Below are 49,312 nucleotides of genomic sequence, written 5' to 3'. Positions count from 1 at the left end.
GAGATGAGATTTCCCATCACTTTATGTGAGTAAGATCCCTGGAAGATGACCAGGTAGATAGGTCAGAGGTGGAAGCATGGCGACATGTGGAGCTGACTGATACTAATCGATCGAGGACTTAACCAAAGAGTCATTTTTAAATGAACACAACGGCAATACCGGTATTCTTGACATCAATCCTTTATCTAGTTTTGAAGGAACAAATCCTTCAATTGAATATTCGTCTGGTGATTATGGCGAAGAGGTCACACCCGTTCCCATGCCGAACACGGAAGTTAAGCTCTTCAGCGCCGATGGTAGTTGGGGGCTCTCCCCCTGTGAGAGTAGGACATCGCCAGGCGGATATAAAATTTTTTTCACACAATCCAACATTGGTAACATATAGTGTGGTATACTCTATATATTACCCAATCTTATCGTCGCGGGGTGGAGCAGTTCGGTAGCTCGTCGGGCTCATAACCCGAAGGTCGCAGGTTCAAATCCTGTCCCCGCAATACCATTTTTGCAAAAGTAAATAAACATCTAATGGGTGACTGATGGATGAATATTTTGCTGACGCAAGGTAATGTAAGTTCTTTTGCTAACGCAAATTAATGAAAGATCTTTTGCTGGCGCAAAAATCTCTGGTCTGGTAGTTCAGTTGGTTAGAATGCCTGCCTGTCACGCAGGAGGTCGCGGGTTCGAGTCCCGTCCAGACCGCCATTACTTTACACGTAAACGAAACTTTTGTTTCGTTTTTTTATTTGTCTTTATTTTTTATATTGATCACTGGAATGGAAGAGTGTACGTGGTATGAAGAAGGGATTTCTACTTTTGAATTTTATTTAGAATCATTATTAAAAGATCATAAAATTGTAAAATGGATCATATATTTCCAGAATGGATCATAAATCCTGAATTAGGATCATAAATCTCTAGAATGGATCATAAATCTGGAAAATGGATCATAAATCCCTAAACAAAGCATCACCGGGTGCTTCTGGCCACCTAATTACAGCCATGAAAAGGAATTTCACGGAATTAGCCGCCGATTATGTATGAATTTTTCAGATAAATCACTAAAAGTGCTGCAAAAACCTCAAAAAACCTTTTTCTTTCCTTAAATATGGACAACCACTCCCATGCACTTTACTCAAATACCCCAAAAAGGGTAAACTACATATATACATTATCCCTTAGGTGCTGTCCTAAGGTTTTTTTATACTCTACTTAAGTTGAGGAGATAGATATGGATCAGTATGAAATGATGACGGAGACTCCCGAGGAGACGGGGGCATTTGCAGAGAAACTGGCACAATACCTTCAGCCTGGAGATGTGATAACATTAGAAGGTGATCTTGGTGCCGGGAAGACGACTTTTACGAAGGGCCTTGCGAAAGGGCTTGGCGTTATGAAGACGGTGAACAGCCCTACGTTTACCATTATTAAAGAATATAAGGGGCGTCTGCCTTTTTATCATATGGATGTGTACCGCCTGGATGATTCCTTTGAAGACTTGGGTTTTGAAGAGTATTTTGAAGGTGAGGGAGTGACGGTCGTCGAGTGGGCGCATTTGATCAAAGACCAGCTCCCGGGCGAATTGTTGAACCTGTCGATTTACAGGGAAGGCGATACGAGCAGGAGAATTGTATTAAAGCCTTACGGGCAAAGGTATAATGAGTTATGTAAGGAGATTGTTTCATGAAGATATTGTCGATCGATACCTCGAACTATCCTCTTGGGGTTGCGTTAATTGATGAAGGGAAAGTGATTGGTGAGTATATCACCAATTTTAAGAAAAATCATTCTGTAAGGGCGATGCCGGCCGTTGAGCAGCTTTTGAAAGAGTGTGAGACGGAACCTAAAGAGCTGACGAAGATCGTCGTGGCGAATGGACCCGGTTCGTATACTGGGGTCCGCATCGGGGTCACGATGGCAAAGACACTTGCCTGGTCGTTGAATATACCGTTGGTGCCTGTTTCCAGTCTGGCGGTGCTCGCTTCTTCCGGCCGCCATTTTAATGGTTATATATCGCCCATCTTTGACGCAAGAAGAGGGCAGGTCTATACAGGATTGTACAAATTTGAAGGAGATAAGATCCAGTTGATTGAAGAAGACCGGAACCTTTTACTTGCTGATTGGGTGGAAAAGTTGAAGGGGTGCGACGGGGAGATTTTATTTGTAGGAAACGATGTCGGCATTCATGAGGCTGTTATAAAAGAAGTGCTGGGAGATCAGGCGAGGATTGCTCCTTTCGTGAGCCATAATCCGCGTCCATCCGAGCTTGCGCTTATAGGTGCTCAAATGGAAGAAAAGACAGCTCATGAGGTTGTTCCTAATTATATCCGCCTGGCTGAGGCTGAAGTGAAATGGTTAGAGGCACAAAAAAATTCTAAATAAGAAAAAGGATCGTTCAGGATATGGAAATTCGATTTATGACGGTTGATGATTTAGATGCGGTGATGGAAATCGAGCATTGTTCGTTCAGTATTCCCTGGACCCGTGAGGCCTTTTACAACGAAATAGAACAGAACCACTTGTCCACTTATCTCGTCGTGGAGGACGGAGAGAGTATAGCCGGTTACTGCGGGGTCTGGCTTGTTGTGGATGAGGCGCATATCACGAATGTCGCTGTCCTGCCTGATTACAGGGGGAAAGGACTTGGTGAAGCACTCATGAAGGGGATCATGGAGATCGCTAAAGAGGTCGGAGCCCGTGTGATGACACTGGAAGTAAGGGTCAGCAACGAGGCAGCGAAAGGGTTATATAGGAAAATGGGTTTTCAAGACGGCGGTATCCGAAGACGGTATTATTCAGATAATCAAGAAGATGCTTTAGTAATGTGGGTGAATTTATGAAAAAAGATACGTATGTGTTAGGAATAGAGACAAGTTGTGATGAAACAGCCGTGGCTATCATTAAAAATGGTACGAAGATTGTGACGAATATCGTTTCTTCCCAAATTGAAAGTCATAAGCGATTCGGCGGAGTGGTGCCGGAAATCGCTTCGCGCCACCATGTGGAGCAGGTGACGCTGGTGCTGGAAGAGGCACTTGAACAGGCAGAAATGACAATGGAAGAGATCGATTGTATTGCTGTCACGGAAGGACCCGGTTTGGTGGGGGCATTGCTTATCGGGGTGAATGCTGCGAAAGCTCTTGCGTTTGCTCATAACAAGCCGCTGGTCGGCGTTCATCATATCGCGGGGCATATTTACGCAAACCGTCTTGTGAAAGAAATGAAGTTCCCTCTATTGTCGCTTGTCGTTTCAGGTGGACATACAGAACTTGTGCTGATGAAGGAGCATGGTTCTTTCGAGGTCATCGGCGAAACGCGTGATGACGCTGCAGGGGAGGCATACGATAAGGTGGCAAGGACACTTAGTCTCCCTTATCCGGGAGGTCCTCATATCGACCGCCTGGCCCATGAAGGGGAGCCGACCCTTGACCTTCCACGTGCATGGCTGGAAGAAGGGTCATATGATTTCAGTTTCAGCGGATTGAAATCAGCCGTTATCAACACGCTTCACAATGCGAAGCAAAAAGGCCGGACCATTTATCCACAAGATCTTGCCGCAAGCTTCCAGGCCAGTGTGATTGATGTGCTTGTGACAAAAACGGTAAGGGCAGTGAATGAGTATAAAGTGGAACAACTGCTGTTGGCCGGCGGAGTGGCTGCCAATAAAGGGCTGAGGGCTGCTTTGGAAGAAGCGTTCAAGGAACTGGATACTGAACTGATCATTCCACCGTTATCCTTGTGTACGGATAATGCCGCGATGATTGCTGCTGCAGGTACTGTATTGTTTGAACAAGGCAAAAGAGGGGATATGGCGATGAACGCCAATCCTGGATTGGATATTGAGGATTTTTGATTGTTAAAGCTTCGATGGGGTGCATCAACCTTGTCGGGGCTTTTTTTAGGGAACATACGTTTTATCAACAGTCTGTGGATAAATTGTTAATAACTTCGGATAAGATGTGAACACCTTGTGAAAAAGATATGGGTAATTCAGTGTAGAATTGTGTATAACTGTGGATTTATCTGTGGATAATGTGGAAAACTTCTGTGAACAAGGTTTCGTCAACATTCGACATGTGGATATCCATGTGGAATAAAGAAGGTTTGAGTGACGTGAATTCACTCAAACCTGTGGATTACTGTTCTTCTTGGAGAAGTTCCTCGAGTTCTGTCCATTCTTCAAGGAGCTCATCCAATTCTTCCTTGGAAGAGTTCAATTTGTCGTTGATCTCCTGGACTTTTTCGTGGTCCTGGAAGATACCGGGGTCACAAAGCAGTTCTTCTTGTTCTGCGATGACTGTTTCCAGTTCTTCCATCCGTGCCTCGATTTCTTCGACTCTTCTTCGGCGCTGCCGTTCCAGTTTCTTTGCCTCTTTGTCAATTTTATGATTTTGCTTTTGCCGGGTGGCTGCCCCAGGTGCAGGATGCCCTTTTTCTATTTGTTCAAGAGCAGCGAGCTCTTCCTGTTCCTGGAGCTTTTCCACGTAATAATTATAATCCCCGAGGTACTCGGTGGAACCATTTTTCGAGAGTTCAAGTACTTTGGTGGCGATCCTGTTGATGAAGTAACGATCATGTGAAACAAAAAGAATCGTTCCGGGATAACCGATCAGGGCATTTTCCAACACTTCTTTACTGTCGAGGTCCAGGTGGTTCGTCGGCTCATCAAGAATGAGGACATTACCTTTTTCCATCATGAGTTTTGAAAGTGCGAGTCTTGCTTTTTCGCCTCCGCTCAGAGTCGAGACCGGTTTCAGGACATCTTCCCCTGAGAACAGGAAGTTTCCGAGTACGGTCCGGATTTCTTTCTCGTTCTTCATCGGATACTCATCCCAAAGTTCATTGAGGACGATTTTATTCGATGAAAGATCGGCCTGCTCCTGATCGTAGTAGCTTATGGAGACGTTCGAGCCGAATTTGAAGTCTCCCGCTAACGGCTTCAGTTTATCCACAAGTGTCTTCAGCAGGGTCGATTTACCGATTCCGTTCGGTCCGACAAGTGCGATGCTGTCTCCTTTTTTTACAGAAAAGTCAATGTGGCTTGAGATGATGTCCTGAGCTTCGTATCCAATCGACAGGTCATTCACCTTCAGCACATCGTTTCCACTTTGACGATCGATATCGAACGAGAAGGTGGCGGACTTCTCATCGCCGAGCGGCTTGTCCATCAAGTCCATGCGCTCGAGTTTCTTTCGGCGGCTCTGCGCCATTTTTGTCGTGGAGGCACGGGCGATGTTGCGCTGGATGAAGTCTTCGAGCTTTGCGACTTCCTGTTGCTGGCGTTCATAGAGTTTGACATCTTTTTCGTAGTCTTCGGCTTTCTGCTGAAGATACTTGCTGTAGTTCCCGATGTACTTCCTGCTCCGTCTGCGCGAGATTTCATAGACTTGGTTGACGACGCTGTCCAGGAAATAGCGGTCATGGGAAACGATCAGAACGGCCCCTTCATAGCTCTGAAGGTACGTCTCCAGCCAGGAGAGGGTTTCGATATCCAGATGGTTGGTCGGCTCATCGAGGATCAGGATATCCGGCTTTGTCAGGAGCAGCTTCCCGAGAGCGAGACGGGTTTTCTGTCCTCCGCTCAGCGTGGAGATTTTGGTCCCATAGTCGAAGTCGGCAAAGTTCAACCCGTGCAGGACGGACCTGATATCCGCTTCGTATTGATAGCCCCCTGATTCTTTGAAGCTGACCTGAAGCTTGTCGTATTCTTTCAGAACCCGCTGATACAGTTCCTCGTTTTCATAAACGGACGGATCTGCCATCTTTGTTTCGAGAACACGGAGTTGTTTTTCCTGAGCGCGCAGGTCTTCGAAGACAGTCAGCATTTCCTCCCAGATCGAGAGTTCGGATTCAAGGCCGGTATTCTGGGCGAGATACCCGATCGATACGCCTTTTGGCTTGGTGATTTCACCGTCATCATACGACAGCTGGCCGGCGATTATTTTTAAAAGGGTGGACTTTCCGGCTCCGTTCCGACCGACGAGTGCAACCCTGTCCCTTGTCTGTATTTCAAGTTTGATGTTCGATAAGATATTATCTGCACCAAAGTTTTTGCTAAGTTGATTCACTTGTAGTAGAATCATGACGTTTCACCTCTGTTTCATAGTGCTAGTGTACCGTATTTGTGAGGAGAACGGCAATGATACATGTCCAGGAATGACTATTAATCTTCACACATATAGGATAGAATATAGTGTATGATGGGTAGGAGAGCGTGGGAAAAAGATTATCTGTTATTTTGGAAGCGTTCACAGATGGGCGGTTTCCAACGTAACGAGGTTTTGAATAGATGTGGGGGAATACGAAATGAATCAGGATACAACGAAAATTCCACAGGCAACGGCGAAACGGCTGCCGCTTTATTACCGTTTTATCAAAAATTTGTACTCATCGGGCAAGCAGAGGGTGTCATCGAAGGAATTGAGTGAAGCGGTGAAGGTTGATTCTGCCACAATCCGCAGGGACTTTTCCTATTTCGGTGCATTAGGGAAAAAGGGTTATGGATATAATGTAAACTATCTTCTCTCTTTTTTCAGAAAGACGCTCGATCAGGATGCACTGACCAAGGTTGTATTGATCGGGGTCGGGAATCTTGGTACCGCCTTTCTCAATTATAATTTTATAAAAAACAATAATACAAAGATCGAGATGGCGTTCGAAGTGGATGAGTCCAAAGTGGGGACGCAGGTCGGCGATGTGCCGGTCTTTCACCTGGATGATCTTGAAGAGAAGCTCGAAGATCAGAATATAGAAGTGGCGATCCTGACAGTGCCGGCTTCTTCTGCTCAGAACATCACAGACCGGCTGGTATCCTCGAAAGTCAAGGGGATCCTGAACTTTACACCGGCAAGGCTGACGGTGCCGGATCATATCCGCATCCATCATATTGATTTGGCGGTGGAACTGCAGTCATTGGTATACTTTTTGAAACATTATTCAGAGGATGACACGGAAATGTCACAAGATGGAATCATATCGGAATAGCCATTTCATATGATTTACGATATGATAGAAATGTAAAAGAGGAGGTGTCTCATTATGCCAGGTCCAGGTAGCCTCGTATTAATCGCAATTGTTGCTTTACTGATCTTTGGTCCTAAGAAATTGCCGGAACTCGGGAAAGCATTCGGAAATACTTTACGTGAGTTCAAAAATGCAACAAAAGGCTTAGCAGATGATGACGATAAATCAAAAGATGCTAAGTAATAGAGTAGGATGAACGCCATGAGTCAAAGTCAGAAAGATATGACGTTGTATGAACATATAGGAGAATTGCAAAAACGACTCATGATTGTAGTCGTTTTCTTCTTGTTGGCGGTTATCGCGGGTTTCTTTCTCGCAGGTCCGCTGATCACATATTTACAGCATGCCGATGAAGCAAAAGATATGACCATGAATGCCTTCAGGGTGACAGATCCGCTCAAGATTTACATGGAGATGATCATATTCGTCGCCGTGCTCATCACGTCGCCGGTCATCCTCTATCAGGTATGGTCATTTGTTTCACCCGGTCTTTATGAACGGGAAAGAAAGGTAACACTCAGCTACATACCGGTGTCGGTCCTTCTTTTTCTTGCAGGGTTGTCCTTTTCGTACTTCATCCTGTTTCCTTATGTTGTGAAGTTCATGATGGGATTATCTGAAAACCTTGAGATCCAGCAGGTCATCGGTATCAATGAGTACTTTCATTTCTTATTTCAAATAACGATTCCGTTCGGATTTTTATTTCAGCTGCCGGTCGCGATGCTGTTCCTGACCCGGTTGGGAATCATCACGCCTATGGTGATGGCACAAGCGAGGAAGGTCGCTTACTTTGTCCTCTTCATCATCGCTGCCTTCATCACGCCGCCGGACATCATCTCTCACTTGATGGTGACCGTGCCTTTATTCATCCTTTATGAAATCAGCATCTGGATTTCAAAGATCGGATATAAAAAGGTACTGGAAGCTGAACAGAAGCTGGAAATCGAACAATATGAAGATATAAATAAGGATTGATCCCCGCGGGGACCAATCCTTATTTTTTATTATTGATTTGTTTCTTGATCTTGAAATGAATCATGATCATCCTGAGTCCGGACCCGAAATCAAGGGTGGCCAGAAAGACCAGCATATAAGTGAAAAATCCCCAACCATCATCTCTTACATTCTGTACTGCAAAGTATGTGAAAAGTATTCCTAGCAGGAGATAGATCACTCCAGAGAAAAGCGGTGATCTTCTCATGAAAATAATCCTCCAATAAATCCTTGAATTTGTTCTGCTTCTTTCATGATCTTCTGAATATCGTCCTTATAGATAGATTGTATCAGCACGACAGATGTATTCATCGCGACATGAGCAAAAATTGGCACGAGTATTCTTTTCGTCCTTACGTATAGAAACGCAAAAGTGAATCCCATGGCAGAATACAGGATGACATGTTCCGGTTCAAAGTGCGCAAGGGCGAATATGATGGAACTGATCAATGCTGCAAAGAAGAAATGCATCTTCTCATACAGGACGCCGAAAATGATTTTCCTGAACACGATCTCCTCAAGGATCGGCCCGATCACGGCGGCCACAAGCATCGAAACGGGTACCTTTTCAATGATCCCGATGATCATCTGCGTATTTTCCGAGCCCATCTTAATGCCGAGTGCATATTCAATCTGGATCGCGATGGACTGTGCGAAGAAAGCGATGAAAATCCCTGCAATCGCCCAGCCGATCGAACTGCCGGCGTTGAGAGGGGCGCTTCGCTCAAGACGGGTGCTTGTTTCACTTTTCCGCAGGATGCTCCATACGACGATCAATGTCAGCGTGAAGCTGATCACAAGCCAGTATCCGGGTACAAGCTGTTTCACCTGGTCTGCAGGCTCGCCCATCACGTCCGTCCCGATCTTATAAAGGAGCGGAACCCCGACAATACTCGAAAGCTGCATCACAATATACGCGATCAAAATATATCCAAAATGTTTTTTCAACGTTACGTCTCCTTTAACCATCATCTTGTTCAATTCTACTAATAATCGGGCAACTGTTCAAATGGTAGGTGCTTGTGGGTTTCAAACTAGTTACTCTAAAATATTTGGACCGTTTCTTTCCGCTTCAGGCACTTGCTTTCCGCGGGGAGGAAGTCAAGCCTCCTCGGCGTTCCGCCTGCGGGTTAGAAAAGCGGAGGCGGCTCGTTCAGAGGCGACAAGCATAAGGCGAACAAGCCGGAAAGGCGTTCTTTGCCTTTTTGGCTTGTTTGCCTTATGACCTCGAGCCTCTAGCCGCCGGAGCTGGACAAGTCTCGACTTTTCCTCTATTTCCCGTCGGAGTCAAGTGCCTTCCGCTCCAATACACTCTGGTTTTCAAATGATTTTATTAAGCCCTAAGCCTAATTTGAAAGATATTTATTAGAATTTACTGGTTACAGCTGTTGGTTGGAGTGCAAGACGAAGACTCCAGCGGGAATAGCGAGACTGGTAAGACCCCGCAGGAGCGAATGCGACGAGGAGGCTTACCGGCCGCCCGCGGAAAGCGAAGTCTTGCACGGAAACCAACAGCGGTATTCAATGGGTGTTACATAGCCATCACAACAAAATGAAAGCAGATAATGCAGGAATAGAAAGACAGACCCCAACATAGTATAGAGAGGTGTGAAAAAAGGAGGAAAATGACGAAAAAAATTTTAAGCAGGACTCTTGCAAAATGAAAACGAATTAATTATTATAATAATTGTGTTAGCACTCACGATGAACGAGTGCTAATAAATAAACTATTTACATAATTTCAAGGAGGTTGTTTCACTTGTTAAAACCACTAGGTGATCGCGTCGTTATCGAGCTAGTCGAATCAGAAGAAAAAACAGCAAGCGGTATCGTTCTTCCGGACTCCGCAAAGGAAAAGCCGCAGGAAGGTAAAGTTGTTGCTGTAGGTACAGGTCGCGTTCTTGACAGCGGTGAGCGCGTTGCTCTTGAAGTGTCTGTCGGCGATCGAATCATCTTCAGTAAATATGCTGGTACAGAAGTGAAATACCAAGGCACAGAATATCTGATCCTTCGTGACAGTGACATTCTGGCTGTTATTGGCGAATAATTAAAATACTGATCATAAAACATTACTTTAAACAATAAGAGGAGGACTTTGAATATGGCTAAGGATATTAAATTTAGCGAAGAAGCACGCCGTTCCATGCTTCGCGGGGTAGATCAATTAGCAAACGCAGTAAAAGTAACTCTTGGACCAAAAGGACGCAACGTGGTACTTGAGAAGAAATACGGTTCACCGCTTATCACAAATGACGGTGTGACAATTGCTAAGGAAATCGAACTTGAAGATGCATTCGAAAACATGGGTGCGAAACTTGTTGCTGAAGTAGCAAGCAAAACAAACGAAATTGCCGGTGACGGTACGACAACTGCTACGGTTCTTGCACAGGCAATGATCCGTGAAGGTCTTAAGAACGTAACGGCGGGAGCTAACCCTGTAGGTGTACGTAAAGGGATTGAAAAAGCGGTTCAAACTGCAGTTGAAGAATTAAAAGCTATCTCCAAGCCAATCGAAGGAAAAGATTCAATCGCTCAGGTTGCTGCGATTTCAGCTGCTGACGAAGAAGTCGGCCAACTGATCGCTGAAGCTATGGAACGCGTTGGTAACGACGGTGTCATCACAATCGAAGAATCCAAAGGATTCACAACTGAGCTTGATGTCGTGGAAGGTATGCAATTCGACCGCGGATATGCTTCTCCATACATGGTGACTGACTCTGACAAGATGGAAGCGGTTCTTGAAAATCCATACATCTTGATCACTGATAAGAAAATCGGCAACATCCAAGAAGTACTTCCTGTTCTTGAGCAAGTGGTTCAACAAGGCAAGCCATTGTTGATCGTTGCTGAGGATGTTGAAGGTGAAGCACTTGCAACACTAGTAGTAAACAAACTTCGCGGAACATTCAATGCAGTGGCTGTTAAAGCTCCTGGATTCGGTGACCGCCGTAAAGCAATGCTTGAAGACCTCGCCATCCTTACCGGCGGTGAAGTCATCACTGAAGATTTAGGTCTTGACCTTAAATCTGCAAATGTGACTCAACTTGGCCGTGCAGCGAAGGTTGTCGTGACAAAAGAAAACACAACAGTAGTAGAAGGTTCTGGAGATCCAGAAAAGATTGCAGCACGCGTGAACCAAATCCGTGCTCAACACGAAGAGTCTACTTCTGAATTCGATAAAGAAAAATTACAAGAGCGCCTTGCCAAGCTTGCAGGCGGTGTAGCAGTCGTCAAAGTCGGTGCTGCAACTGAAACTGAGCTTAAAGAGCGTAAACTTCGCATCGAAGACGCATTGAACTCTACTCGCGCAGCAGTGGAAGAAGGCATCGTTTCCGGTGGTGGTACTGCCCTTGTGAACGTATACAACAAAGTCGCTTCAATCGAAGCGGACGCAGACATTGCGACTGGTATCAACATCGTGCTTCGCGCACTTGAAGAGCCAATCCGTCAAATCGCCCACAACGCTGGACTTGAAGGTTCTATCATCGTAGAACGCCTCAAGAAAGAAAAAGTGGGTGTAGGATTCAACGCAGCAACTGGCGAATGGGTGAACATGATCGAAAAAGGTATCGTTGACCCAACCAAAGTTACTCGTTCCGCACTTCAAAACGCAGCATCCGTTGCAGCAATGTTCCTGACTACTGAAGCAGTAGTTGCAGACATTCCTGAAGAAAATGCCGGCGGCGGCATGCCTGATATGGGTGGCATGGGCGGAATGGGCGGCATGATGTAATCTGCCCCCAACCTTTGATTTAGCTGCCTGAAACAAGCTGCTAATCATTCAAAACTCCCATCAGTTTAGAGCTGATGGGAGTTTTTTATTGGGAAGGGATTACTACTTATAGGTATTGATAATAAATCGGGAAAAGTGATAAAAAGTATTTTAAATCAATAGTAAGAGACTGGTTTTAAAAAAGGCAATTTGAAATTTGATAATAAAATGTTCGTTTTCAATAATAAATGTTGAATTATCGATAATAAAAGTTTCATTTTCGATAATAAATCCATTTTCCCATTCAAGCAGGATGAAGTAATTTAAAAAACAATCAATTCACCATAAAAAACAGCTTGTACTGAAATCAGGGAGTAGTAAATAATTGAATAAATTTATTTGCAGTAGTGATTTCAGGAGAAATTTATTGGTTTTAACTAAAAATACTCAAATAAAAAAGGAGTCAACCAGACTCCCCTTAAACTCCTCACAATTTCAACGACTCATTAAACTTCTTCAACAACTTTCCAAATGCTTCGCGCTCGTCCTCAGGCCAGTCCACGATTTTCTCGGATATCCGTTCCAGTCGGGCCTGTTTGTGTTCCTTGAAGACAGTGGTCCCAAGCTCGGTGATGTCGAGTTTATAGGATCTGCCGTCTGAAGGGTCTGGTATCCGGTACAGGTAGCCTTTTTGTTCAAGGGCGGCTGCCTGTCTGCTGATCGTGGATATGTCGAGCATGAATTCCTCTGCAAGCACCTTCACTCCGGCTGCGCCTTTATTGGCAATCCTTCTAAGTAAAAGATAGGCGGAGCGGTCGAGGGTGCCGAGTTTTTTATGGGAAGAGAGATTGGTGGCCCGGCGGATGAGGATGGCGAGCTCCAGTTCAATTATTTCTAAATGTTTTTCATTCATATCATAACCCCGCAATACAAGTTATATCTATAATGATACCACATAAAATGGATCAAGGCTGTTGACGTGCTGGAATTTAGTTGTATAATACAATTATAAACTTTCATCATACAACTAATTTGCGGGTTTAAATAAAATTCATTAAGAAAAGGAGAATACGAATGTCATCAACTCAACCATCCGTACCTTCCCAGCCGCCTGTATTGGACCCGGCCGATGTGGAGAAGAAAGGGATTTTGGCACAGCCGAAAGCGGTCTGGGCTGTTTTTTTTGCATGTATCATTGCGTTCATGGGGCTCGGTCTCGTTGACCCGATCCTGCCGGCGATTGCCAGTCAGCTGGATGCCACCCAGAGTCAGGTCACACTGCTTTTCACCAGTTATAATGCCGTGATGGCAGTGGCGATGCTCATTACCGGGATGCTTTCATCAAGAATTGGAATTAAAGGGACGTTGCTTTCGGGAATCGTCATTATAGCCATATTCTCTGCACTTGGAGGTTTTTCTAACGATATCTGGACGCTGGTCGGACTCCGCGGTGGCTGGGGCCTTGGAAATGCGCTTTTTGTTGCCACTGCACTGGCCGCGATCGTGTCGCTTTCAAACAGCGGCGCCGCTAAGGCAATCATTCTTTATGAAGCGGCGATCGGACTTGGCATTTCAGTGGGTCCGCTGCTAGGGGGATGGCTGGGCGCCATATCCTGGAGGGGGCCGTTCCTTGGCGTTGCGTCACTGATGGTCATCGCGTTCATCGGTCTGACCATTTTGATGCCAAAGGCAGATCCAGCCCAAAAGCCTCAAACAAAAACAACGCTCGCCGATCCGTTCCGAGCGTTGAAGCACCGTTCGTTATTCGTATTCGGTATTGCTGCGGCACTGTACAACTTTGGTTTCTTTACATTGCTTGCATACGCACCGTTCGTTATGGGACTTGATGAACACGGACTTGGATACGTGTTTCTTGGCTGGGGGCTGCTGCTTGCAGTCACTTCCGTATTCATGGCACCGAAACTGCAGCAGTGGTTCGGGACGATCAAATCCATGTGTGCAATGCTTACACTTTTCGCCTTATTGCTTCTTGCGATGGGCCTCTGGACGTCTACGCAGTGGGTCGTCATTGTTTCCGTCATCCTGGCGGGAGCATTCCTAGGGAATAATAACACATTGATCACTACCGCAGTCATGAACGCGGCACCGGTCGAACGCTCCACAGCATCGGCAGCCTACAGCTTCCTTCGCTTCATCGGAGGCGCAATTGCACCATTCACAGCCGGCAAACTCGCAGAAATCTACAACCCAAGCCTGCCTTTCATAGTAGGAGCAGGATTTGTTATGCTATCTGTAGTCGTTATACTAATCAACAAAGACCACTTAAAACATGTGGATATCGCTGGAGCTGGGCATTAAAACCTATTTGAAAGATGTTTCTATTTATAACTAGTTCCAGCAGTTGATTGGAGTGCAAGGCGAAGACTCCTAATCGAAAAGCGGAAGGGCTTCGTTCAGAGGCGTGTGGCATAAGACGAATCGGCCTGGAAGGCGCTCTTTGCCTTCTTGGTCGGTTTGGCTTATGACATGTGCCTCTAAGCCCTGTAGCTGGACAGTTACTACACCGTGAATCAGGAGGCTCACGGGTCACCCGCGGAAAGCGAAGTCTTCCACGGAGATCAACTGCGGTATTAAAAAGCCAATAACTTTTAAAAAAACCTCTCTTCAAATCGAAGGGAGGCTTTTTTAATATCCGATCCTCCAAAAAATTCCACTTGAACAGGTTTACAAAGACATTCAGAATGGTAAAAAAGCATCAGAAACCAAAATTTGTCTAAAACGTACATAAAAGAGATGATGCAAAACGGAGATTAATGGAGGAGAATGTGATGAAAAGGAAGAATCCCATCGTTGTCATGATGCTTTGCTTCATGGCGAGTATGATGTTCCTTTCGGCCTGCAGCAGTTCGGCTGACTCGGAAGCAAAAAAGGAAGAGAAAAAAGAAGAAGATAAATATGAAATGCTTGTAAAAGAGAAGAACAAGGAGCTTGAGCTGGAACCGCTCGAGCTGACCTCTTACAGCGAGGAAATCGGTGCAACCCTGGATGAACCTTCTCATAAGGAGTTTGCTGCGAACGGGGAAGTGGTGATAAAAGGGGATATCGAGAAGGCATCCGGATTGAAATCGGACTATGCCTGGATCAAGGTCCGCTCAAAGGATGAAGGCCCTGCAGGAGATCAGCTTGAATATTACACCCCGATCGAGGACGGGAAGTTCAAGCAGGCCATCCATTTCTTCAATGGCGAAGGCGAATACAGCGTGAGGGTCCAGCTCCCGAGTAAGGATCAGGAGAACTATTTTTATGATACGGCATCTTTCACTGTCCATAATGTGAATCCTGACCAGAAGCGGGATGTGACATATACTCCGTTCGGCCGCGACGCGGGTATGGAAGTGACTGCCGATTCCAGCTACACGAAGGAAAATGAAGTGTTTGCCCTTAAGGGAAAAGCGGATGAGTTGAAAGACGGCGAAACCGTCATGCTGAAGCTGAAAAAAGACAGTGAAACATGGACGCATGTCATCCCGGTTGAGGACGGGAAGTTTTCATATGATGTGCCTTTATTTTATGGGAAAGGGGTTCATGAACTGGAAGTGCTCGTTCCGGATGAGGAGCGCGAGAACTATTACCAGACCGCAACGAGCCTTCTTCTCGACAATGAATCAGACCGGACGATGAGCCCGATCGAATTCTCCAATGCATACATGGAGCGCGGCGTCACACTTGAGTCCCCGCAATACGGCGGAGACGAATCGGACGGCAAATACACAGTAACAGGGACAATCGATCCCCAAGCCGAGTTCGGACCGGAAACCGACCACATTTATGTGACGACGAAGAAAGGGGAGGATGAGGCATTGGACGTCATTCCGGTCGAGGATTTTACGTTTGATGACTCCTTCTACCTCCGTTTCGGTCCGGGAACGTATGAGGTGACGCTGAGCGTGCCGGAAATCAAGGAAGAATTCAGTGATTCGTTCAGGTTCTACGGCTTTGCCAAGTTCGAGGTCGAGTCGACAGGCGAGGATAAGCGGGATCTTTTGCCATCGAGAGGTGTGGAGTCCGATGCACCGGAGATTAAGGAGCTGGCACAGAAGCTGACGGAAGGTAAAAAGAACGACCGTGATAAAGCGAAGGCGATTTATGACTATACAGCTAAAAACGTAAGCTATGACGTTCAAAAGCTTGATAACTCAGAGTTTGAGTGGGACGACAGTGCGCTCAAGACGCTCGATGAAAAGACAGGAGTGTGCCAGGATTATGCCTATCTTGCCGTCGCTCTCTTAAGGGCAAGCGATATCGAAGCGAGATTCATTGAGGGGATGGCGCGCGGCGGCTGGTGGCCGCAGCGTCATGCCTGGGTCGAGGCGAAAGTGGACGGAAAGTGGCTGACGATGGATCCGACATGGGGATCGGGCTACATCAAGGATGATAAGTTTGTAGCGGATTTCAATGAGAAATATTTCGATCCGAATCCCGCTGAATTTGAAAAGACCCATACGCGCTATGGAGTAGAATATTAAATCATCAAGACTAGTGGAAAAGGCGGTAACTTCTATGCAGACACAACCTAAACGAAAAATCATTCTTGACTGCGATCCGGGACACGATGATGCAATCGCGATCTTGCTTGCGGCAGGACATGAAGCCATTGACCTCATCGGCATTACGACCGTGGCGGGAAATGCAGAGTTGGAGAAAACCACGCTGAATGCGCTGAAGGTATGCGAAATCGCAGGGATCGACAATATCCCGGTGCTGCAGGGGAACAGCCAGCCCCTTATCCGGAAACGGGAAACAGCGGCTGACATCCACGGGGACTCCGGGATGGACGGCCCTGTCCTCCCAGACCCTGTGAAACAGGCGGGAGAGGAGCATGCGGTCGACTTCATCATCCGTACATTGATGGAATCAGATGGTGATATCACGCTTGTCCCGGTTGGCCCCCTGACCAATATTGCGATGGCAATGAGGCGGAAACCGGCGATACTATCGAAAATACAGGAAATCGTCATCATGGGCGGAGGGACATTCGGAAACTGGACCCCGGCGGCTGAATTCAATATCTATGTCGATGCGGATGCTGCGAAGGTGGTATTCGAGAGCGGCGTCCCGATTACGATGATGGGGCTGGATCTCACTCACCAGGCTCTCGCGGACCGGGACGTCTGCAGCCGGATTGCAGAAATCGGCAATCCGGCAGCTGGCTTCGTCAGCGAATTATTGACCTATTTCAGGAAAACATACCTGGAGTTCTTCGGCTTTGAGCATCCGCCTGTCCATGATGTGTGCAGCGTGGCTTACTGCATCGACCCGACCGTGGTTGAAACGAAGAAGCTGAGGGTCGACATCGAGACGAAAGGCGAACTCACCTACGGGATGACGCTTGTGGATCTGCACGGTGTGACCGGCAGGGAGCCGAATGTGAATGTGGCGTTGAAATTGGATCATGAGAAGTTTTGGAATATGCTGATCAGGACATTAGAAACATATTGACGACAACAATGCGGCCGGCCCATATGGGTCTGCTGCATTTTTAAAATGACCTGAGAATTTTCCTGTTTTCTTATTGGGATCAGGCCATTGTGTAAGGTTGCAGAAGATGGATATGTTACAGTAATAAAAAAGAAAGGAAAGGGATTATTATGACAAAGAAGCTATTTTATGATGATGCATACATAACCAGATTCGAGACGGCCGTCACCCGGCAGGGGCAGGATGAAGACGGCCGCCACTTTGTCGTATTGGAACAGACAGCGTTCTACCCGACAGGCGGGGGACAGCCCTTTGATGAGGGGACCCTCGACGGCATCCCGGTGGTGGATGTTGAAGAGAAGGATGGTGCAATCAGGCATTACGTGGAAAAACCGTTTGAGGATCTCCCTGAAACAATCACGGGGGAGATTGATTGGAAGAGACGGTTTGACCATATGCAGCAGCATGCCGGCCAGCATATCTTATCCGCGGCGTTCGCAGAGGCGCTCGGATATGAAACGTTCAGCTTCCATTTGGGGAAAGAAACCCTGACAATCGATTTGGCTGTGGAAAACATGACAGAGGAAGCCGCCGGCAAGGCAGAAGCTTTGGCCAATGCGGTGATCCGGGAAGCGAGGCCCATCGACACAAAGTGGATGACCTCGGAAGAAGCAGCCGCATATCCACTGCGCAAGGCGCTTGCCGTATCGGATGATGTACGCCTGGTCGTAATCCCGGACTTTGATTACAACGGCTGCGGAGGCACCCACCCGCGCTCCACTTCAGAAGTGGGAGCCATCAAGATACTGGGTTGGGAAAAGCACAGGGGGCATATCCGCCTCCAGTTCGTATGCGGAGACCGTGTGCTCGGGCAGCTTCACCAAAAGAATGACGTGCTAAAAGACCTGACCGCTGTTCTTCAATCGCCGCAGGACAACATGAAGGAAGCAGCAAGCCAGCTTCTAGATAAAATCAAGGCCCAGGAAAAACAGCTCGAAGAAGTGAAGCAGGAACTTCTGAAATATGAAGCGAAGGATCTTGCAGGAAAAGCAGTAAAGATTGCCGGAGGTGCCTCCTTCATCAAAGGGGCCTACCAGGACCGTCCCATCCAGGAGCTGCAGAAGCTCGCACGGCAATTGGTCGCTGCAAGGGAAGCGGCAATTGTTTTCCTGGCCGTCCAAAATGACGCTAAACTGCAAATCGTAGGTGCTAAAGGGAAGCAGGCGGACACAAACTTAAAAGAACTTGCTCCAAAGATCTTTGCCCTCATCAACGGCAAAGGCGGAGGAAAAGAAGACTTCATCCAGGGCGGCGGGGAACCGGTACTATCATCCCAAGCTTTATTGGATAAAATTGAAAATCTCCTCAATGAAGCATGAACAGTAAGAAAGCTCTCCACTGACAGTCGGGGAGCTTTCTTTATGGGGTGGGGTATTTTTGTGAAAACATCATCAACAAATAATTACAAATACCTACTAAATTTAACAATTACAATAAATCGCCTAAATATTACCACGTATGTTGCTTCTTCAACGGTTGATTTTTCACTGTTAAAACTTTAGATTCAGAACTTAATGCCTATATTATGATGTGTTCGCAAAGTCGCTGCTAGTCCTAAACTAACAGACAAGATTCGACAATCTCCGGCACTCATTGACGTTTGAAGCATCCGATGATAATTAATATATAGGAAAAAATTATGAACAAAATATGACATTCAGGTTTTCAAACCTGAAATTAGTGGTAAATAAGATTTGATTTAATTCCAAATTATTGAATACTGATACATTTGTATCATTTATGGGTGGGATTGACATCGTGGTTGATTTTCATTCGTAAAGAAAAAGAAAGAATCGAATGAATACATAAGCAAGAAAATAATTCACCAAGAACAATGCAGGGAGTATAGGAGGAGGTCGCCGGAGTTATATAAAATTGGCTTAGCACCGTTTATATCAGAATTAACTACATGGAGTGAAGAGAATGATTGAGTCCAAAAAAAGGGCATTTATATTTTTATTTTTAGCTTTTCTTTTAGCGCTTGTAGCTGGTTACTTAGTTTATGACAAAGTAAAGGATCTTAATTCAGAGCTGGGTGGAATGACCAAAGTGTATGTCGCGAAAGGAGATATACCTTCTAGAACATTAATTAAAGAAAGTCAAATACAGGGGATGGAAATACCTAATAAATTTGTAACGGAATCTCATATCACCGGAAAGCTTGAATTGAAAGACAGGGTTTCTGTTGTTCCGCTAAGTGATGGGGACATTATTACGTCTAACATGATTAAACCTGCATCCAACCTGAACAATGAAAATGATAGAGTAGTAGCCATTTATAGGAATGACAAAATACAATTTGATCAAGTAATCGCAGCCTTAGATAGAATTGACATCATAGTGTCCCGCGAGGTTAATGGCGAAAGAAAAACAGAACTATTTATGGAAGACGTTCCCGTCTCTTACGCTGAAGGTGATGAAAAAAATTTTGCAGGGGTTGCCGTAGTAGTTCCAAAAGAAAAGGCATCTGAGTTAATTCATGTCCAAAACTATGCAGAACATATAAGAATTCTGAAAGCAAATGTAGGAAAAGACTCCAAATCAGCCCAAACAGAAACAACTACTAAAGAAAAGACAGAAGAAAAACCAAAAGAAGAAACTAAAAAAGAAGAAAAACCTGCTAGTAAGGATAAACCAAAAGAATCAAATCAAGGAGACACATCAAATGGAAAAGAATCTTGATATTCTACTAGTTAGTGAAGATGAAATCATTTCAAATCAAGTACTCAATACGCTGGATCAGGAAGAGAGCACAGTAACAGTCATCAGTCCGGAAGATACTGTAAGGGAAGTGAACAGACAAACCAGGGATATCATCGTGTTTGTTCAGTCCGATAATGATAATTCAGTAGAGTTGATTCAATATATTAAAACGGTTAACCCGTCTACGTACGTAATTTTTCTGGCAGTCAGCTCAGAGATTACGGTCCTGAGAAATGTAACAAGAGCAGGAGCGGAGGATTTCTTCGTCTTACCGGATGAGATGTCTCTCTTCTTGAGCAGGTTTCCAACGATTAAGAAAAATTACGTGTTGAAAAAAAGCAGTCAAGAAGATAATCAGGTGGTCTTTGGAAAAGGAAGGGGTCAAATTTTTTCCTTTTACAGTGCTAAAGGGGGAAGCGGGAAATCCGTTATCTCTTCGACATTTGCTCAAACGTTAAAACTTGAGTCAGCGGCAGAGGTCATTTTGCTTGATTTCAATTTTCAATATGGCGGTATAGAGACTATCATGTCCATCGAATCGAACCGCTCAATAGCGGATTTGACACCTGTAATAAATGAGCTGAATGAGAACCACGTAAGAAACGTTTCTCAAACTGAATCTCACTCTCAAATGGAAATCCTGGTCAGTCCTTGTGATGCGGAAGTAGGGGAAACGCTGGATGAACAATTTATTGCTAAGTTATTAAGAACATGCCGAAGATCGTTTGATTATGTAATTATCGATCTACCTTCCGAAGTGAATAATTTGATGGTCACCACTTTAGAAGAATCAGACAAAATATATTATGTTCTTTATCCGGAAACATCCTCATTAAAGGTGTTAAAGCACTATGAAGAATTATGTACCAGGCTGGGAATCGATTTGCAGTCGCGGATGGAAATTATTCTTAATGAAGTTTCTAAAGAAAACGAACTTCAACAAGGCGATTTAAAGGATATCTTGAGATTCCCAATCACAGCATCCATTCGCAGAGATTTAAAAGGGCTGCAACCTTATGTAAATAAAGGAGAACCAATCAGAAAGTCTCCTAAGGAGAAGAGACTCATTCCTTTTGCTAAGGATGTCAGAAAGTTTGCTAAGTCAGTCTTAAGTTAGGAGGGAAACGATGTCGTCTCTATTTGATAAACGAAAAGAAAAAATGAGTAAGAATCGGCCGACTTCCTATGAATATGAGAATCACCTGGTGGATGATCTTGTAGAGCATTATAAAGCCAGGTTATTAAGAGATACAAACCTCGAAGCCCTAACACAACTCACTCAAGGTGAGATGAGATTAAAGATTGAACAGCTTGTATCACAGTTCATGTCGGAAGAAAGAGTGATTATTTCACGGAATGACAAAGAGTTACTAATATCTAGAATTTTAGATGAGTCTGTGGGATACGGGCCTCTAGAGCCTCTGATTAATGATGAAACGATTACAGAAATCTTAATTAATGGATTTGAAGAAATCTATGTAGAGCGATTAGGTAAACTTGAAATCAGTCATGTGAAGTTCAGGGATGATGAACACGTTAGGCACGTAGTAGACCGTATTGTTGCACCTCTTGGCAGGAGAATTGATGAAAGCTCGCCAATGGTAGATGCCAGATTACCAGATGGGAGCCGGGTAAATGCTGTCATACCTCCGATTAGTTTAAACGGTACGTTGGTTTCCATAAGGAAATTTAGAGCTGAACCGTTTAAAATGGATGATCTGCTTAACTTCAACACGTTAAATTCCAATATGTCTAAGTTTCTTGATGCCGTAGTCAAATCCAAATTAAATACATTGATTTCGGGAGGTACAGGATCAGGTAAAACAACAATTCTTAATGTATTGGCTGCTTCTATACCATTTGGAGAACGCGTCATAACGATAGAGGATTCTGCAGAGTTAAGGCTGGATAGACCTAATGTTGTAGGGATGGAAGCAAGGCCGGAAAATGTTGAAGGAAGAGGAGAGGTTTCTATCAGGAACTTGGTGAAAAATGCTCTTCGTATGAGACCCGACCGTATTATCGTAGGGGAGGTACGAAGCGGGGAAGCCTTTGACATGCTTCAGGCAATGAACACCGGACATGAAGGTTCGATTACTACAGTCCATGCCAATTCACCTGAGGATGCGCTCCGGCGTGTGGAAGCCATGGTTGTAATGGCGGGGATGGATCTCCCTTCTCATATCGTCAGAGAGTATATAGTCGGTGCATTAGATATCATTGTTCAGGCAACGAGATTAACAGATGGAACCAGGAAAATTATTTCTATTTCGGAAGTTATGAAAAATGCCGATGGAAGTCATGAAATGAAAGAAATTTTTACCTTTAAACGGACAGCCATGAAAAAAGATGGCACGATTGAAGGTTACTATACAGCTACCGGTTATGTCCCGAAATGTCTAGAACGTTTGAAGGTATTTGGAAATGAAATATCCGAAGCTGCTTTTAGCCCTCTATATGAGGAGGTGAGCACTTGATTGCAGCTCTAGTCACTACAATTGCTACTTTGGTATTTATAATCGCATTGAATTTTTTCCTCGAATACAGGAAGGAAAAGAGGGAGTGGAAGAAGCAAGTTCACGACTTCTATAGCAATGGCGAAAAGAGAAAAAGCTATATTGTACTTCTGGGAGACCGGTTTGACCGTACAGAGACAGCACAGCCTATTTATGAAAAGTTGAGAGCTGCCAACATTCCATTGACGCCATCTGAGTACTTTGGAGCACAGGTGGTAGCCGTTATGGGCTTTGTTATCGTACTTGGCAACTTCTTCAACCTTAATTTTCTTATTAGCATTTTCGTATCGCTTATGTTTCTTGAGGGCGGAAAGAGGCTTGTCTTCTTATTAAGGAAAAATATTATAAAGCAGCGACTTGCCCAGCAATTGCCGGAAATATGCAGGCTTCTTGCTAACGCAACAAGGTCGGGGATGACTCTTAATCAGGGTGTCCAGCTTGCAGCTCAAGAAATAAGTGAACCTGCAAAGAGTGAATTTAAACGACTGGCTCAGGAAATTTCATTAGGTATTGATTTCAACACTGCAATCAGATCTATGGAGAAAAGGATCGATAATCGAGAATTCAAGTTATTTGTCGCTACCATACTCATTCAAAAAAAGGCAGGGGGTAATTTATTTTCTGTACTGGATGAAATGGGTCAGACACTGGAAGAAAGGAAGATCCTGATGCAGGAAATTAAAACAATGACTGCGGAACAAAGATATGTAGCATATATCGTCCCTGTCATTCCAATATTTCTTGTTTTAATGATGAATAACATCATTGAGGGTTTCCTCGATCCGTTATTTACAGGTCTGGGTGTTATACTTTTGCTCCTATTCATAGGAGGGACCTTTTTGACATTCTTCTTAGTGCGAAAGGTTACCAACATTAGGGTGTGATGGCATGGATGGATTAATCGTAATTTTTTTAGTACTGACTCTATTATTTTTAGGCCTAAGCTTAAAAAGCTTCTATTCTTATATAGTGACAAAAAACGAATTGAAAAAAGAAGTAGCTCAAAAAACCTATATCTATAATTCTTTCGAAAAAAAGGCTACGAGAAAAGAAAAGATCCTAACCAAAATTTTTGGGTATGCGGATGATTTCACAGCAATCGGTCAGCGGGTTAATTTTTTCAGTGAAGATCACGAAATTAATAAGCTATTAATCAAAGCGGGACATCCATACGGATTGACTGTTGAGAGATTCCAGGGATTAAAGATGTTCTTTCTGGTAATCGGACTGATAATAGGCGGAATATGCCTTGTTTTGCAGCTGCCATTTTCACAAGTCGCTGTTATTCTCTATCCAATTGCAGGTTATGGAGGAGCCATTCTCTGGTTAAATGGTAAAGCCAAAAAGCGTCAGGAAGATCTATCGTTCCAGCTTCCTGACTTCCTTGACACGATGAGTGTCACACTTCAAGCAGGAGTGGGGCTTAATCAAGCCTTGCAAGATATCGTACCCTATTTTGAAGGGCCAATCAAAGAAGAATTCGGTCGGTTCATCCAAGAATTAAGTGTAGGGGTTCCAAGGGGAGAAGCATATCAAACTCTCTTGGAACGGAACGACAGCAGGGAGTTCCAGCTGCTTATTAAATCATTGATTCAAGGCGAACGCCTTGGTGTTCCAATTTCAAAAACATTTAAACTGCAAGCTGAGGAAATGAGAAAAATCAAGAAAGAAATGATCAAAGAAAAAGCGGCGAAAGCATCTCCGAAAGTAACGCTTATAACAACCTTTCTCGTTCTTCCATCAGCCCTAATACTTATTGGCGGTTTAATGATTATAAATATGTTTAGTGAAAACCGAAACATCCTCCAGATGTTTCAGTAAATAAAAAAATAAAACAACTTAAGGAGAGAAAAAATCATGATGAACAAATTAACTGAGCTTTACGTAAAATTAACGACACCGGTGAAAAACGAAAAAGGTGCACAGTCACTTGAATGGCTTGGATTAGCTGCATTATTAATTCTAGTATTAGGAATTGTGTCTACAGCTGTAAGTGATAGCAAAGGAAGCATCACGACAATCATTAGCAATATATTCAAAAAAATCACTGAGATGGTAGGCTAATTCACAATAATTAGGAGGCAGAAAAATGTACTTAAAGAGAATACTGCCTGTAGTACTAGGGGTATCGATATTTATTATCGGTTGTGGAAATGAAGAGAATGAAAAAGCAGATACTGCATCTCAGAAGGTAGAACAAACAAATGATGAATCTACTAAAAATAATAATGAAGGAAAAAACACTGAAAAGAACAAGGAAGAAGTTAAGTTGGATATCAAACCACTGCCGTCTTCTTATGAAGAATTGGAAGAAATGCCTGTTGGTGAAGAATCGGAGCATATTCCCTTATTGACGCAAGAAGATAGAGAAAAAGCAGTGGAACGATTTAAAGGCTTGCCTGATGTTAAAAATAACCCATCAGAAGAGGAACTTGATTATTATTATCAAGAATTACTAAGTATGGTTCAAAGAGACTTTAAGGGCCCGGAAGAAATGATGAAACAGCTAAAGTTTCAATCTTTTGGGAATCCAGAAATTGAAGACTCGCGTTATCAATTCAAAGAAAATCTTAATGTTGAAATCATTCTTGATGCTTCAGGGAGTATGGCTCAAAACGCAGGTAACAATACCAAGATGGAGTCAGCCAAAGAAGAAATCCTGAATTTTGTAAAAGAGCTGCCAGAAGGAACAAAAGTTGGGATGAGGGTATACGGGCATAAGGGAAGCAATGCAGATTCTGATAAAGAACTCTCTTGCAAAAGTTCTGAAATCGTATATCCAATAAACACCTATGATACTGCAAAATTTCAATCAGCTCTGGACCAAGTGAAGCCGACAGGATGGACACCGATTTCCCTTGCACTAAAAGAAGCTCAAAAAGATCTATCAAAGTTTAATGGAGAGAACAATACAAATATTGTTTATCTTGTAAGTGATGGGATTGAAACATGTGACCAGGACCCGGTTGATGCAGCAAAAGATTTGTATGATTCCAATTTAAACCCGATCATCAATGTGATCGGTTTTGATGTTGACGGTGAAGGTCAAAGGCAGTTAAAGGAAATTGCTGATACCACTGAGGGGATTTATTCCAATGTTGAAGATCAAGCAGGGCTAAAAGCAGAACTTGAAAAAATAAATAGTGTTGCGGAAGCATGGGATAAATGGAAAGAAAAAGGAGAACAATCAATCGAACTGAAAGAAGTTCAAAATAGTTTGGATATCTTTGAATATATAACCAAGGAAGATGTAAAAGCAACCGATGAAAGAGTTCAGATTAACTTACTTCTTTCAACTTTTAAAGAATTCGACTATATGAGTAATGATTCAAGGATTTACTTAGAAAATAAGAACAATGAGTATCATAAGTGGATTGGTGAACAAATTGATGAATTCAAAGCACAATTAAAAGAGTTGAATCAAAAGAATTTACAAGAAGCAAAAAAAGCACTAGAAGAAAAATATCAACTCAATAGTCAATAGAACTGGGGTGATTGTATGAAAAAAGTAAATTGCACAAAACTATTCAGCCTGATGTTAATTAGCATTCTTTTATTCTGGAATGTATTCCCTCTGGTTGGTTTGGCCGGTTCGTTTATCACCCCAGGAACACCCATCAAACCTGGTCAGGCAATCAGCCCAGGTGATCCCATCAGTGGCGGAGATTTTCTCATACCTGGAGATGTCTTTCAACCGGGGGATGCAATAAATCCGGGAGATTCTTATAACGATGGGAAGAACATCAGCTCCGGGACGCCGATTTTAGAAAACTTCCCTTTGACTAACGGGACTTTCATCATTCCAAATGCTCCTCCTCTTCCTCCTAATTTTGTTTTTGGTGGAGATAGCTTTACCCCCGGGGACCCAATTTCCCCTGGGGATCCATCAGGGGCTGGTGAAACCAGCTCAGGAAACGTGGATGGTAATGGTAAAGCTATAGAAGGCGGGGATCCAGGAAGTAACGGTAAAGCCGTTGAGGGAGGAGACCCTAATGGAGATGGTAAAGCCGTTGAAGGAGGAGACCCCGATGGAGATGGTAATGCCATTGAAGGCGGTAATCCTGATGGAAACGGTAATGCTGTGGAAGGAGGAGATCCAGGCGGTAACGGAAATGCTGTAGAAGGTGGAGATCCGGACGGAAACGGTACAGGGTTCGAAGGCGGAGATCCCGATGCAAGTGGGAATTCTGTGAAAAATGGAAACCCTGGAGGAGAAGGAAATACTTCCGAAGGTACTGCCGCCGAGTCTAATCCATCTGTGTTAAATTTGTTTGTTAGCAGCACCGATACCAGTAGAGGTCCAGCAGGATTTATGGTAGGTCTTCTTAAAGACTACAAAAGGTACGGATTAAGTTTTTTTGACAAAATTGCGCAAGCCGGCGCCTCTTATTATGCAGGTTTTAATTTTAAAGACTTAGGCAACGGAAAATACTCCGTTTATGGAAAGAATAAGTTAAACAATAAAATTTCAGATTGGTTTTATCAAAGATATAAAACGTATAAATTTGATGGGAATGAAGCACACTTCGGTCCCAATTCAAGACATATTGGAAAATCTAGGTTTGACAGTTTCTTTGAAAGTAAATCGATTGGTGGGGGCGCAGGCTTTTGGGGTAATACAAAAAATTCATTAGTAAAGTCCCTTAACGAATCATGGAATCCCGCCTCTAAGAGTTTTTGGAAATTTAGTAATTCATTAAAGCTGGGTGGCCCTGTAAATGCAGTTTTATCTTCGTTTAATTCAATTTACGATTATGGATTTGGCGATGATCCGATCAAACGATCAAAAGGAATAGGAAGTACAGATTTTGCAGCAACTCTTACTACTGATGTTGCAATAGGCGTTGGATCTACAGCTATTGGCAGTGTTGCTTCTAGTATGGCTGCTGGTGCACTGGCAGGCTCAGCTGTTCCGGTTGTTGGAACGGCCGTAGGAGCAGTTGTGGGATTAGGCGCAGGGTTAACTACCACTTACTTAATTAACGGCACAGCTACTGGAAGAAGGCTTAAAGCAGGTGCTACTAAATTAATTAAAAATGCCTATGATGGTGGGGTTGATTTAGCTAAAAAAGGGGCAAAAGCTGTATCTGATGGTGTTTCATCTGCTTTTAAAAGGATAGGTGGTTTATTTGGCTAAAGAAGTTGTATCGTTTAAGAAGAGTAGAATAGTCCAAACTACATTTCTCTTACTCTTGATGGGATTTTTGTGTAGTTTTGTTCCTGAAGAAAATTGGATATTGTTAGGGTTTAATGTGGTTCTCTCATTAACAATAGGCTTTGTTTTCTTCTTACTGTGGAGGTATAACCGTCAAAATAGCAAGAGGTATTTTTCGCTACTATCATATTTTATGTTAGTAGCGTTATCGGTCTTTTTTTCAATCCCGTTATTTAGGGTGTTTGCTGACAGTTTTATTTTTTGGATAGCATTATTTTTCCTTATAGCTATGGCGGCGATCCCTTATTTTATATCTGAAAGAATTGCCAGAGGAGTACAAAACCCTACTAAATCTGCCCTGGGACGTGTCTATATGATTACTGTCCCCCTTATTATAGGTTTTGGCACAATATTATTTTTAAATGCGAACTTAAGCGCGAATCCTGATGCGTTTACAATCTCTATCTTTCTATTCTTTGGAGCTGTGTTTTTTCTTTTCATTGCTCCCATTCTTCTTATAACACCAGAAAGAATGAATGAATTAAACAAATAATTTTTTATGCATAAGGGGTTGTATTTTATGTTTAGTTTAAAAGGACTGCTTCAAGCAGTCGGTATTACTTTGCTATTTACTATTATTATTTCGTTTATTATCGGTTTGTTTAATATGCCGTCACTGCCGGTAATCATTTACTTCCTATTTTTATCTTCCAATGTAGTTATAGGAATTGTAGCACCACTCAAAAATAAGCATACCCCTTATGCTGCTGCTTTTTTGGGAAGTGTATCATTAACCGTCTTGAACTATTTTGCTGCTTATTACATGTTTAATGTCTATGTTCTGGCTGATCCGGTGCAAATTAATAATAATCTATTGTTAAGCACTTCCTTATCACTTTTAGCTGCGTTGTTTGTTGTGAAAATAGTATATAGAAAGTCAGGTAGAGAAAATGTTTAAGGATAGCTTAGGTATTTATAATCGGAATCTCCTTAGAATAATTCTATTAGGACTGGTTCTCGTTGTTCCAGTTTCAATATTTTGCTTTCAGGCAATTTTTTATGTATTTCAAGAGGTAGACACTCAGTATGCTAATATCTATGCAGCCTTAATCACATTGATTAATTTCACCTTGCTTTACCCGCCATTTATTAGAATTGCTTTATCAGAGGTGAATGACGAAGAATCTACTACACTTTGGGAATTAATTAAAGAGTTTGTTAATGGTTTTGGGATAATTATATTATTTACTTTAGCTCTTTTTACTATTGCCGTATGGGGGATTGTACTAATAGTCCCCTCTATCATTTGTGTAATTCTCCTTATCTTATTTCCACTATTTATAGATCAAAAGAAGGTTTCGCATATTTTTAAGAAAATTGGCAATGTGTTGATTAAAGAGAACTTCTTCATACTGATAGATTTGCTTATTATTCTTAGTATTAATCTTTTAGCATGGTCGGGCATCACTTTTCTTTTAAGCTCGTTTGATAATAACTTCTATGTTTACGTTATTTCCAGGTCATTGATCAACGCGGCTCTTTTCCCTCTTATCTATATTTACTTGACATTAAAATATAAAAATGGAGGGGAAGAATTATATGTCTAAAAAACCAATAAAAAAAGTAAATGTTTTTCTTGCGGTGTTTTTAACTGTTATAACTGGCGGGACTTATTTGGCTTTCTGGTTTATTAATAGAAAAAAAGAGATCAACAACATTACATCAGAAGATAAAATTCCCTATAAATGGTGGATTGTTTGTGCAATATATTTGATTCTTTCATTGGTCATTAACTTCATCGGGGGAGCATTCCTAACACCCTATGGAGAAACTACAATTGAATCTATCAACCTGATATTATCGTATTACTTCTTAGGCTTATTGTATTACTCTGCTTTTAGAACTAAGGAAGTTATAGAAATGAACAGTCAGGATGTAGAAATAAAACCTGTATTATTGGTTTTATTTCACGTTTGGTATTTACAATTCAAGATTAATAAGATTGAAGAATTTGGGAGAGGTTAAAAATGAAAAAACTCATTTCTAAGAGAATTAAAAACGAAAATGGTGCTCTCACGTTTGAGTTTTTGGGTATTCTGCCTTTCTTCTTTATGTTCTTCATTCTTTTATGGCAAGTCGTAGCCTCGGGCTATGCTGTATATACGGTTAAAACAGCTGTAAATGAAGGAGCCAAGACTTATTCAGCCACCAAAGATAGTATAGAAGCTGAAAATACGGTGAAAAATGCACTTGGATCAAGTTCAGTAATCTCATATAAAGGTGTTACGATCTCCCCGATGGATGCTAACGGGAAATTTGAAATGAATGTTTCAGTTGACCATCCACTTGTGTTCATCCCGAAGCAATGGAAAGATAAAACAGCGCTTTCGTTTGATCAGTCAGCTGTAGGTCAGGTGCTTGTGAAATGAAGAAGTATATTAATAATGAAAAGGGAAATTCGATTTTCTTTATTTTATGGCTGTTTGGAATCGTGGCAATCGTATTCCTAATTGTAGCTAATGTTTCGAAGGTATATATAGTCAAGGCACAGGCTGATAATTCAGTGGAACAAGCAGCATTTGCGGGGACATCGGTATATATTACTGAAACGACCAAAACCATTGAAGAATTTGATAGAAGCCCCTTCTCAACTGCACAGAAAGTCTTAGACTTAGGGAAATCAATTCAAGAACAAGTAGAAGATAAACAAACTGAGTTTGAAAATTCAGGTCAGTCTTCTGATATTGCATATTTAAATGCTTTGAATGAAGTATTGACTAAGGAAATAGAAGAACATCCGCAACTGAAAAAGACATTTAAAGACCACTTTTCCAAAATTTCTATAGAGAACAAAGTTAAAGAGGCCGCTCAAGCAATGATTAATGCTAACGGAGCTAATTCTGAAGACACTGAAGTGAAACTGTCAGAGGATGATTGGAGAGTGGAAGTGAAATCTACAGCCACTTTTGAAAGCGTCAATGATAATAAATTCGTAGAATACTTTGAGCGGAAAATTCCTCAAAAAGGGTATGGACCGAAATTGAAGTACTTGGAAAATATCTATAACTGATCAAAGGTGGTTTTACGATGAACAAAAAAGAAAAACGCTGGAGAAGGTTTTATTTATTCCTGATGATTTTCTTCTATGCCATTTATGTACCGGTATCAATAATTGAATGGCTGGCAGGTGACGGCGGACTTCCTCTTACAGCTGTTGTAGTGGGATTAGCTTTGCCGTATATGAGAAAGAACCATATTAATCAGATTCAGATGAAAGAAAATACGGGGCTTGAATAAATCTGTTCAAGCTCTTTTTAACAAAAACTAATTTCCAAAATAAGTAATATTGGTAGGTTGAAATACTTAATTTAATAAGAATAAAAAGAATAAATTAATAAGGAGTGAGTATTTTGAACAAAGTGGATGCGAAGAAACGAGTAAATTTAATGGGGATCATAGCCTCAATAAGTTTGGGGATACAACTTTTGCTAGTTGTTATTACCATAGCTATAGGACAGTCTGTTATTCCCGGTTTGAATATATGAAGCTTCATTGATTTAATAGTCGGTCTCATTTTGGTGATATGGCTGTTTACAAAAAAAGCAGAACTGCCGCAGTAGGGCTGCTCGTTATGTATTTATTGGCTCAGATTATCATGTTGTTTTCTATCCAAAATGCAGCTGCGGGATTCTGGACGGGCAGATTAATCATGATGGCCTTGTTTATCACTATTTATTCTCGAGGAGTTCATGCAGCTTTTGTATTTCACAGATTAAAAAATGAAAAAGAGGTAGATAGGCCAGCTGATTCAGTTTCTTTGTAATGGTTGAAACTCAGCATGTGTTTGTAGATGCTTTGTCTAATATAACAGTATAATCATTAAAAGGAGAGATTCCCATGTTCAACAAACACAAAAAAGCCATGCGCAACGCCAAATTCAAAAAGCTGATCACCCGAACAATCGGACACGTGAAGGTGGACACTGTGCTGACTGAAGAGCGGGTTACGCCTGGTGATACGCTTGTTGGTGAAGTTCAGCTGTCGAGTAAGAAAGGGTTTAAAGAGATAGAGAAGGTAAGTGTTTCACTTATGCAGCAGTTCCCATTTTCGGATGATACTGTGGCCAATCTTTCTTTGATCACTTCTGAAATGAGATTGTCAGGGGAGCAGAAGGAGCTCAATGAGTTGGTCTTGCCTTTCGAATTGAAGGTTCCTTACTTTACGCCGAAGAGTGCGGTTAACAGAAAATGCTGGATTCAGACGGACATTGATCTTCCTTATAAGCTGGATCCGAGGGATATGGATTTCATCGTGGTAAATGAACATCCACTTCTTCCATACGTAAATAAAATCGTGACGGAAGAGCTGGGGTTTGTTAAGACGAATAGAGAAGAAGTCATTCATTATCCGGGGTTCAAGCCGAAGTGGGTCATTGATAAAAGGATCCTGAACCATCCTCTTTATCCGATGCTGTCAAGCAGACAGGTGCCGGTGGCTCATGAAATCGAATATTTCCCTCCGGAAGAGTTCAGGACCAAATATCGGGAGATCGAGTTTATATACGATATTAGCGAAAACGGCATGGATTTGTATGTAGAACTCCAATTTATAATCCCGAAAGAGATTGGCGGTTACTTCAAGCGTGCTGCCATAAGTGAAAGCGACCGGGATGAAAGAATCCACAAGCTTTCTTTCACTAATGAAGAAATTGAGGACCCGGAGACCATCAAAAAGAAGCTGATTGAACTCCTGGTAAACACTGAAATACCGGAAGAATTAAGAGTTTAATCAAAAGTTTGTTTAAAAAGAATGAAGTCCTATACTGAACTATAAAAGCTTCGAAAAAACCACTCAGTTGTTGAGTGGTTTTTTCAAATGATTCAATATTTCTTTTCAATCTTTTGCTTTATAGTCTCGATTTTTTCAGGAACAACATACAAATAGTCAATCAAACCTTCTAACAGCTCTATCAGCAGTTCTGCTGTTTTGTCATCTACCTCTTTTTCCAACTCAAGCATTTGGAAAAATGGACTGTCCGGACGGGTAAGTTGGCTTAGTGTTTGAATGGGCGATGATAAATCAACATTCTTTGGCAGCTGCTCGAACTGTTCTGATAAAGTCTGGCTTTTTGCTTTATCCGTATTCAGGTTTTTCACTAAACTTTCAAGGACGCGCTTGGTCATGACGGCTGTGGCTGAGTGATCATTCGACTGATTCACATTTAATGCTGAACGATAGGACCTTACAAGATCCTGTGAAATTCGCTTGTTATCTTGAATTTTATCAAGAGGACCATTTGTTGCAGTTGGATCATAGACGTGGACGGTGACTTCTTTTGTTTGTTTCATCGAGTCTTCCTTGATCATTAGAATAAAAGTAGAAGGTTTTTTGCACACAGAACAAATCCCCTCTGAAAAAACACCGGTCTTAATCTGATAAAAGTTGGCTTTTAATGAAAACTCTCCTTGTTTACGACAACCCGGGCACTGCGTCCGGACCTTTTTTGGGACTTTTAAGTATCCATACTGAGTAGATGATACTATCGATCCTTGCGTAATTTCTCTCATTTCAACCTCCTAAACAGCAAAGATTTTTTCGTTTTATTTGTAAAAGTATGAAAAATCATACAATTGCTTCTATATAAAATTATAACTTTATAAAGCTGGACAACAAGCCTCAATAAATGGAAAATGAAACCAAATGTTAGTCGAAATAAAAACTATCAAGATACATGTCTATGAAGAAGATTCGAAGAAATAGTTCAAAATAATGGGGTGCTATCAAATGGAGTTATACAAAACTCTCTTTCAAGGGCAGTTTGCAGATAGGAAAAGGGTATACTGTCTGTGGTTATTGTTTTTAAACAAACGTTTGTTTATAAACGTGAAGCGCGTCTCCAAGATTTTTTCATAATTCAAAACAATTTGTATTCTGCATAGCAGCACTTCCACAGCCAAAACATTCGGAAAAACCGCTATAATTGGGTAGAATAGTAACAATGGTGTTATTGACTAACGGTTGGAATGCAGAAGGAGAGAAATCATGACACATTTTACAGATGACAGCATAGCTTTGCATACGGATTTATATCAGATAAATATGACCAAGGCCTATTGGGATGATGATTTCCATAATCGAAAGGCTGTTTTTGAGGTGTTCTTTCGAAAGCTGCCTTTTGGTAATGGATATGCGGTGTTTGCCGGTTTGGAACGTGTGATTGAGTTTGTGAAGAATTTTCATTTCAGTCAGAGTGATATTGAGTATTTGAGTGAACTGGGGTATGAGGAGGAATTCCTCAATTATTTACGTGATCTCCGCTTCACCGGGACGATCCGCTCTATGCGGGAAGGGGAGCTTGCTTTTGCCAATGAGCCCCTCTTACGAATTGAAGCACCCCTTGCCCAGGCTCAGCTTCTGGAGACGGCGATCCTGAATATCGTTAACTATCAAACATTGATTGCGACGAAGGCGAACCGGATCAAGCAGGTCGTCCATGATGAAGTGGTGATGGAGTTCGGTACCCGCCGTGCGCATGAATTGGATGCGGCGATCTGGGGTACGCGTGCGGCGTTCATCGGCGGATTTGATGCGACCAGCAATGTGCGTGCAGGGAAGATTTTCGGGATGCCTGTTTCGGGTACTCATGCCCATTCGCTGGTACAGGCGTATCAGGATGATTACACGGCTTTCCATAAGTACGCTGAAAGCCATACGGACTGCGTGTTCCTCGTTGATACGTATGACACCTTGAAATCAGGCGTGCCGGCTGCGATCAAGGTGGCGAAGGAGCTTGGGGATAAAATCAATTTCAAGGGGATCCGCCTCGACAGCGGGGATATGGCTTACTTATCGAAGAATGCCCGCAAGATGCTCGATGAAGCCGGTTTTACCGAAACGAAGATCATTGCCTCCAATGACCTTGATGAATACACCATCTTGAACCTGAAGGCGCAGGGAGCCCGGATTGATGTATGGGGTGTCGGGACGAAGCTGATCACTGCATACGATCAGCCGGCGCTGGGTGCGGTGTACAAGCTTGCTTCGATCGAGAATGAAAAAGGCGAGATGGAAGACTCCATTAAGATTTCAAGCAATGCGGAAAAAGTATCCACTCCAGGATTGAAAAAGGTTTATCGGATCATCAATAAGGTTAATCATAAATCAGAGGGGGATTATATTACGCTTGAGCATGAAGATCCCCAGCATGAAGACCGGCTCAAGATGTTCCACCCAGTTCACACATACATCAGCAAGTTCGTCACGAACTTCGAAGCAAGGGAGCTTCACGTTGATGTTTTCAAAAATGGTGAGCTCGTATATGAAACACCTTCGCTGCAAGTGATGAGGGAATTCGTCAATGAAAATCTGGAGTTATTATGGGATGAGTACAAGCGTTCCATGAATCCGGAAGAATATCCCGTGGACTTGAGCGATGAGTGCTGGACGAACAAGATGAGCCTCATTCAGAAAGTAAAGGCTGAAGTGAAGGAAAGGTTTCACTCAGGCAGGTAATTAGATTTGTGATCGGGTAACATAAATGGGTATAATGTGATAAAACCTAACATGGAGTGTGAAATTATGGATTCTCTTCAGAAACAGATCGTTGATGAAATGATGGTGTCGCCTGAAATCGATCCAAAGAAAGAGATACGCCGAAGCATCGATTTCATGAAAGACTATTTGAAAAAGCATTCATTTTTAAAAAGTATGGTGCTCGGTATTTCCGGCGGACAGGACTCTACCTTATTAGGGAAGCTTGCCCAGATGGCCGTTGATGAACTGAATGAGGAAGCGGGAACTGATGAGTATGCATTTTACGGAGTTCGTCTTCCGTACGGTGAGCAGGGTGATGCCCAGGATGCGATTGACGCCGTGGAATTCATCAAGCCCTCCGAGTCCATGACTGTCAACGTCAAGCCGGCAGTGGATGCAAGCTTTTCTTCTTTGAAAAAGGAAGGCATTGAGATGTCCGACTTTGTCAAAGGAAACGAAAAAGCGCGTGAAAGGATGAAGGTTCAGTTCGCGGTTGCCGCAATGAAAAAAGGTGTCGTGCTTGGAACCGATCATTCAGCGGAAGCTGTCACAGGATTCTATACGAAATTCGGTGACGGAGCGGCTGACCTTGTCCCTCTTTTCCGCCTGAACAAGCGCCAGGGGAGATCACTCTTGATAGAGCTTGGCTGCCCGGAGCATCTTTATAATAAGAAGCCGACAGCCGACCTGGAAGAGGACAAGCCGCTTGTTCCTGATGAAGAAGCGCTCGGTGTCACCTATGATCAGATCGATGACTTCCTTGAAGGAAAAGAAGTGCCGCAGGAAGCCAGGGAAACAATCGAGAAACACTACCTGAAATCACAGCATAAGCGTCATCTGCCGATTACGGTGTTTGATGATTTTTGGAAATAAGACTAACGAAAAGCCGATTCTCATATGATTGAGAGTTGGCTTTTTTTGTTTGGGCACGGCCGGGGCGGGTGCGTACGGCAATTGGAGTGTCAAATTGCGGTGGAACGCTATTGGGGGATTATTCCTATTTTCAAAAGATCTTTGGTCATAATTAAAAGATTTTCCACCCGAATTCGAAGATTAATGAGTGAAATTAGAAGATTATCGTTCGAAATTCGAAGATTCCGCGCCCGCAGCTCCATTCCACGAAACAACCTTCATCCGGTTTGCCTGCTCAGCTGAAAGAAATGAGGCCAAACACCACCCACATGACAAATTTCCTAAAAATTCGTATTATTTTTCACCCGAAATGGAGGATTTTTGAAAAACGAAACGAAAGTATTAATAGTTAGAGAGAAAAAACATTTAAAAGGGATTTAGGAGGGGTCGCATGACACAGGAAGTGGTAAATCCGAAATTGCAGAATGTCGTTGAAAATATAGAGAAAGTCATGATAGGCAAGAGAAAGGTGGCGGAGTTGAGCGTGGTGGCGTTACTCGCCGGCGGTCACGTGCTGCTTGAGGATGTCCCGGGTGTCGGGAAGACCATGATGGTCAGGGCGCTTGCGAAATCAGTGGGGGCAAGCTTCAAGCGGATCCAGTTCACGCCGGATCTTCTTCCGTCGGATGTGATCGGGGTCTCGATCTATAATCCGAAGGAGATGGAGTTCAGCTTCAGGCCGGGGCCGATCATGGGAAATATCATCTTAGCGGATGAAATCAACCGTACCTCCCCGAAGACGCAGTCAGCACTGCTTGAGGGGATGGAAGAAGGAAGTGTGACAATCGACGGTAATACGCGCAGGCTGGATAAGCCGTTTTTCGTTATGGCCACACAGAACCCGATCGAGTATGAAGGTACCTATCCTCTTCCAGAAGCCCAGCTGGACCGTTTTCTTTTGAAAATGAAAATGGGGTATCCAGAGCCGGCTGAAGAGATGGAAGTACTGCACCGGGCGCAGAAGAACCCTCCGATTGATGAGTTGGAGGCTGTGATGACCCTGGAAGAACTCCGTTATCTTCAGGAAGAAGTGAAAGAAGTGCTGGTGGATGACACGATTAAGAAATATATCGTGGAAATCGCTGGCCGAACGAGGATCCATGCGAATGTGTATCTGGGAGCCAGTCCGCGTGGATCGATTGCGCTGATGAAGGCTTGTCAGGCATATGCGTTCTTAAGGGGGAGGGATTTTGTGATTCCGGATGATGTACAATTCCTCGCACCATTTGTGTTCGCCCACAGAATCATCATGAAATCGGAAGCCCGTTACGAGGGGATCACCCCGGAAGAAGTGGTGGAGCGGGTGATGGCGCGCATCCCGGTGCCGGTTCAAAGGCTTGTGAGATAGCATGAAGAACAAACTTCAGATACTAAAGCCGATCGGCAAGCTTCTGCTTCTTCTTCTATTGATTGCCATCACGTTTACGTATGCAATGTTTCAGGGCGGATTTGTGAGCTGGTTCCTTTTTTACAGCTTCATTCCTTTTGCTCTGTATTCACTGCTTGTGTTCTTTTATCCGCTTTCCGATTTTTATGTGGAGAGAAGGTTCGAGTCACTTGAATATAAAGCGGGGGATGAATTGAAGGTGACACTGACGCTGAGAAGGAGGGTTCCTTTTCCGTTGTTTTATATGGTGCTTGAAGATGTCGTGACGGAATCTTTATTCAGGCAGTCCGCTTTTCAGAAAGCGAAATCGATGATCTACCCGGGGTTCAGGAGGGAAGTGAAGCTTTCCTACTACATAGATGAGCTCCCGCGCGGTGAACATCTTTATTCCGCGGTGCGGCTTAAAACCGGTGATTTCTTCGGGGTGTTTGAAAAAGAAGCGGTCATTGAATGCAAGGATCAGCTCCTTGTTTATCCTTCCTTCGTGGAGGTTCAATACAGGCCGCTCGAGAACCGCTACGATCAGGGAATGACCTCGTCCAATGTGAAAATACAGAAGGATACGACAATGGCAACAGGTGTGCGCTCGTATCAGCCGGGTGACCGTTTTTCATGGATTCACTGGAAGTCGTTCGCCCGGACAAATGAATTGATGACTAAGGAATTTGAAGAGAGGCAGTCTCATGATGTGCTCATCGTGCTCGACCGTGAGTATTCCGCGGCCTTTGAACCGATGGTCACCTTCACGGCCTCCGTTATTCGCTCCATTATCAAAAAGGGGGCGCAGGTCGGTCTGGTGTCGATCGGGGAGGACCATCAATCATTCCCGATCAGGGGCGGTGAGGAACATCAGGGACAGCTTTTCTATCATCTGGCGAAGGTCCAGCCCGACAGCCGGTTTGCGCTGGGGAAAGTGCTCCAGGGCGAAGGGTTGAATTACTCGCAGTCCGCAGCCGTCTTTTTCGTGACGGCTGAAGTTTCGAAAAAAATGATCATGAGCGTGAACAATTATACAAAGCGCAGCAGTTCAGTCGTCATTTTCCTGGTGAAGGCAAGGGGCGAGTCCTACACGGACGAGGAAAAAGCGTTGAAAGCCTATGCGGCTTCACGCGGAATTTGGCTGAAGGCCTGCTATGATGGGGACTTCTCATCTGCCTTTGCGGAGGTGAAGCGGGCATGAAGGGAAAAGCATCAAGTAATCAATTTTATTCCATATTGATCTATCTGTTCGGATTCCTGCTTTTATGGGAATGGCTGAAGCCTTTGAAGGTGCTCACCGATACTGGTGACTTAACGTACTTTATCCTGTTCATTGTGCTTGCTCTGACACTCTCTTATTTCCGCGTCCACTACTTGCTGTCGGGTACGGTAAAATCCGTTTTCATCCTGGTTGCCCTGCATGCCCTTTATTTTCAGGGTTCATTGCTGGGACTTGCCTGGCTGGGTGAGTTTGTGAAGGATGTGTGGCGGAACCTCGGTCTGACGCTGGGCAGGGACTGGTCCGGTTTATCATTTGTGTATCGCAGCCTGCTGTTCTTCATCCTTCTGTGGCTGATGACGTATCTGATTCAATACTGGCTGTCGGTCAGGAAAGCGATCCTGCTTTTTTATATCATGACGGTCACGTATATCAGCGTCATCGATACGTTTACGGAGTATGAAGGGGACAGGGCGATCGTAAGGGTCGTCGTCTTTGGCTTCCTGCTGATGGGGCTACTTGCCCTTGAGCGGTTGATCCAGGGCGAGAAATTAAATGGGCTGGCAGCGAATATGAACAGGCACCGATGGATCGTGCCGCTTACCGTGATGCTCGGGGTCAGCTCGATTGTGGCATTTGCCGCCCCGAAAGCGGATCCGCTGTGGCCGGATCCCGTGCCTTATATTCAATCATTCGCGGAAGGTTCCGGAGGCTTGAGCGGTGTAAACAAGCTCGGGTACGATACAGATGATTCCCAGCTCGGCGGACCGTTCATCGGCGATCCAACGGTTGTCTTCACGTCTGAAGTGACAAGGGAGCATTACTGGAGGATCGAGACCAAAGACATGTATACCGGAAAAGGATGGGAGCAATCCATAGACGAAGAGGAGGGTGTCCCTTTTGCTTCCGGGGAAGAGATCCCGTTATCCTTCACGGCTGAAAATGAGGAACGCGACCTCGAAACGGAAAACGTGAAAATAGAGAAAGGGTACTCTCATGTGGTTTACCCTTATGGGGTTAAAAACGTAACCGGCAATGAAGAGGGTGCTTTTGAATTCCTGCCGGTAAAAGAGAAAATAAGAAGTCTTGATGAAAAAGGTGAACCGGTTAACTTAGGCGAATACGCACTCACTTACCGCCAGCCGTCTTATTCCCAAAAAGGGATGAGAGCGGCGAACGAAGGACAGGAAGCCATGCAGGTGCCTGAATTCGTTGAACGCTATACGCAGATCCCTGCCTCAACCCCGCAGCGTGTAAAGGATCTGGCTGCGGAAATCGCGCAGGATAAAAAAGACTGGTATGACAAGGTGCGTGCCATTGAAGGATATTTTGAGAAAGAGGCGTTTGTGTACGATCAATTCGACGTCCCGGTGCCTGAGGAAGATCAGGACTATGTCGATCAGTTCCTGTTTGAAACTCAAAGGGGATACTGCGACAACTTCTCGACTTCGATGGTTGTCATGGTCAGGTCCCTTGGTATACCGGCCCGCTGGGTAAAGGGATATACAGAAGGGGAATACAGCCGCCAGATCGATTCTCAGTACAAGCTTTACGAGGTGTCCAATAATAACGCCCATTCATGGGTGGAGGTATTCTTCCCTGAAGTCGGCTGGGTACCTTTTGAGCCGACCGTCGGTTTCAGCAGCAATATTGCCTATGAGTATGATCTCGATGTGCCTGATACAGATGAAGATCAAGTCCCCGTCCCTGAAAAAGAAGAAACACCTAAAAAGCCGCTGGAGCCAACTGAAGATGAAGCGGCAGGCGGAGGTTTTTCTTTCAAGGATGTGTGGGAAACGATCAAAACCTTCTTCGCAGAGAACTGGGGTAAAATACTGGCAGGATTTTTACTGCTGGCTTTTGCCGCAGTGATGGCCTATATTTTCAGAAGGCGCTGGCTCCCGTATTACCTGATTATTTATTACAGAAGGAGAAAGTCTGAGGATATCTATTCGGAAGCTTATATCTCGCTGGTGAAACAATTAGGCAGATATGGATTAAAAGTGAAGGACGGACAGACCCTCCGAGGGTATTCCCGTTACATTGATTCGTTCTTCGGAACCCATGAGATGACCAGCCTGACCAACCGTTATGAGCGTACACTATATGGTCATAAGCCTGATCATGAAGATTGGGTGAAGATGAGAGAATTATGGGAAAATTTAATTAAAAAGACAACTGGTTGACCGCTTCATCAACAAGGTTTAAAATGATGTCAACTAAATAATAGAGTTCGTTAGCATCCTTCGTATATCCTCGATAATATGGTTCGAAAGTTTCTACCCGGTCACCGTAAATGACTGGACTATGAAGGCAGTGTTCTATTTAGACATCATTGTATGCCCAAAAACTAGAATCCTGCCTTTATACAGGCGGAGTCTAGTTTTTTTGCTTTTTTGGCCATTAATTGCCGCTGTTGATTTCCGTGCAAGACTTCGCTTTCCGCGGGTGACCCGTGAGCCTCCTCGGCTATCGCCTCCGGGTAGAAAAGCGGAGGGGCTTTGGTCAGAGGCGGGTGGCATAAGGCGAATCGGCTAAGAAGGGGTTCTTTGCCTTCTTGGATGAGTTGACTTATGACATGTGCCTCTAAGCCCTGGAGCTGGACAAGTCTCACGTTGGTCACTTCTCCCGCAGGAGTCTTCGTCTTGCACTCCAATCAACAGCTGGAACAAGATATAACAACTGTTGGCTTCCAATTAAAAACAAGCAAGCTATGTGGAGATTTCTTGGAAGAAATTCTCTAAATATAACCTCAGAGTGGATTGGAGCGGAAGGCACTTGACTCCGACGGGAGATTGAGGAAAGGTCGAGACCCCACAGGCGGAACGCCGAGGAGGCTCGACTTCCTCCCCTGTGAATCTTGTGCCTGCAGCGGAATGGAACGGTCTCGGTTAGGGCTGGACACAGAACACAATTTTTTATGGAATTGCTAACAAACAGGATGTATTTGTGGATGGTAAGGGAATCATACACAAAAGAGAGATAAATAAATGGATGAGGTGAACTGAATGCTAGGTAAAGAGGAATTGCATAATCAGGAAATGATCGTCGTTTTAGACTTTGGAAGTCAATATAATCAGTTGATCACACGAAGAATCCGTGAATTCGGGGTGTACAGCGAGCTGCATCCGCACACCATCACCCTTGAAGAAATCAAGGAGATGAATCCGACAGGGATCATCTTCTCCGGTGGTCCGAACAGCGTATACGGTGAAAACTCGTTCCGCTGTGATGAACGAATCTTCGACCTTGATGTCCCGATCCTTGGCATCTGCTACGGCATGCAGCTGATGACGATGCATTTCGGCGGTAAAGTGGAACGTGCCAAGCACCGCGAATACGGGAAAGCGGCCATCAACATCGAGAAAACATCGAAGCTTTTCTCCGGCCTTGAAGATGAGCAGGTTGTATGGATGAGTCACGGGGATCTTGTAGTAGAAGCCCCGGAAGGCTTTGAAGTGAACGCAACAAACCCTTCATGCCCGATCGCTTCGATGAGTAACGAAGAAGAGGGGCTGTATGCCGTACAATTCCACCCGGAAGTACGCCACTCTGTACACGGCAATGAAATGCTCAAGAACTTCGTATTCGAAGTATGCGGCTGTGAAGGCGACTGGACGATGGAAAGCTTCATCGACATGGAAATGGATAAGATCCGCCAGGTCGTCGGAGACAAAAAAGTTCTGTGTGCATTGAGCGGCGGAGTGGATTCTTCTGTCGTAGCTGTCCTGATCCATAAAGCGATCGGCGATCAATTGACTTGTATTTTCGTGGATCACGGCCTTCTTCGCAAAGGTGAAGCAGACAGTGTCATGAAAACTTTCGCTGACGGCTTTAACATGAACGTGATCAAAGTGGATGCCCAGGACCGATTCCTTAACAAGCTCAAAGGTGTATCCGATCCTGAACAGAAGCGTAAAATCATCGGTAACGAATTCATCTATGTCTTTGATGACGAAGCGACAAAATTGGAAGGTATCGATTATCTTGCTCAAGGTACCCTGTATACGGATATCATCGAAAGCGGGACGGCGACTGCACAGACAATCAAGTCCCACCACAACGTCGGCGGGCTGCCTGAAGATATGCAGTTCACCCTGATTGAACCTTTGAATACATTGTTCAAAGATGAGGTCCGCGCATTGGGTTCTGAGCTTGGCATTCCGGATGATATTGTTTGGAGACAGCCTTTCCCTGGTCCTGGTCTCGGTATCCGCGTACTTGGAGAGATTTCTGAAGAGAAGCTTGAAATCGTACGTGAATCCGACTATATCCTTCGTGAAGAGATCAAGAAGGCCGGTCTTGACCGCGATATCTGGCAGTATTTCACCGTTCTTCCTGATATCCGCAGTGTCGGTGTCATGGGTGATGCAAGAACATATGATTACACAATCGGCATCCGCGCCGTTACATCGATCGACGGCATGACATCCGACTGGGCCCGCATTCCATGGGATGTTCTTGAAAAAATTTCGACCCGTATCGTAAACGAAGTCGACCACATCAACCGCGTCGTGTATGATGTAACAAGTAAGCCGCCTGCTACAATTGAGTGGGAATAAGCTCTTTAACTGAATAAAATCAGCTCCATTGGAAGTTGATGCATCCCAAACCGAACATTTTATGAATTATTTTTATAAAATGTTCGGTTTTTCTATTGACCACTACTGTGTTCGTTGGTACAATAGTCATGTCTTAATAAATCTTAATAGTAATTGTTACGTCGTATAATTTCGGGAATAGGGCCCGAGCGTTTCTACCAAGCTACCGTAAATGGCTTGACTACGAGGTAATTGATAGATGGACTTTATATTTCAGCAAGTCCCTTCTGTTTTTTATCTTACAGTCAAAGCTCTGAACTTTCGGTAGTTCAGAGCTTTTTTATTTTGAGATCTGCGACGGCACGAAGGAGGAGTAAGGATATGAGGAATTTCTTTCAGTTTGAACAACTTGGAACCAACTACAAAAGAGAAATAATCGGGGGACTGACAACATTCCTTTCGATGGCCTATATTTTGGTGGTCAACCCGCTGACGTTGACCCTTCAATCAGTACCGGACCTTCCGGACAGCATGCGCATGGATGCCGGGGCGGTATTTGTGGCGACCGCGCTTGCGGCAGCGATCGGTTCATTGATCATGGGGCTGCTCGCGAAGTATCCGATCGCGCTTGCACCGGGGATGGGACTTAACGCATTCTTCGCTTACACGGTTGTATTGACGATGGGTGTCTCCTGGCAATCCGCCCTTACAGGGGTTTTGATTTCAGGATTGATTTTTATTGCATTGACGCTTACCGGGCTTCGTGAAAAAATAATAAACTCCATTCCAGCGGAATTGAAGTTCGCAGTTGGAGCTGGTATCGGACTTTTCATTACGTTTGTAGGGTTTCAGAATGCAGGTATCATCGTCAATAATGATGCTGTTCTTGTGGGAGTTGGAGATTTGACCCACGGCAACACACTGCTTGCTATCTTTGGTATCGTTGTGACCGTCATCCTTATGACAAAGGGCGTCAAAGGCGGTATCTTCATCGGAATGGTCGCAACCGCGATCGTTGGTATGGTTGCCGGGCTCATCGACACCCCGAAAGGGATCGTAGATGCGGCGCCGAGCCTGGCACCGACATTCGGGGCTGCGCTTGATCCGCTGTTTAATGATGCAGGCAGTATTTTTACCATCCAGATGCTTGTTGTCGTTCTGACATTCTTATTCGTCGACTTCTTTGATACGGCAGGTACACTTGTTGCCGTTGCGAACCAGGCAGGATTAATGAAGAACAATAAACTTCCGCGCGCAGGAAAAGCATTATTCGCGGACTCATGTGCGACAGTGGTAGGGGCTATCCTGGGTACTTCAACTACTACATCCTATATCGAATCTTCCGCTGGGGTTGCGGCAGGGGCAAGGACAGGGTTTGCTTCAGTCGTCACCGGAATTCTATTCTTGCTGTCAATCTTCTTCTTCCCGCTCCTTGCGGTCATCACGGCACCCGTCACAGCACCAGCTTTGATCATCGTAGGGGTACTGATGGTTTCATCACTTGGTGAAATCGACTGGAAGAAGTTCGAAATCGCAGTACCGGCATTCCTGACGATCGTCGCCATGCCGCTTACCTACAGCATCGCAACAGGTATCGCAATCGGATTCATCTTCTACCCGATCACCATGATGATCAAAGGGCGCAGGAAAGAAATCCACCCGATCATGTACGGTTTGTTCGTCATCTTTGTACTGTATTTCATTTTTATTGCTTAATATGCTAGTCTTTTGATTATTATCAACAATAAAGTTCACATCAGAACTGATCTCTTTATAGAGGTCAGTTCTTTTATTTGGTCTTAGGCGTTGTTATTTGATTTTTGCTCATTCTAGCTTTTGGTTGGAGTGCAAGACGAAGACTCCTGCGGGAGAAGCGGCCAATGTGAGACTTGTCCAGCTCCAGGGCTTAGAGGCACATGTCATAAGTCAACTCATCCAAGAAGGCAAAGAGCGCCTTCGTGGCCGATTCGCCTTATGCCACCCGCCTCTGACCAAAGCCCCTCCGCTTTTCTACCCGGAGGCGAAGCTGAGGAGGCTCACAGGTCACCCGCGGAAAGCGAGTCTTGTATGGAAACCCAAAGCGGCGATCCAACCATTTTCTAAGAATGGCCACAAAAAAAGAGGATGTGACGGAAACGGAGAGAATGTAATACTCAAAGGGAAGTTATATTATTGATAAATGTGTTCATTTTCGTTAAAATCATGAAATCGGATGCTTGTCGAAAATGGTCGAAATGATGGGGAGAAATTCATATGTCTACTTTGAGTGTAAAAAAAACATTGAATAACAATGTTCTGATCGCCGAACATGAGAGTTACGGGGAAGTCGTGCTGATCGGGAAAGGAATCGGGTTCAACCGGAAAAAAGGAGATCCGATCCAAAACGATATAGCCGAAAAAATGTTCGTCCTGAAAGGGGAGAAAGAACAGGAGCAGTATAAAAACCTTCTGCCTTTCCTCGACGAAAAGATGTCGAACGTGACCATCTCTGCCATCGAACTTATCAGGGAGAGGACGAATTCGTTCTTGAATGAACACATCCACATCGCCCTGACTGACCATATCCTCTTTGCCATCAACCGGCTGATGAGGGGCATGGAAATCCGCAATCCTTTCCTGGTGGAAACAAGGACCCTTTATCCTTTTGAATATGAAATCGCGCGAGAAGTAGTGGAAATGATCAACGATATGACCGATGTGAATCTGCCCGAGGGGGAAGTCGGATTTATCGCGCTTCATATTCACAGTGCAATGATGAATAAAGATCTTTCCGAGGTAAACCAGCATTCCCAGTTGATATCAAGGCTGACGGCCATGATTGAACAGCAGCTGGACGTGAAAATAAACAAAGAAAGTGTAGACTATATGAGGCTGGTCCGTCATATTCGATACACGATCGAACGCGTCCTCCGCGAAGAACGGGTGGAGGAACCAGAAAAAATCGCAAAACTGTTGAAAGAGGAATACCCTCTCTGCTATAATCTATCTTGGAAGCTGATCAAGATGATGCAGCAAACATTGAGGAAACCTGTTTATGATGCAGAAGCGGTGTATCTGACTATGCATCTGCAGCGTATACAGACTAAAGTTAAATAATGTACTTATCTATCTTACGTGTTACTGATTCGATCAGGCATGAGTAAAGAAGATAATTGAAACGTGTAAATTGGGGCAGTCTATCCCTATACGTTCATTATCCTCTTTTCTCATGCCTTTTTTCATGGCCAGCTCCGGCGCCTAGCCCCTCGAGACGTTTCGGACAGCCTAATGAAGTCAAAGAACGACTTCACTGGTCGGTCCAAGAGCGTTGGTCGGGGCTGAACAAGGCGCCTGCGCATTTCTTGTTTGCTATCATCTAATCTGCTGAATAAAAACCATTTATCAAAAGGAGGAAAATTCAAATGTTTAAAAAGGCTTTTGGCGTGTTACAAAAAGTCGGTAAAGCACTAATGCTTCCGGTTGCGATCTTGCCGGCTGCCGGTCTATTGCTTGCATTTGGTAATGCTTTGCAGAACCCAACACTATTAGAAATAGCTCCATTCCTTTCAAACGGGGGAGTCGAAATGGTTGCCAGTGTCATGGAACAAGCTGGCGGAATCATCTTCGGTAACCTCGCACTTCTCTTCGCAGTCGGTGTAGCCATCGGACTTGCCGGCGGTGAAGGTGTTGCAGGGCTGGCGGCAATCGTCGGTTTCTTGATCATGAACGTAACAATGGGAACTGTTGAAGGACTTGGCATCCCTGATGTTACAGGTGAAGGGGTAGACCCTGCGTATGCACTTGTCCTCGGAATACCGACACTTCAAACCGGAGTGTTCGGCGGAATCATCGTCGGTATTCTGGCAGCGTATATGTACAATCGATTCTTCCAGATTGAATTGCCGTCATACTTAGGTTTCTTCGCTGGGAAACGATTTGTTCCAATTGCCACTGCTGCATCTGCAGTCGTGTTAGGTCTATTGATGCTTGTCATCTGGCCGCCGATCCAAAACGGTTTGAACTCATTCTCAAACTTCATGCTTGGTGAAAACAGAGCATTTGCAGCATTCATCTTTGGTGTAATCGAACGTGCGTTGATTCCATTCGGACTTCACCACATTTTCTACTCGCCATTCTGGTTCGAATTTGGTACGTATACATCTGAAGCTGGCAACATCATCCGTGGTGACCAGGCCATCTTCATGAAACAAATTCAAGATGGTGTGCAGGATCTTACTGCAGGTACCTTCATGACTGGTAAATTCCCGTTCATGATGTTCGGTCTTCCTGCTGCGGCACTTGCGATCTACCATGAAGCGCGCCCTGAGCGTAAAGCGGTAGTAGCGGGTATCATGGGATCTGCTGCCTTGACATCATTCTTGACTGGTATCACAGAGCCGATCGAATTCTCATTCTTATTCGTAGCTCCTGTACTATTCGGTATCCACACAATCTTTGCGGGTCTATCATTCTTGACCATGCACCTGTTGGACGTAAAAATTGGTATGACATTCTCAGGCGGTCTGATCGACTACATCTTATTCGGTCTGATCAACCCGCAGACTAATGCTTGGATCGTGATCCCTGTAGGTCTTGTATTTGCGGTCATTTACTACTTCGGTTTCCGTTTCGCGATCCGCAAATGGAACCTTATGACTCCAGGCCGTGAAGAAGTGGAAGACGAAGATGAAGAAGGTACAGCAGCAGCTGGAGGAGCAGGAGAACTTCCATATAATGTTCTAGAAGCGCTTGGCGGCGAAGAAAATATCGCTCACCTTGATGCTTGTATCACTCGTCTGCGTGTATCCGTTAATGACGCGAAAAATGTTGATAAGCCAAGACTTAAAAAATTGGGTGCCTCAGGTGTACTTGAAGTGGGTAACAGCATTCAGGCGATCTTTGGTCCTAAATCTGATACATTGAAATCACAAATGCAGGATATTATGCGCGGTAAAGCACCACGCAAAGCACAGACAAATGCAAGTGAAGAAGTAGAACAACAAATTGAAGAAGTGAATCCAGAAGCTCTTCAAACAACTGAAGAAGAAAAGCATGAAAAATTTGTAGCACCTATCACAGGTGAAATCAAAGATATCAAAGAAGTACCCGATCAAGTATTCTCAGGCAAAATGATGGGAGACGGTTTTGCGATCCTGCCAACAGAAGGAACAATCGTTTCCCCTGTAGACGGTAAAGTCGTAAATGTATTCCCGACAAAACATGCTCTTGGCCTTGAATCCAAGAATGGCCGCGAAGTATTGATCCACGTTGGTATTGATACAGTGAAACTTGAAGGAAAAGGCTTCGAGGCGCTGGTAAAAGAGGGAGACCAGGTCGAAGCGGGGCAACCGTTACTTGAAGTAGACTTAGACTTCATCAAAGAAAACGCTCCTTCTATTATCACGCCGATTGTCTTCACGAACCTGAAAGAGGGTCAGCAAGTGACTCTTGAAAAGACAGGCAAAGTGAACCGCAGCGATGAGGATATCATCAAGATCGATTGATTTGTATCAAAAACCCCTGCGCCTTAGAAAGGCGCAGGGGTTTTATTTATATAGAAGAAAATGGGGGCCGTGACTGTTGAAAAACCGGCATTGTAACCCCTGCAGGATGATAAATAATAGGATATATAGAACTCTATTAAAAAGTTTCGAATTAATTTATCGAAAACTGTTGACGGAACTCGAAATGGTTGATATACTTTAAAAACCGTCGCAAGTGAGACGCGAAAACAACTTCATTTAATAGAAAAGCCAGAAAAACTTTTTAAAAAAAGTTGTTGACAAAACCGCTTCAAACTTGGTATGATGGTTAGGTCGCTTCAAACGAAGCAAGCAACAAATTGAACCTTGAAAACTGAACAAAACAAGACAATTACGTCAACGTTAATTCTAGATTTACCGCAACGATTGAATCGTTGCAAACAAGAGCTATTCAAACTTTTATCGGAGAGTTTGATCCTGGCTCAGGACGAACGCTGGCGGCGTGCCTAATACATGCAAGTCGAGCGGATTTTGGGAAACCTAGTTTCCCCTTAATCAGCGGCGGACGGGTGAGTAACACGTGGGTAACCTGCCTGTAAGACTGGGATAACTCCGGGAAACCGGGGCTAATACCGGATAATTCAGTTCCTCGCATGAGGAACTGTTGAAAGGTGGCTTTCA

General features: G+C 44.0%; 43 protein-coding genes, 2 tRNA genes, 3 rRNA genes and 2 riboswitches. Of the genes, 43 read left to right on the top strand and 5 right to left on the bottom strand.

Features of this window, described 5'->3' with window-relative positions; all coding sequences use genetic code 11:
* The 8 genes from BHE18_RS03850 to tsaD all read left to right on the top strand — a co-directional run.
* Nucleotides 1–126, top strand: a 23S ribosomal RNA gene (locus tag BHE18_RS03850); the annotation flags it as partial.
* Between the two features lie 97 nt (nt 127–223).
* Nucleotides 224–340, top strand: a 5S ribosomal RNA gene (gene rrf / locus BHE18_RS03845).
* Between the two features lie 80 nt (nt 341–420).
* Nucleotides 421–494 (top strand) — tRNA-Met (locus tag BHE18_RS03840).
* 131 nt (nt 495–625) lie between these two features.
* Nucleotides 626–702, top strand: a tRNA-Asp gene (locus BHE18_RS03835).
* Nucleotides 703–1,228: 526 nt separating this feature from the next.
* The gene (gene tsaE, locus BHE18_RS03830; RefSeq protein ID WP_071617323.1) at nt 1,229–1,684 is read left to right on the top strand and encodes a tRNA (adenosine(37)-N6)-threonylcarbamoyltransferase complex ATPase subunit type 1 TsaE; all 456 of its coding nucleotides are present in this window, start codon (nt 1,229–1,231) and stop codon (nt 1,682–1,684) included.
* A complete protein-coding gene (gene tsaB, locus BHE18_RS03825; RefSeq protein ID WP_071617322.1) occupies nt 1,681–2,379 on the top strand; it encodes a tRNA (adenosine(37)-N6)-threonylcarbamoyltransferase complex dimerization subunit type 1 TsaB in 699 nt (232 codons plus the stop codon). The genes tsaE and tsaB overlap by 4 nt, the downstream gene beginning before the upstream one ends.
* A 20-nt stretch (nt 2,380–2,399) precedes the next feature.
* The gene (gene rimI, locus BHE18_RS03820) at nt 2,400–2,837 is read left to right on the top strand and encodes a ribosomal protein S18-alanine N-acetyltransferase (protein WP_235860242.1); all 438 of its coding nucleotides are present in this window, start codon (nt 2,400–2,402) and stop codon (nt 2,835–2,837) included.
* A complete protein-coding gene (gene tsaD, locus BHE18_RS03815; RefSeq protein ID WP_071617320.1) occupies nt 2,834–3,850 on the top strand; it encodes a tRNA (adenosine(37)-N6)-threonylcarbamoyltransferase complex transferase subunit TsaD in 1,017 nt (338 codons plus the stop codon). Before rimI ends, tsaD begins: the two co-directional genes overlap by 4 nt.
* A gap of 283 nt (nt 3,851–4,133) precedes the next feature.
* Here tsaD and BHE18_RS03810 read toward each other — a convergent pair whose 3' ends face one another.
* Nucleotides 4,134–6,080 (bottom strand): ABC-F family ATP-binding cassette domain-containing protein, encoded by a 1,947-nt coding sequence (locus BHE18_RS03810; RefSeq protein WP_071617319.1) that lies wholly within the window; start codon nt 6,078–6,080, stop codon nt 4,134–4,136.
* 223 nt (nt 6,081–6,303) lie between these two features.
* Here BHE18_RS03810 and BHE18_RS03805 point away from each other — a divergent pair, with 223 nt between their 5' ends.
* The 3 genes from BHE18_RS03805 to tatC are packed head-to-tail and all read left to right on the top strand — an operon-like array spanning nt 6,304 to nt 7,995.
* Nucleotides 6,304–6,981, top strand: coding sequence for a redox-sensing transcriptional repressor Rex (locus BHE18_RS03805; protein ID WP_071617318.1), 678 nt, complete (start codon nt 6,304–6,306; stop codon nt 6,979–6,981).
* Nucleotides 6,982–7,035: 54 nt separating this feature from the next.
* A complete protein-coding gene (locus BHE18_RS03800; protein WP_032085426.1) occupies nt 7,036–7,203 on the top strand; it encodes a twin-arginine translocase TatA/TatE family subunit in 168 nt (55 codons plus the stop codon).
* 18 nt (nt 7,204–7,221) lie between these two features.
* The gene (gene tatC / locus BHE18_RS03795) at nt 7,222–7,995 is read left to right on the top strand and encodes a twin-arginine translocase subunit TatC (protein ID WP_071617317.1); all 774 of its coding nucleotides are present in this window, start codon (nt 7,222–7,224) and stop codon (nt 7,993–7,995) included.
* Between the two features lie 19 nt (nt 7,996–8,014).
* On the opposite strand, the gene BHE18_RS03790 is transcribed toward tatC, so the two are convergent.
* A complete protein-coding gene (locus BHE18_RS03790) occupies nt 8,015–8,221 on the bottom strand; it encodes a YdiK family protein (protein ID WP_032085424.1) in 207 nt (68 codons plus the stop codon).
* Complete coding sequence (locus tag BHE18_RS03785) at nt 8,218–8,961, bottom strand: CPBP family intramembrane glutamic endopeptidase (RefSeq protein ID WP_071617316.1); 744 nt, start codon at nt 8,959–8,961, stop codon at nt 8,218–8,220. Before BHE18_RS03785 ends, BHE18_RS03790 begins: the two co-directional genes overlap by 4 nt.
* Before the next feature lie 811 nt (nt 8,962–9,772).
* Here BHE18_RS03785 and groES point away from each other — a divergent pair.
* Both groES and groL read left to right on the top strand, forming a co-directional pair.
* A complete protein-coding gene (groES, locus tag BHE18_RS03780; protein ID WP_071617315.1) occupies nt 9,773–10,060 on the top strand; it encodes a co-chaperone GroES in 288 nt (95 codons plus the stop codon).
* A gap of 54 nt (nt 10,061–10,114) precedes the next feature.
* Nucleotides 10,115–11,746, top strand: a complete 1,632-nt coding sequence (gene groL / locus BHE18_RS03775) for a chaperonin GroEL (protein ID WP_071617314.1) — start codon at nt 10,115–10,117, stop codon at nt 11,744–11,746.
* Between the two features lie 466 nt (nt 11,747–12,212).
* Here the strand turns inward: groL and BHE18_RS03770 are convergent, their stop codons facing one another.
* Nucleotides 12,213–12,638 carry a MarR family winged helix-turn-helix transcriptional regulator gene (locus BHE18_RS03770; protein WP_071617313.1) on the bottom strand — a complete coding sequence of 142 codons (426 nt, stop codon included), beginning with the start codon at nt 12,636–12,638 and terminating at the stop codon, nt 12,213–12,215.
* A gap of 161 nt (nt 12,639–12,799) precedes the next feature.
* Between BHE18_RS03770 and BHE18_RS03765 the strand changes: the two genes are divergently transcribed.
* From BHE18_RS03765 to BHE18_RS03665, 20 genes are all read left to right on the top strand, one after another.
* Nucleotides 12,800–14,044 carry an MFS transporter gene (locus tag BHE18_RS03765; RefSeq protein ID WP_071617312.1) on the top strand — a complete coding sequence of 415 codons (1,245 nt, stop codon included), beginning with the start codon at nt 12,800–12,802 and terminating at the stop codon, nt 14,042–14,044.
* A 470-nt stretch (nt 14,045–14,514) separates the two neighbouring features.
* Nucleotides 14,515–16,212 carry a transglutaminase domain-containing protein gene (locus BHE18_RS03760; protein WP_071617311.1) on the top strand — a complete coding sequence of 566 codons (1,698 nt, stop codon included), beginning with the start codon at nt 14,515–14,517 and terminating at the stop codon, nt 16,210–16,212.
* A 34-nt stretch (nt 16,213–16,246) separates the two neighbouring features.
* A complete protein-coding gene (locus BHE18_RS03755) occupies nt 16,247–17,185 on the top strand; it encodes a nucleoside hydrolase (RefSeq protein ID WP_071617310.1) in 939 nt (312 codons plus the stop codon).
* Between the two features lie 149 nt (nt 17,186–17,334).
* The gene (locus BHE18_RS03750) at nt 17,335–18,543 is read left to right on the top strand and encodes an alanyl-tRNA editing protein (RefSeq protein ID WP_071617309.1); all 1,209 of its coding nucleotides are present in this window, start codon (nt 17,335–17,337) and stop codon (nt 18,541–18,543) included.
* A gap of 604 nt (nt 18,544–19,147) precedes the next feature.
* Entirely contained in the window at nt 19,148–19,906 is a 759-nt protein-coding gene (locus BHE18_RS03745) for a flagella basal body P-ring formation protein FlgA (protein ID WP_071617308.1), read from the top strand.
* Nucleotides 19,890–21,044: an AAA family ATPase gene (locus BHE18_RS03740; protein ID WP_071617307.1), complete on the top strand. Its 1,155-nt coding sequence runs from the start codon at nt 19,890–19,892 to the stop codon at nt 21,042–21,044. The genes BHE18_RS03745 and BHE18_RS03740 overlap by 17 nt, the downstream gene beginning before the upstream one ends.
* A gap of 10 nt (nt 21,045–21,054) precedes the next feature.
* Nucleotides 21,055–22,404 (top strand): CpaF family protein, encoded by a 1,350-nt coding sequence (locus tag BHE18_RS03735; protein ID WP_071617306.1) that lies wholly within the window; start codon nt 21,055–21,057, stop codon nt 22,402–22,404.
* Nucleotides 22,401–23,327 (top strand): type II secretion system F family protein, encoded by a 927-nt coding sequence (locus tag BHE18_RS03730; protein ID WP_071617305.1) that lies wholly within the window; start codon nt 22,401–22,403, stop codon nt 23,325–23,327. The genes BHE18_RS03735 and BHE18_RS03730 overlap by 4 nt, the downstream gene beginning before the upstream one ends.
* Nucleotides 23,328–23,331: 4 nt before the next feature.
* Nucleotides 23,332–24,264 carry a type II secretion system F family protein gene (locus BHE18_RS03725; RefSeq protein WP_071617304.1) on the top strand — a complete coding sequence of 311 codons (933 nt, stop codon included), beginning with the start codon at nt 23,332–23,334 and terminating at the stop codon, nt 24,262–24,264.
* A gap of 36 nt (nt 24,265–24,300) precedes the next feature.
* Complete coding sequence (locus BHE18_RS03720; protein ID WP_071617303.1) at nt 24,301–24,507, top strand: hypothetical protein; 207 nt, start codon at nt 24,301–24,303, stop codon at nt 24,505–24,507.
* A gap of 25 nt (nt 24,508–24,532) precedes the next feature.
* Nucleotides 24,533–25,927, top strand: a complete 1,395-nt coding sequence (locus tag BHE18_RS03715) for a vWA domain-containing protein (protein WP_071617302.1) — start codon at nt 24,533–24,535, stop codon at nt 25,925–25,927.
* A 15-nt stretch (nt 25,928–25,942) separates the two neighbouring features.
* The gene (locus tag BHE18_RS03710; protein WP_071617301.1) at nt 25,943–27,580 is read left to right on the top strand and encodes a hypothetical protein; all 1,638 of its coding nucleotides are present in this window, start codon (nt 25,943–25,945) and stop codon (nt 27,578–27,580) included.
* The gene (locus BHE18_RS03705) at nt 27,573–28,151 is read left to right on the top strand and encodes a hypothetical protein (RefSeq protein ID WP_071617300.1); all 579 of its coding nucleotides are present in this window, start codon (nt 27,573–27,575) and stop codon (nt 28,149–28,151) included. Before BHE18_RS03710 ends, BHE18_RS03705 begins: the two co-directional genes overlap by 8 nt.
* A gap of 27 nt (nt 28,152–28,178) precedes the next feature.
* The gene (locus BHE18_RS03700; RefSeq protein WP_071617299.1) at nt 28,179–28,556 is read left to right on the top strand and encodes a hypothetical protein; all 378 of its coding nucleotides are present in this window, start codon (nt 28,179–28,181) and stop codon (nt 28,554–28,556) included.
* Entirely contained in the window at nt 28,549–29,205 is a 657-nt protein-coding gene (locus BHE18_RS03695; protein ID WP_071617298.1) for a hypothetical protein, read from the top strand. The genes BHE18_RS03700 and BHE18_RS03695 overlap by 8 nt, the downstream gene beginning before the upstream one ends.
* Nucleotides 29,198–29,623 (top strand): hypothetical protein, encoded by a 426-nt coding sequence (locus BHE18_RS03690; RefSeq protein ID WP_083573604.1) that lies wholly within the window; start codon nt 29,198–29,200, stop codon nt 29,621–29,623. Before BHE18_RS03695 ends, BHE18_RS03690 begins: the two co-directional genes overlap by 8 nt.
* 2 nt (nt 29,624–29,625) lie before the next feature.
* A complete protein-coding gene (locus BHE18_RS03685; RefSeq protein WP_071617296.1) occupies nt 29,626–30,027 on the top strand; it encodes a TadE/TadG family type IV pilus assembly protein in 402 nt (133 codons plus the stop codon).
* A complete protein-coding gene (locus tag BHE18_RS03680; protein WP_071617295.1) occupies nt 30,024–30,668 on the top strand; it encodes a pilus assembly protein TadG-related protein in 645 nt (214 codons plus the stop codon). The genes BHE18_RS03685 and BHE18_RS03680 overlap by 4 nt, the downstream gene beginning before the upstream one ends.
* A gap of 17 nt (nt 30,669–30,685) precedes the next feature.
* Nucleotides 30,686–30,895 carry a hypothetical protein gene (locus BHE18_RS03675; RefSeq protein ID WP_071617294.1) on the top strand — a complete coding sequence of 70 codons (210 nt, stop codon included), beginning with the start codon at nt 30,686–30,688 and terminating at the stop codon, nt 30,893–30,895.
* Nucleotides 30,896–31,495: 600 nt separating this feature from the next.
* Nucleotides 31,496–32,386 (top strand): sporulation protein, encoded by an 891-nt coding sequence (locus BHE18_RS03665; protein WP_071617292.1) that lies wholly within the window; start codon nt 31,496–31,498, stop codon nt 32,384–32,386.
* 92 nt (nt 32,387–32,478) lie between these two features.
* Here the strand turns inward: BHE18_RS03665 and BHE18_RS03660 are convergent, their stop codons facing one another.
* Nucleotides 32,479–33,165 carry a hypothetical protein gene (locus BHE18_RS03660; protein ID WP_071617291.1) on the bottom strand — a complete coding sequence of 229 codons (687 nt, stop codon included), beginning with the start codon at nt 33,163–33,165 and terminating at the stop codon, nt 32,479–32,481.
* Between the two features lie 475 nt (nt 33,166–33,640).
* Between BHE18_RS03660 and BHE18_RS03655 the strand changes: the two genes are divergently transcribed.
* The 10 genes from BHE18_RS03655 to BHE18_RS23445 form a co-directional block, all read left to right on the top strand.
* Nucleotides 33,641–35,110, top strand: a complete 1,470-nt coding sequence (locus tag BHE18_RS03655) for a nicotinate phosphoribosyltransferase (protein WP_071617290.1) — start codon at nt 33,641–33,643, stop codon at nt 35,108–35,110.
* A 66-nt stretch (nt 35,111–35,176) separates the two neighbouring features.
* Complete coding sequence (gene nadE / locus BHE18_RS03650) at nt 35,177–36,004, top strand: ammonia-dependent NAD(+) synthetase (protein ID WP_071617289.1); 828 nt, start codon at nt 35,177–35,179, stop codon at nt 36,002–36,004.
* Nucleotides 36,005–36,434: 430 nt separating this feature from the next.
* Nucleotides 36,435–37,391, top strand: a complete 957-nt coding sequence (locus BHE18_RS03645) for an AAA family ATPase (protein WP_071617288.1) — start codon at nt 36,435–36,437, stop codon at nt 37,389–37,391.
* Between the two features lies 1 nt (nt 37,392).
* Entirely contained in the window at nt 37,393–38,610 is a 1,218-nt protein-coding gene (locus BHE18_RS03640; RefSeq protein WP_071617287.1) for a DUF58 domain-containing protein, read from the top strand.
* Nucleotides 38,607–40,814 carry a transglutaminase TgpA family protein gene (locus tag BHE18_RS03635; RefSeq protein WP_071617286.1) on the top strand — a complete coding sequence of 736 codons (2,208 nt, stop codon included), beginning with the start codon at nt 38,607–38,609 and terminating at the stop codon, nt 40,812–40,814. Before BHE18_RS03640 ends, BHE18_RS03635 begins: the two co-directional genes overlap by 4 nt.
* 40 nt (nt 40,815–40,854) lie before the next feature.
* Nucleotides 40,855–40,956, top strand: a riboswitch (purine riboswitch).
* Nucleotides 40,957–41,636: 680 nt separating this feature from the next.
* Complete coding sequence (gene guaA / locus BHE18_RS03625) at nt 41,637–43,190, top strand: glutamine-hydrolyzing GMP synthase (protein WP_071617284.1); 1,554 nt, start codon at nt 41,637–41,639, stop codon at nt 43,188–43,190.
* A gap of 141 nt (nt 43,191–43,331) precedes the next feature.
* Nucleotides 43,332–43,433, top strand: a riboswitch (purine riboswitch).
* A gap of 117 nt (nt 43,434–43,550) precedes the next feature.
* A complete protein-coding gene (locus BHE18_RS03620) occupies nt 43,551–44,885 on the top strand; it encodes an NCS2 family permease (RefSeq protein WP_071617283.1) in 1,335 nt (444 codons plus the stop codon).
* Between the two features lie 537 nt (nt 44,886–45,422).
* Complete coding sequence (gene glcT, locus BHE18_RS03610) at nt 45,423–46,265, top strand: glucose PTS transporter transcription antiterminator GlcT (RefSeq protein ID WP_071617281.1); 843 nt, start codon at nt 45,423–45,425, stop codon at nt 46,263–46,265.
* A 305-nt stretch (nt 46,266–46,570) separates the two neighbouring features.
* Nucleotides 46,571–48,652: a glucose-specific PTS transporter subunit IIBC gene (gene ptsG / locus BHE18_RS03605; RefSeq protein WP_071617280.1), complete on the top strand. Its 2,082-nt coding sequence runs from the start codon at nt 46,571–46,573 to the stop codon at nt 48,650–48,652.
* Between the two features lie 438 nt (nt 48,653–49,090).
* A 16S ribosomal RNA gene (locus BHE18_RS23445) occupies nt 49,091–49,312 on the top strand; the annotation flags it as partial.

This window comes from Rossellomorea aquimaris (assembly GCF_001877785.1).
Taxonomy (GTDB): domain Bacteria; phylum Bacillota; class Bacilli; order Bacillales; family Bacillaceae_B; genus Rossellomorea; species Rossellomorea aquimaris_A.
This window is presented reverse-complemented; position numbering and strand designations above follow the sequence as displayed.

Bases quoted from the DNA above. Each gene is read 5' to 3' on its own strand.
- BHE18_RS03710 (WP_071617301.1), top strand. From the start codon at position 25,943: ATGAAAAAAGTAAATTGCACAAAACTATTCAGCCTGATGTTAATTAGC.
- tsaB (WP_071617322.1), top strand. From the start codon at position 1,681: ATGAAGATATTGTCGATCGATACCTCGAACTATCCTCTTGGGGTTGCG.
- BHE18_RS03675 (WP_071617294.1), top strand. From the start codon at position 30,686: ATGAACAAAAAAGAAAAACGCTGGAGAAGGTTTTATTTATTCCTGATG.
- BHE18_RS03790 (WP_032085424.1), bottom strand. From the start codon at position 8,221: ATGAGAAGATCACCGCTTTTCTCTGGAGTGATCTATCTCCTGCTAGGA.
- BHE18_RS03685 (WP_071617296.1), top strand. From the start codon at position 29,626: ATGAAAAAACTCATTTCTAAGAGAATTAAAAACGAAAATGGTGCTCTC.
- BHE18_RS03695 (WP_071617298.1), top strand. From the start codon at position 28,549: ATGTTTAAGGATAGCTTAGGTATTTATAATCGGAATCTCCTTAGAATA.
- BHE18_RS03750 (WP_071617309.1), top strand. From the start codon at position 17,335: ATGACAAAGAAGCTATTTTATGATGATGCATACATAACCAGATTCGAG.
- BHE18_RS03805 (WP_071617318.1), top strand. From the start codon at position 6,304: ATGAATCAGGATACAACGAAAATTCCACAGGCAACGGCGAAACGGCTG.
- BHE18_RS03620 (WP_071617283.1), top strand. From the start codon at position 43,551: ATGAGGAATTTCTTTCAGTTTGAACAACTTGGAACCAACTACAAAAGA.
- rimI (WP_235860242.1), top strand. From the start codon at position 2,400: ATGGAAATTCGATTTATGACGGTTGATGATTTAGATGCGGTGATGGAA.
- BHE18_RS03735 (WP_071617306.1), top strand. From the start codon at position 21,055: ATGTCGTCTCTATTTGATAAACGAAAAGAAAAAATGAGTAAGAATCGG.
- BHE18_RS03740 (WP_071617307.1), top strand. From the start codon at position 19,890: ATGGAAAAGAATCTTGATATTCTACTAGTTAGTGAAGATGAAATCATT.
- guaA (WP_071617284.1), top strand. From the start codon at position 41,637: ATGCTAGGTAAAGAGGAATTGCATAATCAGGAAATGATCGTCGTTTTA.
- BHE18_RS03700 (WP_071617299.1), top strand. From the start codon at position 28,179: ATGTTTAGTTTAAAAGGACTGCTTCAAGCAGTCGGTATTACTTTGCTA.
- tatC (WP_071617317.1), top strand. From the start codon at position 7,222: ATGAGTCAAAGTCAGAAAGATATGACGTTGTATGAACATATAGGAGAA.
- BHE18_RS03645 (WP_071617288.1), top strand. From the start codon at position 36,435: ATGACACAGGAAGTGGTAAATCCGAAATTGCAGAATGTCGTTGAAAAT.
- BHE18_RS03635 (WP_071617286.1), top strand. From the start codon at position 38,607: ATGAAGGGAAAAGCATCAAGTAATCAATTTTATTCCATATTGATCTAT.
- BHE18_RS03665 (WP_071617292.1), top strand. From the start codon at position 31,496: ATGTTCAACAAACACAAAAAAGCCATGCGCAACGCCAAATTCAAAAAG.
- BHE18_RS03765 (WP_071617312.1), top strand. From the start codon at position 12,800: ATGTCATCAACTCAACCATCCGTACCTTCCCAGCCGCCTGTATTGGAC.
- BHE18_RS03800 (WP_032085426.1), top strand. From the start codon at position 7,036: ATGCCAGGTCCAGGTAGCCTCGTATTAATCGCAATTGTTGCTTTACTG.
- BHE18_RS03690 (WP_083573604.1), top strand. From the start codon at position 29,198: ATGTCTAAAAAACCAATAAAAAAAGTAAATGTTTTTCTTGCGGTGTTT.
- BHE18_RS03640 (WP_071617287.1), top strand. From the start codon at position 37,393: ATGAAGAACAAACTTCAGATACTAAAGCCGATCGGCAAGCTTCTGCTT.
- glcT (WP_071617281.1), top strand. From the start codon at position 45,423: ATGTCTACTTTGAGTGTAAAAAAAACATTGAATAACAATGTTCTGATC.
- BHE18_RS03725 (WP_071617304.1), top strand. From the start codon at position 23,332: ATGGATGGATTAATCGTAATTTTTTTAGTACTGACTCTATTATTTTTA.
- nadE (WP_071617289.1), top strand. From the start codon at position 35,177: ATGGATTCTCTTCAGAAACAGATCGTTGATGAAATGATGGTGTCGCCT.
- BHE18_RS03745 (WP_071617308.1), top strand. From the start codon at position 19,148: ATGATTGAGTCCAAAAAAAGGGCATTTATATTTTTATTTTTAGCTTTT.
- BHE18_RS03770 (WP_071617313.1), bottom strand. From the start codon at position 12,638: ATGAATGAAAAACATTTAGAAATAATTGAACTGGAGCTCGCCATCCTC.
- ptsG (WP_071617280.1), top strand. From the start codon at position 46,571: ATGTTTAAAAAGGCTTTTGGCGTGTTACAAAAAGTCGGTAAAGCACTA.
- BHE18_RS03655 (WP_071617290.1), top strand. From the start codon at position 33,641: ATGACACATTTTACAGATGACAGCATAGCTTTGCATACGGATTTATAT.
- tsaD (WP_071617320.1), top strand. From the start codon at position 2,834: ATGAAAAAAGATACGTATGTGTTAGGAATAGAGACAAGTTGTGATGAA.
- tsaE (WP_071617323.1), top strand. From the start codon at position 1,229: ATGGATCAGTATGAAATGATGACGGAGACTCCCGAGGAGACGGGGGCA.
- BHE18_RS03720 (WP_071617303.1), top strand. From the start codon at position 24,301: ATGATGAACAAATTAACTGAGCTTTACGTAAAATTAACGACACCGGTG.
- BHE18_RS03680 (WP_071617295.1), top strand. From the start codon at position 30,024: ATGAAGAAGTATATTAATAATGAAAAGGGAAATTCGATTTTCTTTATT.
- BHE18_RS03760 (WP_071617311.1), top strand. From the start codon at position 14,515: ATGAAAAGGAAGAATCCCATCGTTGTCATGATGCTTTGCTTCATGGCG.
- BHE18_RS03715 (WP_071617302.1), top strand. From the start codon at position 24,533: ATGTACTTAAAGAGAATACTGCCTGTAGTACTAGGGGTATCGATATTT.
- BHE18_RS03660 (WP_071617291.1), bottom strand. From the start codon at position 33,165: ATGAGAGAAATTACGCAAGGATCGATAGTATCATCTACTCAGTATGGA.
- BHE18_RS03755 (WP_071617310.1), top strand. From the start codon at position 16,247: ATGCAGACACAACCTAAACGAAAAATCATTCTTGACTGCGATCCGGGA.
- groL (WP_071617314.1), top strand. From the start codon at position 10,115: ATGGCTAAGGATATTAAATTTAGCGAAGAAGCACGCCGTTCCATGCTT.
- BHE18_RS03810 (WP_071617319.1), bottom strand. From the start codon at position 6,080: ATGATTCTACTACAAGTGAATCAACTTAGCAAAAACTTTGGTGCAGAT.